The organism is Microcoleus sp. S13_C3 (genome assembly GCF_036700905.1).
In the GTDB taxonomy this organism is placed as follows: Bacteria; Cyanobacteriota; Cyanobacteriia; order Cyanobacteriales; family Microcoleaceae; genus Microcoleus.
Map to the genome: position 1 here is coordinate 41001 of NZ_JAUBPT010000005.1, position 57671 is coordinate 98671.

General features: G+C 45.2%; 50 protein-coding genes and 2 pseudogenes (1 of these 52 only partly in view). 15 read left to right on the forward strand and 37 right to left on the reverse strand.

Annotated features, from left to right (window positions below; translation table 11 throughout):
- From QUA16_RS02575 to nadD, 25 genes and pseudogenes are all read right to left on the reverse strand, one after another.
- Positions 1-1241: pseudogene (locus tag QUA16_RS02575) on the reverse strand (chromosome partitioning protein ParA); the annotation flags it as partial.
- Positions 1242-1295: 54 nt separating this feature from the next.
- The gene (locus tag QUA16_RS02580) at positions 1296-5015 is read right to left on the reverse strand and encodes a tetratricopeptide repeat protein (protein WP_333102406.1); all 3720 of its coding nucleotides are present in this window, start codon (positions 5013-5015) and stop codon (positions 1296-1298) included.
- Positions 5016-5168: 153 nt separating this feature from the next.
- Positions 5169-8177 carry a tetratricopeptide repeat protein gene (locus QUA16_RS02585; RefSeq protein WP_333181001.1) on the reverse strand — a complete coding sequence of 1003 codons (3009 nt, stop codon included), beginning with the start codon at positions 8175-8177 and terminating at the stop codon, positions 5169-5171.
- Between the two features lie 165 nt (positions 8178-8342).
- Positions 8343-8987 (reverse strand): SIS domain-containing protein, encoded by a 645-nt coding sequence (locus QUA16_RS02590; protein WP_333102404.1) that lies wholly within the window; start codon positions 8985-8987, stop codon positions 8343-8345.
- A 3-nt stretch (positions 8988-8990) separates the two neighbouring features.
- A complete protein-coding gene (locus tag QUA16_RS02595) occupies positions 8991-9470 on the reverse strand; it encodes an NUDIX domain-containing protein (protein ID WP_333102403.1) in 480 nt (159 codons plus the stop codon).
- A 4-nt stretch (positions 9471-9474) separates the two neighbouring features.
- Positions 9475-10470: an SDR family oxidoreductase gene (locus tag QUA16_RS02600; RefSeq protein ID WP_333102402.1), complete on the reverse strand. Its 996-nt coding sequence runs from the start codon at positions 10468-10470 to the stop codon at positions 9475-9477.
- 73 nt (positions 10471-10543) lie between these two features.
- Positions 10544-11722, reverse strand: a complete 1179-nt coding sequence (locus QUA16_RS02605; protein WP_333102401.1) for a methyltransferase domain-containing protein — start codon at positions 11720-11722, stop codon at positions 10544-10546.
- A 383-nt stretch (positions 11723-12105) separates the two neighbouring features.
- The gene (locus tag QUA16_RS02610; RefSeq protein ID WP_333102400.1) at positions 12106-13182 is read right to left on the reverse strand and encodes a radical SAM protein; all 1077 of its coding nucleotides are present in this window, start codon (positions 13180-13182) and stop codon (positions 12106-12108) included.
- Between the two features lie 77 nt (positions 13183-13259).
- On the reverse strand, positions 13260-14075 hold the full coding sequence (locus QUA16_RS02615) for an AAC(3) family N-acetyltransferase (RefSeq protein WP_333102399.1): 816 nt from the start codon (positions 14073-14075) through the stop codon (positions 13260-13262).
- On the reverse strand, positions 14075-14782 hold the full coding sequence (locus tag QUA16_RS02620) for a class I SAM-dependent methyltransferase (RefSeq protein WP_333102398.1): 708 nt from the start codon (positions 14780-14782) through the stop codon (positions 14075-14077). The genes QUA16_RS02615 and QUA16_RS02620 overlap by 1 nt, the downstream gene beginning before the upstream one ends.
- Before the next feature lie 16 nt (positions 14783-14798).
- Positions 14799-16028: an aminotransferase class V-fold PLP-dependent enzyme gene (locus QUA16_RS02625; RefSeq protein ID WP_333181002.1), complete on the reverse strand. Its 1230-nt coding sequence runs from the start codon at positions 16026-16028 to the stop codon at positions 14799-14801.
- 61 nt (positions 16029-16089) lie between these two features.
- The gene (locus QUA16_RS02630) at positions 16090-16524 is read right to left on the reverse strand and encodes an LIC12192 family sporadic carbohydrate cluster protein (RefSeq protein WP_333102396.1); all 435 of its coding nucleotides are present in this window, start codon (positions 16522-16524) and stop codon (positions 16090-16092) included.
- Positions 16524-17372 carry a sporadic carbohydrate cluster 2OG-Fe(II) oxygenase gene (locus QUA16_RS02635; protein ID WP_333102395.1) on the reverse strand — a complete coding sequence of 283 codons (849 nt, stop codon included), beginning with the start codon at positions 17370-17372 and terminating at the stop codon, positions 16524-16526. Before QUA16_RS02635 ends, QUA16_RS02630 begins: the two co-directional genes overlap by 1 nt.
- The gene (locus QUA16_RS02640; protein ID WP_333181003.1) at positions 17350-18051 is read right to left on the reverse strand and encodes a methyltransferase domain-containing protein; all 702 of its coding nucleotides are present in this window, start codon (positions 18049-18051) and stop codon (positions 17350-17352) included. The genes QUA16_RS02635 and QUA16_RS02640 overlap by 23 nt, the downstream gene beginning before the upstream one ends.
- A 38-nt stretch (positions 18052-18089) precedes the next feature.
- Entirely contained in the window at positions 18090-19046 is a 957-nt protein-coding gene (locus QUA16_RS02645) for a transketolase C-terminal domain-containing protein (protein WP_333102393.1), read from the reverse strand.
- Complete coding sequence (locus tag QUA16_RS02650) at positions 19047-19901, reverse strand: transketolase (RefSeq protein ID WP_199292447.1); 855 nt, start codon at positions 19899-19901, stop codon at positions 19047-19049.
- Positions 19861-20949 (reverse strand): phosphotransferase, encoded by a 1089-nt coding sequence (locus QUA16_RS02655; protein ID WP_333102392.1) that lies wholly within the window; start codon positions 20947-20949, stop codon positions 19861-19863. Before QUA16_RS02655 ends, QUA16_RS02650 begins: the two co-directional genes overlap by 41 nt.
- Positions 20924-21556 carry a hypothetical protein gene (locus QUA16_RS02660; protein ID WP_333102391.1) on the reverse strand — a complete coding sequence of 211 codons (633 nt, stop codon included), beginning with the start codon at positions 21554-21556 and terminating at the stop codon, positions 20924-20926. The genes QUA16_RS02655 and QUA16_RS02660 overlap by 26 nt, the downstream gene beginning before the upstream one ends.
- A 127-nt stretch (positions 21557-21683) precedes the next feature.
- A complete protein-coding gene (locus QUA16_RS02665; RefSeq protein ID WP_333181004.1) occupies positions 21684-22682 on the reverse strand; it encodes an NAD-dependent epimerase/dehydratase family protein in 999 nt (332 codons plus the stop codon).
- Positions 22683-22910: 228 nt separating this feature from the next.
- Entirely contained in the window at positions 22911-23528 is a 618-nt protein-coding gene (locus QUA16_RS02670; RefSeq protein ID WP_333102389.1) for an HAD family hydrolase, read from the reverse strand.
- Between the two features lie 34 nt (positions 23529-23562).
- Positions 23563-25110, reverse strand: a complete 1548-nt coding sequence (locus QUA16_RS02675) for a PfkB family carbohydrate kinase (RefSeq protein ID WP_333102388.1) — start codon at positions 25108-25110, stop codon at positions 23563-23565.
- Positions 25111-25217: 107 nt separating this feature from the next.
- The gene (locus tag QUA16_RS02680; protein WP_333102387.1) at positions 25218-25388 is read right to left on the reverse strand and encodes a DUF5678 domain-containing protein; all 171 of its coding nucleotides are present in this window, start codon (positions 25386-25388) and stop codon (positions 25218-25220) included.
- A 22-nt stretch (positions 25389-25410) separates the two neighbouring features.
- On the reverse strand, positions 25411-26364 hold the full coding sequence (locus QUA16_RS02685; protein WP_333102386.1) for a GDP-mannose 4,6-dehydratase: 954 nt from the start codon (positions 26362-26364) through the stop codon (positions 25411-25413).
- Positions 26365-27007: 643 nt separating this feature from the next.
- Positions 27008-28027: a type I glyceraldehyde-3-phosphate dehydrogenase gene (locus QUA16_RS02690; RefSeq protein ID WP_333102385.1), complete on the reverse strand. Its 1020-nt coding sequence runs from the start codon at positions 28025-28027 to the stop codon at positions 27008-27010.
- A gap of 190 nt (positions 28028-28217) precedes the next feature.
- Complete coding sequence (gene nadD / locus QUA16_RS02695) at positions 28218-28934, reverse strand: nicotinate (nicotinamide) nucleotide adenylyltransferase (RefSeq protein ID WP_333102384.1); 717 nt, start codon at positions 28932-28934, stop codon at positions 28218-28220.
- A gap of 620 nt (positions 28935-29554) precedes the next feature.
- Here nadD and murC point away from each other — a divergent pair.
- From murC to QUA16_RS02715, 4 genes are all read left to right on the forward strand, one after another.
- Positions 29555-31111 (forward strand): UDP-N-acetylmuramate--L-alanine ligase, encoded by a 1557-nt coding sequence (murC, locus tag QUA16_RS02700; protein WP_333102383.1) that lies wholly within the window; start codon positions 29555-29557, stop codon positions 31109-31111.
- A 150-nt stretch (positions 31112-31261) separates the two neighbouring features.
- Positions 31262-32218 (forward strand): UDP-N-acetylmuramate dehydrogenase, encoded by a 957-nt coding sequence (gene murB / locus QUA16_RS02705; protein WP_333102382.1) that lies wholly within the window; start codon positions 31262-31264, stop codon positions 32216-32218.
- Positions 32219-32634: 416 nt separating this feature from the next.
- Entirely contained in the window at positions 32635-32985 is a 351-nt protein-coding gene (locus QUA16_RS02710; protein ID WP_006634273.1) for a YbaB/EbfC family nucleoid-associated protein, read from the forward strand.
- Between the two features lie 207 nt (positions 32986-33192).
- Positions 33193-33684, forward strand: coding sequence for a low molecular weight protein-tyrosine-phosphatase (locus QUA16_RS02715; protein WP_333102381.1), 492 nt, complete (start codon positions 33193-33195; stop codon positions 33682-33684).
- Positions 33685-33694: 10 nt separating this feature from the next.
- Here the strand turns inward: QUA16_RS02715 and QUA16_RS02720 are convergent, their stop codons facing one another.
- A complete protein-coding gene (locus QUA16_RS02720; protein ID WP_333102379.1) occupies positions 33695-34435 on the reverse strand; it encodes a DNA-binding response regulator in 741 nt (246 codons plus the stop codon).
- A 63-nt stretch (positions 34436-34498) separates the two neighbouring features.
- Positions 34499-36091 carry a glucose-6-phosphate isomerase gene (locus QUA16_RS02725; RefSeq protein WP_333102378.1) on the reverse strand — a complete coding sequence of 531 codons (1593 nt, stop codon included), beginning with the start codon at positions 36089-36091 and terminating at the stop codon, positions 34499-34501.
- Between the two features lie 463 nt (positions 36092-36554).
- On the opposite strand from QUA16_RS02725, the gene dusB reads away from it, so the two are divergent.
- The 4 genes from dusB (at position 36555) to QUA16_RS02745 (ending at position 40673) form a co-directional block, all read left to right on the forward strand.
- Positions 36555-37568: a tRNA dihydrouridine synthase DusB gene (dusB, locus tag QUA16_RS02730; RefSeq protein ID WP_333102377.1), complete on the forward strand. Its 1014-nt coding sequence runs from the start codon at positions 36555-36557 to the stop codon at positions 37566-37568.
- Positions 37569-37763: 195 nt separating this feature from the next.
- Positions 37764-38684, forward strand: a complete 921-nt coding sequence (argF, locus tag QUA16_RS02735) for an ornithine carbamoyltransferase (protein ID WP_333102376.1) — start codon at positions 37764-37766, stop codon at positions 38682-38684.
- Positions 38685-38874: 190 nt separating this feature from the next.
- A complete protein-coding gene (locus tag QUA16_RS02740) occupies positions 38875-40185 on the forward strand; it encodes an AAA family ATPase (protein WP_333102375.1) in 1311 nt (436 codons plus the stop codon).
- Positions 40182-40673 carry a hypothetical protein gene (locus QUA16_RS02745; protein ID WP_333102374.1) on the forward strand — a complete coding sequence of 164 codons (492 nt, stop codon included), beginning with the start codon at positions 40182-40184 and terminating at the stop codon, positions 40671-40673. The genes QUA16_RS02740 and QUA16_RS02745 overlap by 4 nt, the downstream gene beginning before the upstream one ends.
- Before the next feature lie 143 nt (positions 40674-40816).
- On the opposite strand, the gene QUA16_RS02750 is transcribed toward QUA16_RS02745, so the two are convergent.
- The 5 genes and pseudogenes from QUA16_RS02750 to QUA16_RS02770 form a co-directional block, all read right to left on the reverse strand.
- A complete protein-coding gene (locus QUA16_RS02750; RefSeq protein ID WP_333102373.1) occupies positions 40817-41401 on the reverse strand; it encodes a Uma2 family endonuclease in 585 nt (194 codons plus the stop codon).
- A 185-nt stretch (positions 41402-41586) separates the two neighbouring features.
- Positions 41587-43203 carry a family 10 glycosylhydrolase gene (locus QUA16_RS02755; protein WP_333102372.1) on the reverse strand — a complete coding sequence of 539 codons (1617 nt, stop codon included), beginning with the start codon at positions 43201-43203 and terminating at the stop codon, positions 41587-41589.
- A 107-nt stretch (positions 43204-43310) separates the two neighbouring features.
- Positions 43311-43436 (reverse strand): annotated as a pseudogene (locus QUA16_RS02760) (alpha-E domain-containing protein); the annotation flags it as partial.
- A gap of 4 nt (positions 43437-43440) precedes the next feature.
- A complete protein-coding gene (locus tag QUA16_RS02765) occupies positions 43441-44241 on the reverse strand; it encodes a hypothetical protein (protein WP_333102371.1) in 801 nt (266 codons plus the stop codon).
- The gene (locus QUA16_RS02770) at positions 44238-45626 is read right to left on the reverse strand and encodes an AAA family ATPase (protein WP_333102370.1); all 1389 of its coding nucleotides are present in this window, start codon (positions 45624-45626) and stop codon (positions 44238-44240) included. Before QUA16_RS02770 ends, QUA16_RS02765 begins: the two co-directional genes overlap by 4 nt.
- 199 nt (positions 45627-45825) lie before the next feature.
- Here QUA16_RS02770 and QUA16_RS02775 point away from each other — a divergent pair, with 199 nt between their 5' ends.
- The gene (locus QUA16_RS02775) at positions 45826-46137 is read left to right on the forward strand and encodes a hypothetical protein (protein WP_333181005.1); all 312 of its coding nucleotides are present in this window, start codon (positions 45826-45828) and stop codon (positions 46135-46137) included.
- Here the strand turns inward: QUA16_RS02775 and QUA16_RS02780 are convergent.
- The 3 genes from QUA16_RS02780 to QUA16_RS02790 all read right to left on the reverse strand — a co-directional run bounded on the left by QUA16_RS02780 (position 46069) and on the right by QUA16_RS02790 (position 47937).
- Positions 46069-47175: a DNA cytosine methyltransferase gene (locus tag QUA16_RS02780; protein ID WP_333102368.1), complete on the reverse strand. Its 1107-nt coding sequence runs from the start codon at positions 47173-47175 to the stop codon at positions 46069-46071. The two genes, QUA16_RS02775 and QUA16_RS02780, sit on opposite strands and share 69 nt — an antisense overlap.
- Positions 47176-47423: 248 nt before the next feature.
- Entirely contained in the window at positions 47424-47705 is a 282-nt protein-coding gene (locus QUA16_RS02785) for a type II toxin-antitoxin system RelE/ParE family toxin (RefSeq protein WP_333102367.1), read from the reverse strand.
- Positions 47695-47937, reverse strand: a complete 243-nt coding sequence (locus QUA16_RS02790) for a CopG family transcriptional regulator (protein WP_333102366.1) — start codon at positions 47935-47937, stop codon at positions 47695-47697. The genes QUA16_RS02785 and QUA16_RS02790 overlap by 11 nt, the downstream gene beginning before the upstream one ends.
- A 107-nt stretch (positions 47938-48044) precedes the next feature.
- On the opposite strand from QUA16_RS02790, the gene QUA16_RS02795 reads away from it, so the two are divergent.
- Both QUA16_RS02795 and QUA16_RS02800 read left to right on the forward strand, forming a co-directional pair.
- Positions 48045-50054, forward strand: a complete 2010-nt coding sequence (locus tag QUA16_RS02795; RefSeq protein WP_333102365.1) for an Eco57I restriction-modification methylase domain-containing protein — start codon at positions 48045-48047, stop codon at positions 50052-50054.
- Positions 50055-50372: 318 nt separating this feature from the next.
- Positions 50373-51737, forward strand: a complete 1365-nt coding sequence (locus QUA16_RS02800) for an MFS transporter (protein ID WP_333102364.1) — start codon at positions 50373-50375, stop codon at positions 51735-51737.
- Positions 51738-51826: 89 nt separating this feature from the next.
- On the opposite strand, the gene QUA16_RS02805 is transcribed toward QUA16_RS02800, so the two are convergent.
- Positions 51827-53185: a calcium-binding protein gene (locus tag QUA16_RS02805; protein WP_333102363.1), complete on the reverse strand. Its 1359-nt coding sequence runs from the start codon at positions 53183-53185 to the stop codon at positions 51827-51829.
- Positions 53186-53400: 215 nt separating this feature from the next.
- Positions 53401-54831 carry a calcium-binding protein gene (locus QUA16_RS02810; protein ID WP_333181006.1) on the reverse strand — a complete coding sequence of 477 codons (1431 nt, stop codon included), beginning with the start codon at positions 54829-54831 and terminating at the stop codon, positions 53401-53403.
- A gap of 65 nt (positions 54832-54896) precedes the next feature.
- On the opposite strand from QUA16_RS02810, the gene QUA16_RS02815 reads away from it, so the two are divergent.
- From QUA16_RS02815 to QUA16_RS02830, 4 genes are all read left to right on the forward strand, one after another.
- Entirely contained in the window at positions 54897-55100 is a 204-nt protein-coding gene (locus tag QUA16_RS02815; RefSeq protein ID WP_333102361.1) for a hypothetical protein, read from the forward strand.
- A 4-nt stretch (positions 55101-55104) separates the two neighbouring features.
- Positions 55105-55641 (forward strand): GNAT family N-acetyltransferase, encoded by a 537-nt coding sequence (locus QUA16_RS02820; RefSeq protein WP_333102360.1) that lies wholly within the window; start codon positions 55105-55107, stop codon positions 55639-55641.
- A gap of 454 nt (positions 55642-56095) precedes the next feature.
- Positions 56096-56842 carry a HEAT repeat domain-containing protein gene (locus QUA16_RS02825; protein WP_333102359.1) on the forward strand — a complete coding sequence of 249 codons (747 nt, stop codon included), beginning with the start codon at positions 56096-56098 and terminating at the stop codon, positions 56840-56842.
- Positions 56843-56879: 37 nt separating this feature from the next.
- Positions 56880-57671 carry the 5' portion of an Rpn family recombination-promoting nuclease/putative transposase gene (locus tag QUA16_RS02830; RefSeq protein WP_333102358.1) on the forward strand. The gene runs 123 nt beyond the window's last position, so only the first 792 of its 915 coding nucleotides appear in the window; the start codon lies at positions 56880-56882; its stop codon lies beyond the right edge, outside the window.

A 57671-nucleotide genomic window follows, 5' to 3' on the forward strand; every position in this document is an offset into this window, starting at 1 on the left:
TCGGTTTGATGCAGTTGAGATTGAGATTGTTCTAACATCTCCTCGGTTTGATGCAGTTGAGATTGAGATTGTTCTAACATCTCCTCGGTTTGATGCAGTTGAGATTGAGATTGTTCTAACATCTCCTCGGTTTGATGCAGTTGAGATTGAGATTGTTCTAATAAAGTCTCATTTTGGTTCATTTGAAGGCGCAACTGCTCCAATTCTTCCTGACTTTGATGCAGTTGAGATTGAGATTGTTCTAACACCTCCTCCGTCTGATGCAGTTGAGAGTGAGATTGTTCTAACACCTCATTCATCTGATGCAGTTGAGGATTAATCTGGTCTAGTTCTTCCTGAGTCTGATGCACTTGAGAATGACACTGCTGGCATTCGGATTGTAATGCTTTATTCTCCCTTTCCAGTTTGCGAACATTCACCCAGTCTTGAAAAGCCCAAAATCTGTAAAGTGATGGTTTTATTTGTTCGCGCCAAGATAAATCCGGTGTCTCTTGCGGTTGCCATGCTCTGGCGTCTAGTTCCTGATACATCTCAACCGCTTCTGGAAAATAGTGTTCTATCAAGGTAGGTCTATAACTGTCCAATCCCTGAGAATGCAGTAAGGATGGGTCGTAGAGGGTTGATGCAGGAGCAGTCAAATTAGTATTAAATTTTTGATTTATTGCCTGAATATATAATTCGTTATTTTTGACAATAGTGGAAAGATTAACCAAGAGACAACGGCTGGAATTGCGGTTATGAAAAGTGAGAAGTTTTTTGTTGTAGTGGAGCCAAATTTTTACGGCCAATTCCGGCTGACTTTGAAATAAAGCATCGTGTCGCCGGTAGAGAGAATCAATCACTTCCCAAGGAGAACGATAAATGAGTAAAAAATTAGCTTCGGGCAGCAGTTCAGCCCAAAACTCTAAAAAAAGTGTCGTCCGCGGCTCCTTCCATCCCCAAGTAACACTTAGTGAATTTTGGGAAACAATTTTTTTTGCTTCTTCTACAAAACGATCGTCAACTTCGATATTTTCCTGCAATGTCCAACCATCCTCATCAATTCCTTGCGATCGCAGCACAGATCGGTGAAAATGCCAAAAGTCAAAACTTTCAAAATACCCCTTGCGATTTCCCTCGTCGGGGTACAGCATTACCTTTCTGCCGATATGCAAACCGGCACTTTGCAGCAAGGATGCAACCAAGGAACTTCCTGAACGGTGCATGCTAGCAATTACGAGGATAGAGGATTTTTCAGTCATAGATTTACTCGGTGGTTTAAATTACGCTATGGATTTAGTCACACTGCTTTGATGTTAGTTACCTTTACTGAAATTATCGAGAATTTTAATTAATTTATCGTAAATTTCTCTCCAATCACAGTGAAATTGCCAGTCAACTCCTGGCTTACCAGAGGTATAAGCAGATGAATCATAAACCACAGAATTGGGAGATATAAATATTTGCTGGATCATATTTTCACGCCAATACATTAATTTTATTCCTAGCTCATTCAATAAATTATTTGGGTTAGAATAGCAGACACCTATCTTATTAGCCATATTGATTGGGAGCATAGCCCCCGATCCCAGCGGTGTGATATGTATATCTATAGCATTCACCCAGACGACAGCTTCATAAATTGGACGACCAATTGTACTGTAAGTCTCAATATCAGGAGGGATGAGAGCTAAAATTTGTTTCCTAATCCCTTCTTCCCTTTCGATTACAGCATCCGCTACTGGGTAGTCTATTGCTAAACGATGCCAGCCAGCAAAAACAACTCCCAAGTTAGGAAAATCGGAATGGAGGGTTTTGATAATATTTGCTATTCCTTCTACTTGGGATACCCACACTCTGGTATTGGAGCTGCGAATTTCCAACCACAGCAGCGGAAAATGGTTTTTAGCTTTCTCCACTGTTTGTAGAGAATCAGGAGAACATCTTTTAAGTGCACCACTGTGCATTTTATTCGCTAATTCCTCTTTAAAGAAAAATCCCGTGGCAATGACAGCTACATAATTATTTTCTAAAATATAGTTAAAAATTTCCCAAGGATCGCCAAAATTAACAATATTCTCCGAGGAAATTTCTGGAAATACATCGCCAATGTTGATATGGTCGAAAGGGCCTACTAAAAATTTGTTTACTTTGTGAAGAATTTTATTTTCATACAAGTAATGTATTCCGGTCAATAAATTCCAGAAATCGTGACCCATATTACGTACTGTTCCCAAAACAGAAGCTACCTTTTTGGGTTTGTCGTTGCAAAGATAGGATTTTACCTGTTGCCAATTACTAACTAGCCAAGCTTTAAATCTATTGAACAACAAGACATCGTTATCTCCCAAAGCTCCCCAATCGCGAGTAGTTGAAGGCAAGACAACAATTAATTCTAAGTGAGGAAAATAGATAGACATCTTTCCGCCATGAACGTGACCGCACTTTAAATAAAAAATCTGCTTCCCTACAAACCGATAAACTATTATTGGGATTATACCCTCTATATAAAATGATTGATTCGATCTCAGAACTTCACCGCTAAAAGGACAAATTGAATAAATATAACCTGTTTCTACCAGACTTTGCTGAAAATTTTGTTGTCTACTAAAATTTGCTTCTGCTTCCCAATCTATTCCGATTTCTTTAAGAGTGATTTTGGGGGACTTTTTAGATAGCTCAATTGGTTGAAAAGAGTTAAAGCTATTAATATAAATTTCTTCCAAAGCAATGTCATCTTCTCCTATTAATTTCAGATGAAATAGCGACAACCCAGATTCTTGCAAGAAAATCAGGTCTTGTTCTGACAAGAATCGCATACTAATAATTTTATATTTACTGGTTCTATTGAAATAAGCTTCTACAGATTCCCATTTGATTCGTGTTGGACCATAGGAATCATGCAGGTCTCCCCATTTTGTTTGATTCAAATACGTCCATATATTCTCATAATCCACATCTCTAGGTGGAATATGGGATGCTTTTTTGAAATAGGTTGCAGCTTCCTCCAGCAAGCCTTGTCGTGCTAGAAACATAGATAACTTATAGTAAACTTTAGGGTGAGTGTCAGCGAGATTGAAAGTCTGATGATAACAATTAATGACCTGCTCTAACAGTCCTTTTTTGAGCAGAAGTGTTTCTAACTCTAAATCCTCCTCAGTTTTTTCTGATTGAATCTCTAGATATAAAAATTTATTGTAGCAAGATATCGCTTCATCTACTCGCTCTAGTTGAAGTAAGCTTACCCCTAACCCTTTATAAGCATCTATATTATTTGCATTGCGTTCAATAGCACAACTGTAAGCTGCAATGGCTTCCTCCCACAGAGAGAGTTTTCTCAAGGCTTGGCCTAAATAAGTGTATGTTCCATCAAAAGCGGGGTTGAAATTAATGGCGTAGCGGTAAGCCGCAACTACTTCCTCCCACTTTTCAAGTTGAGTGAGAGCTGTTCCCAATAGTAAGTGCGACCAAAAGTAACTAGGGTTAAATTCTATGCCCCGACGGCAACTGAGGGCCGCTTCTTCCCACTGTTGCTGGCAGGATAGAGCTGTTCCCAAATAGTAGTATGTCATCGCAGAATCAGGCTGTTTTTCAAGAAGTTGGCGATACCAGGTTGTGGCTTCCGCCCAATCTTGTCGTTGATTGATAATTGCCCAAAGATAGCTGTGAACTTCAATGCTCTCGGAGTTGAGTTCCAATGCGCGGAGGTAACAGACAGCGGCTGCATTGAAATCCCCTTGACGGCCGAGGGCTACTCCTAGCTGCCAATGAGACGCAAAGCATTCTGGGTTGAGTTCAATAGCTTGGCGGTAAGAGGCGATCGCTTCTTCTAAATTACCTTTTTTTGCTAAGGCTTCTCCTCGCTGCTGGCAAGACTTGGCATTAGGGAAAAGCTCGATCGCGCGGCCAAAACAGGCGATCGCTTCATCTAGCATCTCATCTTGTTGTATGAGTGTTTCTCCTAACAATTGGTGCAACTCCCAAGTGTTGGGGGCAATATCGACTGCGCGGCGATAACAGTTAATAGCTGCTTCGACATTACCCTGTTTTGCTAAAGTTTTCGCTAAATTTTGGTAAGCTTCGCAGGAGTTTGGATGGAGTGCTGCGGCGTGATGGTAAGTAGTACCTGCTTCTTCCCACTGCTCAATTTGGACGAGCTTATTCCCAAATTGCAACAATACTTCCAAATTATCGGGTTGAATCTGCAAGAAATTGCGGTAAGTTTGCAAATCATCTGGATTTAGTTCAATAGCATGGCGGTAAGAAGATATTGACCGAGCCATGTCCAACTGAGTTCGCTGTTGCAGGGCATCTCCGAGAAGATGATGAATTTTGCTATCATTTGGATTCAATAGAATTGCCTTTTGATAAGCGGCGATCGCTTCATCGAAATTGCCTTGTTTGACTAAACTATGCCCCAACCTCTGATAAGATGCAAAATTAGGGTTGCTCTCAACAGCACAGCGGTAGGCGCGGGCTGCTTCTTCCCACTGTTGCTGTTGTTCTAGAACTACCCCTAAGTTGTAGTAAGAGCCAAAGTTATTTGAGTTTAGTTCAAGAGCGCGACGGAAAGCTGCAAGTGCTTCCTCCCACTGCTCCTGTTGGCTTAAGACATCTCCTAAGTTGGAGTAAGACCCAGAAAAATCAGGGTTCAACTCAATCGCTTTGCGGTAAGAATCTACTGCATCTTCCCACTTTTCTAGTGTTTTTAGGGCATCGCCTAAAGTGTTGTGAGACCAGGAAAAATCCGGGTTCAATTCAATGGCTTTGCGGTACGATGTTATCGCATCATCGAGTTGACCGAGTTTTGTTAGAGCCTCTCCTAAGTTGTGGTGTGCTATTACCAGATCCGGCTTCAATTGAATAACCCTGCGGTAAGCTGCGATCGCTTCTTCTAATTTCCCTTGATAATGATAAATTTCTGCCAGTTCGTAGTGAACTTCGGCGTTGTCCGGGTTCTTAGCAAGGACTGCCAGGTAGCTGCCAATAGTTACCTCTAATTGGTCATGATTTTTTAGTGATTCGCCTTGATTCATGTCCTTAACCTCCCTTTTATAGTTATTGGTCTTTGATTAATTTATTAAAGTTATATGAATAATAAAAAACCTAATAACTCTTTAGTTAAATACTTGTAAAACTTGCGGGTTTCCTGTGAATACTTAAAATTTTCATATTACTTTCAGTTCCAATTAGCCATTCGGTAAAAGATGAGCGTACTTGCCCAAAAAGGCACGTCCTATTCTAGCCCCGCCATAAATTCCATCAGGATCTACCAGTTTGTTGAACTGCTCCTGCAATAGCCGCTCGTATTCTGCGTAGTGAATTGTCCCTTCCAACCGCTCGATAATTTCTAAAACCAAGTCATTGATTTCCTGGGGGGTATTGTCTACTACTTTGACACCTACGGAGGCAAAAAAGTCTATATTTTCACAGACAATATAAGCAGGAGAGAGCATCTCCGCAAAGGTCAGATAGCGCTGCTCCTTCTCATGCCAGTAAAGCTTGGGAATTAAGATATCCTGGCTAAAAGACGATCTAAACTGCAATGATGCCCAGTTTGTCTGAGCGCAAGGGACACCAAAGGTAGGGGGTACGTGAGCAGGTCCAGAACAAGTTCCTATAAAGAACCGACACTTAGCCCACAGAAAAACATCCATCCAATCGCTCTTAGCTTCACTGTGGGCGTAATCGATTACCCCATCGGTTTTTGGTAAAGGTTTCATGTTACGATCGCCCATGCGGATCACCCAACCCCCCCGTGCCACAATCGACTGGATTGCTAGCAAGTATGTGTCAATATGTGCATTGCGTCCAGCACGAGTCGAACCGTTCCACTGTCCATTGCTACAGCCTGTATCTCGAACGTGGAGACTAACAAACCAAGCGTCCTTCGGTACTCCGAGTTCTTCCAGACACCGCCAACCTCGATCGCCATCTGCATCTGACAAAGTAAGCAGGTGCGATCGCCCCTCTGCTTCCCACTGTTTTTGAACCATCATTTGGCCGTAAGACACCGATACAGTTTGCCCGTTAGGTAGAGTTGTTGTACCGAGCGAGTATTTCAGGTACTTCACTAATGGGAACACCATTGTCAACTTTTCCGGAACGGGAAACTCTATTTGGAAATAATCTCGCCAGTAATTCATATAGCAAGGATTAGCTATATTTTCTGCGGGCATCCATAAAATAGTGCGCTGCTGGGGGAGCCAGCCAAGAATGTTCATCTTAAAATAGTAATCCAACAAGGCGGTGTGGCCTATGGCACACCCCCACTCGTAGGTGATAAACCTGATTCCTAACTTATCGAGTTGATAGGCTTTAACCAGCTCATTTTGTATTTCTGTAGCTTTGAGAAGCAGTCTCATAGCCTTGTCGAATCTTCCCGATATATAGAATCCGCGGGCTAGTGACTCTAGGAGCTGTTGCCAGCTCCAACCCTGAGAGCTTGGTTCGGGATCTAGTTTACCTTTCTGCCTGAAGACCTCCTCTAATTTTTTGTAAGACTCATCACGGTTTAGATCGCACTCAATTGCACGGCAGAAACAGGCAGTCGCTTCATCCAGATTGCCTTGTTGCATTAAGGTTTCCCCTAAATTGATGTAACAGTTCCAACTGCGGGGATTGAGTTCTATTGCGCGCCGATAATTGGCGACAGCTTCCTCTAATTTATTTTGTTGAACTAAAACATTTGCTAACTCGAAGTAAACTTCAAAGTTATCGGGTTGAATTTTTAGGAGACTGTAGTAAGCTTCCAGTTGGTCGGGATTGAGTTCAATGATGCGACGGTACCAAGCGATCGTTTCAGCCAAATCAGACTGAGTGCGCTGTCTAATTGCCTCTGTCAGCTTCTGGTGAATACCATGAGCTTCTGGCGCAAGTTCAAGAGCTCGACGGTAAGCTGCAATAGCTTCCTCCCACTTAGAGCATTTCAACAGAGCATCCCCTAAATAACTGTATGTTCCATCAAAAGTTGGGTTAAAATTAATCGCATAGCGGTAAGCTGCAACTACTTCCTCCCATTTTTCAAGTTGAGTGAGAGCGGTTCCCAATAGCAAGTGCAAATAAAAGTAACCTGGGTTTAATTCTATACCCCGACGGCAACTGATGGTCGCTTCTTCCCACAGTTCCTGGCAGGATAGAGCTGTTCCCAAATAATAGTAGGTCACGGCAGAATCCGGTTGTTTCTCAAGAATTAGACGATACCAAGTAGTGGCTTCGGCCCAGTTTTGTCGTTGATTGATAATTGTCCACAAATCGCTATGAACTTCAATGCTATCGGAGTTGAGTTCCAATGCGCGACGGTAACAGCTAATTGCTTCCTCAAAAATTTCCTGGTTTGCTAAAACTAATCCTAATCTATACCAACCATCATAGCTGTGGGGATTTAGCTCTATAGCATGGCGATAATTGATGATAGCTGCCGACCCTTGATTTTGTTTAACTAAAGCATTACCTAAATTTAAGTAACTTTCAAAGTTATGCGGTTGATTATTGAGGAGTTTGTAGCATACTTCTATACTGTCTGAGTTGAGTTCCATAGCTGGGCTGCCGCCAGTGAAGTCTTCAATAATTTTACTTGTTTTTTGTAAAGCCAACTCTAATTTGCAGTGAACCTCCGAGATGTCGGGCTGAATCCGAATAGCACTTTCATAACATACGATTGCTTTTTCTAACTTGCCTCGATCCAAAAAGGTATTGCCTAAGTTGAGATATTCCTGTGCTGTTACTTGTTCTGGCTCCAGAATAAAAGCCTGATACCAAGCCTCACCAGATTCCTGCCACTTACCAAGCTGCGAAAATATCCTAGCCAAGTTTCGGTAAACTCCAGCGAAATTGGGTTGAGATGCTAGCGCTTTTTGGTAAAAGCTAATAGCCTGCTGACACTCTCCTTGCAAAGCATACAAAGTGCCTATATTAGCTAAAGCTTCCGCATAATCAGGCTGAATTTTAATCGCTTTTGTGTACCAATCCCTTGCTGCCTCTACCTTGCCTTTAGCTTGCAATAGATTCCCCATCATCTTACAGGCTTCGGGAAAATCTGGCTGAATATCGAGGGCTTGCTCGCAGGCTGCAACGGCTTCATCTAGTTTTCCTTGGCTAGAGTAAAGTTTTGCCTGTTGGTGAAAATTAACCGCTGCTATCTCCGGATTCTGAGTGTTGTGCATATCTCGCGTTTCGTTACCGTTAATTGATATCAAGTTATTCAAGGGATTGCTAGGTACTTTACTCAACCGCAACGTCGGGTTTCACTAACGTTAAATTCCGCCCTCTTAACCAACATTGAGATTTTACGTTCGCACATGAATACTTAAATCATTCTCCTACAAGCGGATTCGATACCAAGCTGGGGGCTTGCCCCTAATTCATCCCACATCAGTAACCAATCGTTCGCCAGCAGTATCCGTTACTTGCGATTCCGGCAAAGCACCTTTCATTAAGCCGTCCAAGATACAGTGACAAATACATAAATGGGTAATTTCAGCAAATCCGTAGGCCCTTGTAGGAACGTAGAAATTGATGTCCCCTAATTGGCGCAAAGGATTATCAGGCTTGAAAGCTGAGAGGGTAATTACGTAACAGCCTGTTTGATTTCCTTGACGAGCACCTGCCAAGATATTAGCCGACTGTCCGGAACTGCTGATTGCAACAAGAACATCTCCAGGTTGAGCAAAAGTGGCAATTGGCTTGCTGAATACCTGTTCGTAGCCGAAGTCGTTGCTAATGCAAGTGAGGAGGGCACCGTCATTGAAAGCGATAGCCGGAAATCCCCCGTTGCGCCAGTAGTCAATAGCCTGGTGGCTGGCCACCGCTGCGCTGCCGCCGTTGCCAATAAAAATTACCTTTTTTTCTTGCTGAGTTTGCCGATACACCAAAGCAGCAGCCCGATCCACACCTTCAGCAAAGGATAGTTGGGATTGGCGATCGCTCGCCTCAAAGTTTTCGCTGAGGGCTGCTAGCTGGCGGAAATAATCAGAGGCAAATGGCACTTGCGAGCTTAATGATTGCATGGATTATAGATTCGGGAATTTAGAGGTAGGACTGGCTGATAACTTTGTTAGACTTTGCCAAGAGGCAGTTAGTTCCTCCGAGGCGATCGCTTCGACGACTTGTGGCAAAAGGCGCGGTATTTTAGGAACTAGGAGCAACTGAGTCAATTCCTCAAGTGCAAACAATCCTAGTGCTTGACCTTCAGTTAGTTTTAACTGGCTGAGGTCAACTGTCAAGGGTGCAGCAAAAATGTGATTGACGCAAGGGTCGTCTGAGTCGTCCCACCTCAGCAAGAACTTGAACTCCGGGGGTGTCCAGCCTAATTCTTCCTCTATTTCTCGCTTCAGTGCCTCGGCGGGAGTTTCTCCAGCATCTATTAACCCGCCAAACAGTCCCCAGTGGTTGGGGAAAAAGATATCAGGTTTGTGATCTCGCAGTTGCAGCAGCAGGCGAGATCCTTGATAAATAAATACTTTAACTGCTTGAGGGGGCGTTGACTCCATTGATTTAATTTTTCCCTAGGCGCTCAAACCATTCCTTTGTCGCTTCCTGAATCGAATCAGGCGTCCAAACGGGGGCTTCTCGCCACATATTAATATTTGCCAACATCTGCGATACCCCTTCTGGAAACGAAACCTGTGGCTGCCATCCCAGCAGGGTTTTTGCCTTCGTGATGTCTCCCCAAGTACAGTCAGGTTCTCCGGGGCGTTTGGGGATATGAGTGATAGGACCTTCTAACAGTTCTACAAGAGTGAGGACACTTTGAGGCTGACCGGAACAAATGTTAATAATTTCACCCGTCATATCTGATTCAGCAGCTTTTACAAAGGCTTCCACAACATCGCTGACAAAGGTAAAATCTCTGGTTTGGGCGCCATCTCCTACCACGGTGAAGGGTTGTCCGGCTAACTTTTGGGCTAAGAAAACGCCGAAAACTGCACCGTAAGCACCTGTAGTGCGGGAGCGGGGGCCGTAGACGTTAAACAGCCGTAGGGAGAGGGCAGGGAGTTTATAGACTTTCGCCCAGTGCAGCACCAATTGCTCTCCCAAATACTTGGTGAGGGCATAGGGGTGTTCGGGAGAGCAAGGATAGGTTTCCGGGGTGGGATATTGGTCGGGAATACCGTAGCAGGTGGAGGATGCCGTGTAAATGAACCTCTGGATTTGGGCGTGGCGACAGGCATCTAGGAGGGCAAAGGTACTGTGGACGTTGGCGTGGTAATAGTTGCCGGGGTTCTCGATAGAAGGGACTAGATCCGCTAATCCTGCGAGGTGAAATACCCAGTCAATGCCTTCTAGAGTAGAGGGCGTAATGGCTGCTGTGTCTTGTTCTAGGAATTTAAAGGTATTGTAGGTTTTAGCCGTTTCTAAGTTGGCGAGGCGACCTGTAATTAGGCTGTCTAAACCAGTTACGGCATGGCCCAGAGCAAGGAGGCGATCGCACAGGTGACTGCCTATGAAGCCGGCGGCACCGGTGACTAAACAGTGTTTAGGGGTAGTCAATGTTTCTCTCCAGTTAGAGTATGAACTTGGTGTCTTTCTAAATTGCTATCTACACCTACTTCAGAAATTTCAATTAAACTGATTTAGTGAAGCAAATGTAGTGCTGAGGCGTTCCCCACAATTCTCGCACCCACTTTGTCTCGTGATATGCAGAAAGCAATTCCTCTAATCGAGCGGATTTTATCGCCTTATACAAATTATTCATCTCTAAATTTAACTGTTGTAGCCTTATATCTTTACTTTCGCTAAGGTATTCGTTCAGCGAATCAGGGTATACAATTGATTCCACAGAAGAATCTATTGTATAGTCGGCCAGCTTCGCTACTAGCGCAACAACGGAATTAATAACTTCACAAGGTGCCGACTGCCATTCACAATCGGAGGGAGATAACCCAGTTAAGAAAAATGGAAAAACGCTCGCCCAATTTTTGAGAAGTTGTGAGTGACGACTTTGTGTGTCCAGAACATTCTTGTACCAATTAAAGTGATTCATCGAACCCCATTGAGGCGAAGAGGAATAAAATTCACAGCCTGCCCTTTCTAGGATTGAAAGAATTTCTGGGTAGCTCCAATGATACGCTGAACTTAAAAACGGGCATACCATTGTATCTTTCCACCAAACTTCAAAAGGTCGCGAAGCATTGAGCTGCGCGAAATCTTCTCCATAGAAACGTTTGGCAAGATTGAGGGCTTCGTCGCTGTGAACATCATTAATACCTTGTAATTGATAGGCACGCCATAGAACCATTCGCCTTACCATTTCGAGGAAAAGGCTGCATCGATCACCGAAAGCTACGACTGCAAACCCGCCTGGATTAAGAAGTTTGCTGATTTTTAGCAACAATGAGTCGCGATTGGGCAGCGTGTACAAAAAGCCTTCTGCAAGGACAATATCGTAACGTGTCTCGGACTCAAAGGAATCTATACCGGTTTGCACTAATTCCACAATCCGTTCCTGAAGACCAAAGTGCTGGAAAAGCGCTTTCAGTCGGGGGAAGACTTGATCGTTTGGCTCCACCAAGGTGAGGTTCGCACCAACAGAAGCTAGAACCAAGGCATTTTCCCCTGAATTACAGCCAAACTCAAGAACTGAACAACATTTCAACAAAGAAAGCGGAATTCCTAAATGCCTTTGGTAAAGGTTATGACGCTTAGCAAAGTGCGAATCCCAATCTGATGTCGTGCCGAGTGGGATCGGCACAGGATTAAATTTATTTTCCTGGTAGTATTGCAATAGGGATTTGACTGTCATGTTTTTCTCCTAAATGTAGGTAGGGGGTGTTTATTTCATTAGTCAGAATACGCAATGCTTTGTTGTTCCGCCTTAAACACCCCCTTTATTCTTAGTCCGGGTCAGCGGACGAAAGTTTGTGTAGTTTGACCTCTTACTCGCACGGAGATAGCATCTGAGAGTAAGAGGTCAAAAGCGATTTCAATATCCGAGTGATAAAAGGGGTAAAAAACCCGGATTGGGTATCAGAGCATCAGGGAGCAAGATTTTGAAACTAGGATATTTTAATATTATTAATATAAAGCCTATTTAATAATTAAATAGGCTTTATATTAATGCTGAGAGGCACAGACATAGTGGATAGCTTATAATCAACTGCTGACAGCGCATAGCCTTATGGCAGCCTAATTGACAGTTTGATCGGAAAAATCAATGGCATCACCCTTTAGCTCAGATGTATGACCGCCAAGCAATCCACATCTCCATGCAGACAGCCGATCAAGCCTGTTGTAGTAGGTCATTCCAGGGGCGCGACGGATCAACAGGTTGTCCACCATCTCCTCCTCGTATTGATAATTAGCCCAAACATTGCAGTTTTTGCAAAAGGGAACTTTGTCGTACTGACCTGTTTCGTGATAGTGGCGGACATTCTGAAATTTCTCGCCGTGCCACACGCCCTTTACGCCCTCTTTAAAAACGTTACCCAAGTTTGTCTCCCCAAAACCGTCGAGGCAGCACACTGAAACATTGCCATTGTGGTGAACGGCCATCGTGTGGTAAAGCGACTGACAGGGGACTCGCTTTTCGGGGATAGGTATATTATTTTGCCACCTACCTCCTTCATAGAATTCATTGACGCGGACGACATCAACGTATTGCGACCAGTATGCAACGAACTCATCTTTTTCGTGCAGGTTTTCTTTTTCAATCACAAAGGAGACTCCAATGCGGGGATAAGTTGCCTCTCCCCTAACACGGAGCATCGTAAAGACAGCGTTGTGAATTTTGTCTAATCTATCAACTCCCCGAACTTTCTCCAAAGTTTCCTTCGTTGTAGCATCAATGCTAATAAACACAGAATCGAGTTTGATATCAACGAAAAATTGGGCAATGTCTTCGGTCAATAACAGCCCATTCGTGTTCATTGCGACAGCTATTCCGCGCTCTTTCATGGCGGTCATGTGTTCGCGGAAGTTTTTGGATAACAAGGGTTCGCTCCAGAGGATAGGCTGAATTAAAGGTTTCGCCTCCATCACCTCATCTAAAATTTTGCGTGCATCCTCAACCGACATATAACCCCTAATGGCTTTGATTGCCTCGTTGTCATCAGGGCCGTGAACGATGCACTTAGGACATTTGAGGTTACAGTACCCCTCTTGCAAGTCCATTAACATCCTTGGGGGTAAGTGGGGCACGGGCAAAGCATTGCCAAGTTTTTCATCTCGATTGAGGAGATTGGCTCTATCGGCTGTTGCTGTCATGGTTTCTCCTTATTAGTTAGTAACTGGCTTAAATCCAACACTCTATAATTGCTTTTTGAAAAAGAAAGCAATTTAACTTAAACGAGCGGCCCTCCCAGAAGCACATCTCTGCACCTCAAACAAGTATCCGAACACGGAGTTAACTCACGATGAGAACTGATAACTTTGACCATATGTTCTATAAAAGGTTCCAAAGGCGTTGATAGAATTCTGCAATCTCCCACATAAGTTTCGGAAAATAGTTCTCTGCAGCAATATGGGATCAGCTTATCAAAGCCTTTAGCACATCCAGCAGCCCTCACTCGTTTGACTTCACCGTTCCTATCAGTTGCCCATCGGATAAAAGGGCGACGACCAGCGCGTTCCTCTGCAATATGAATGGCTGTGCAAGAGGAAAGACCCACACCCATTAGCAGCAATTGTCCGTCCAGGTTTGCCAATCTCTCAAGCGGCAAGTTTGTTGTTTCCCAAGAATGATTTTCAACTAATTGCTCTGCCATAGAACCCCAAGCTACCCATGAATGCCACGCATGAGCGCTGCGCCGCGACAGGGGAAGGCTGACAAACTTCCGGCTGATAATTCCCATTTTAGGTTCTATACCAGCCGATTCTACAATAAAAGGTTTTAACGGTTTTGTCCAACCTTCATAAAATGAGTAGTCGCAGCCATTTTGCTCTGGTCGGTCGTGGGGGGGAGGAGGCGCGTTGGAATCCCAGCAAAAAGCTGGTACTAAAATTGTCTCAAAGCTATTAATCATTTCTGTTACTACGGTATCTACACCGCCAATTACATTACCAAAACTTCGGAGGGATGAATGAACGACAACCCGTTTGCCTATCAGACCTAATCGTTCAAACCCTGCCCGGATGTCGGCTCCCGTTACAGATGTCATCACGCGACCTCTTTCTTCGGGTGAACGCACAAGGCAATTAGATAGTGCGCCATAGGCAAAAACCCAGTATGCACTACTTCATCGTTCATGCCAAACATAAATACATTGTGGAAGAAGCGCTGGCAAAATGCGCGCATTACCTCGCCACTTTTGCAGTTGATGTGACCCTCCTTTGAGTGTGGTGACGCATATTGTTGAGATTCTAAAGATGGTGCTCCCAATACCAGTACACCATGCTCTGATAGACTGGCAACGACATGAGCCATGAACTTTTCTTCTTGCAAAGGATCTATATGTTCTATCACATCCAGAGAAAAAACTCCGTCAAAGTTTTCCTCAAGTGGGCCCTCAATGATGTCGTGACCTCTGAATTCTATATTTTTCGCCTGAGCTGTTAATCGACTCAAACAACTTTCTATGTGCGGTTTGTAGAAATCAGTTGCGACTAGGTGACCCACCGATTGGGCTACCACCATTGAACCCAACCCTTCCTGACAACCGATTTCCAAGACTTTACCAGAGCCTTGCAGCATTTTTGCTACAAACTTATATCTAGCAAATAGAAAACCAATTCGTTTTGGGTCAGAAATTAAATGATGAGTGTTGTAGGGTCCAAGCAATAAGCCATCGCCAGACTGCTCAACCTCAAGTCCACTGTAAACTTCTTTTGCTCGTTGCGATGCACCAGTTCCAAAAAACTCATCCATATTCAATATCTCCTAATTACACTGAGTAAACTTGTTCAACTTTGATGATAGCAGCTAATATATCTTCCAGCTCTTTCATACCATAATTTTCATTTAAAAGAATGTTGAAAGAGTTTTGACGGGTAACAACCGCATTCGGACAGTCAAATCTATCTGCTAAATACGGCTGTACCCAAGGCCACTCCCTCACAACATACATATAATCTGGGTTAAGGCTCACACCTTCGCTTTCAATAGCTTGTGCAAATTCCTTTTTTGAACACGATATTTTTGTTATATCAGCAAATACAGGATAAAAAAATGGAGAATCATCACTAGATATACTTGAGGGAAAGCAAACTTTTGAGTGTTTTTTTATAGCTTCGTTCAATTTGTGCAAAAAAGTAATTCTTTTTTTGATTGTGTTATCTAATTTTTCCAAGGATTTTAATCCGATGGCGCAGGAAACTTCATCAAGATTTAAGTTTAATGCTGGAAACAAAAAGGTTGTGGGGTCTTTTTCATTAAAATCCGGCCTTTCAAAGGGCTTCCCTCTATCTGCAAAAGCTCGAACTAGATTGTAAAGCTGTTGAGAGCGAGTAAAAATCACACCCCCGCACCCGCCTGTTGCGTGAGCTTTTCGATACATGGTTGAAAAGGCGGCAATATCTCCGAAGGTGCCGACTTTTTTCCCGTTCAGCTTGGCTCCATGCGCTTGCGAGCAATCTTCAACAAGATATATCCCTTTTTCTTTTGCAATTTGAGCGATCGCATCTACCGGAGCAGCTTGACCAGCAGCGTGTACCACAACAACAGCCCTTGTTTTGTCACTGATTCGCTGTTCAAACTGTTCTGCTCCCATGTTATAAGAGTTAGGGCTGGAGTCAGCTAGTACGGGGACTAACTGATTGAGGATAATTGCGCTTATTGTGCCGGGATCTGTAATGGGCGAAACAATTACATGACTGCCAGGTGGCAACTGCAAAGCTGCGATCGCCACAAATAATGCTGCTGTTCCAGTGCTTACAGCATCAGCAAACCCATCTACTTCCAGATAGCGAACAAAGGCTTCTGTGTACAGCTTTTCGTACGTATCCTGATATCCAAAATCAATATTTCTCGCTTTGTAATGTTCGACTACCTCCTCTATTATCTGGAGAACTTCATCTCCCACAGCATTGCGGGCTGGCATAGGTTCTAAACGAATTTTTGTTCCCCCGTAAATAGCTAAAGAATCTTTTTCTAATTTTTTGTGCTGCATTTTCATGAATATTCACTTGCCTCTGCTTTTTGCTCCTTATCCTGCTAGCTAAATAACAAAAATATGCCTACGAGCTGTTTTTAAGCATTTCTTCCCACAAAAAACTATTTTTTACCTTCCCGGTCAGTAGCTTGCAAGCTATTATATCTTCTATTAATTCCGTATCATTTTCTTGGACAATAGCAAGTTCTTCCAGTGCAAAATGCAGCCCGCATCCCTTGCTTAACACCGCGCTGTATATCTTTTTCCTCTCTGTCAAATCCGGGGGAAGTAATTTTACAGAGTAAAAAATAATCCCGCTTATTTTCTCTAACTCTTCCAACAAAGCACTTAACATCATGTAGCAATTATCCATATAGTATTCAGTACCGCTTAAAAGAAATACCATTCCTTTACTTTGAGCATAATTGCGAATTACCATATTTTGCAGCCTTTGAGGAATCGTGCTCTCGCCGATTTCGCGGCTGGAAATATATCCCCTCCAACCTTTTGTTGATTTCATCAGCACTCCGGTTTAATATAATTGTACCCAATTCTGGTAGCAGGACGCATTGTAATCGGCAAAAAAGATTCTCCTAATTCCTTAGTTCCATAAGGAGAAAGCAAGCTTTTAAACCGCACATTCATTGTCCATCTAGTTTCTGCTTCTTTATTAATGCGGTTTCCGTGCAGCAGCGAGTGAGAAAAAATCACTCCCTGTCCGTATTTAACATCTAACCAAACCAGTTGTTCTTGAATTTTTAGGTAAAAATCTTCAGCCGTCAAATGGGAGTATTGTTTGAAGTTCCTAAACACTGCCTCAGATTCATGCCTAGGTAAGATAAACATCGACTTCGTTCTGTAACAATTTACAAAAGGCAGCCAAAAAACTATTTCATAAGGCGAATTTCCCGACCACACATCAGAATGAAGCGGCAGCAGGGAACTGTCATCTTTGGGAAACTGAATGCTCAAATTGCAGTTCCTCTGCATTGCTAATTCATTGCCAACCAACCAATCAATGTACTTTTTTCCGAGAGCGTATATTGAGGGTCTTAAACTTTTGTCATGATTCATCCGAGCGATCAACTTCACTCGAAAATCATTTAATTCTTTTATGGGAATAATTTCATGGGTTTTATCAAAAAAATCATCCTCATCAAGCTGAGTTCGATCGCCAAGTAATTCAACTGCTGACTGATAGATATTTTTCCTAATCGCATTCAAGAGAGAACTGTCTTCCAAGTCAAATATAATATAGCCGTCCCTTAAAAAATGGTCTACCGCCTCATTTTCGGCTAAATTAAAAAATGAATTTACCAGACGGCGACTGTCAGCTTGTCGGGATTCACTCGAAGAAGATACAACCATAATCCCCCGTATAGCCACTTTGCTTGAAAAACCACTCCCACTCTTGGGGAGTATAAAACGATTGGCAGGTTAGCTGCCAGTAGAGCAGGTTTACTTTTTCTTGCTCGTTTCTGTAGGACTCCACAACAATGTACTTATTTTGCTTTCCTACCCGCTCAATTTCTTGCAAAGCTTGCTGCAGTTCGTAGTTGTACAAATTGTGGAGCGTCAAAATCGAAACTACAAAATCAAAAGTATTGTCATGGTAAGGCAATGCAGTAGCATTACCCGCCTGCAAAAACGGCTTTACTTCCTCCTTAGCATTTTTAATTGCGTACTCGGAAATATCAAGACCGACAATTTCTACTCCAGGGACAGCTTGAGTTAACTCGTAAAGCAAATACCCCTTGCCGCATCCCACATCAAGAATTTTGTCCCCTGATTTGAGACCGTAATACTGAGCCATTTTCTCAGCAATTGGACGCCAGCGGCCGTCATAGCGATAGCCGCCGTAACCGTACTTGCGATCGCCGTCCCAGTAATCTTTCCCGTAATGCTTAGCAATTGTGGCGCACTCAGCCTTGTCGTACTCGACGACACGTTCGACATAATTGCGCTTGGTACTCGTATGCACCTTTGTAATGAAATCGACGTAGGCCAAACTCCTGTCCCCCACTACACAGTTAATGCCACCGCTCAACAGCAATTTACCACAGATAAAGCGAGACTACAAGCACCTTATGCACCAACCGCTTGTAGCGGTTCGCGCCGCCGTTCAGCAAGAGTTGCGACTGTGGCAGCCAACTTTTCAGCGGTAATGCCGTACAGCGCCATCAGACTCTCTTGAGAACCGTATTGTTCCGGGAATACATCCGGAATGCCAATGCGCTTGAACCGCTTGGCAGGGTTAAAGTTAGCCTCTGCAACTAATTCAGCCACAGCACTGCCTAGTCCCCCCATCAAAGTGTGTTCTTCAATAGTGACAATTACAGGCACGTCAGCAGCATATTTGAAAATAGCATCCGAGTCCAGCGGCTTGACAGTATGAACGTGAAGTACGGCTGCTTCTAACCCCTGTTGGCTGAGATTGGCTGCCGCATCTAAAGCCGCCTTTAAAGTAACGCCAGTGGTAATAATCAGCGCGTCAGTTCCTTCGCGCATGGGAATTGCCTTGCCAATTTGAAAGGGGATCTCATCTGTCGTTAAAATCGGCTCATTTCCCTTGCCTAAACGGATGTAAATCGGCCCCCGATAATCGACTGTCTCCGGCATCAGCCGCCCCATTTCAGCTTCGTCAGCCGGTGCGACAATTGTCATCCGGGGAATTGTCCGCAAAATTCCAATGTCGTCAATTGCCAGGTGAGTTGGGCCCAGCGGCGCGTACACTACGCCGCCGCCGTTGGCGATTAAGCGGACGTTAACGTTGTGCAGGCACAAGTCTAAAACAATCTGTTCAAAACAGCGGCGGGAGAGAAAGGTGGCGATCGTATTTACATACACAATCTTGCCTTCTAGAGCCAAGCCAGCCGCCATGCCGACAATATTGGCTTCGTTAACGCCTTCCATTAAAAATCTCTCCGGCATCTCCTCTTTAAATTTTTGGAGAGTACCGAAACCGAGGTCTGAGCCAATGAAGAAAATCCGGCTGTCTTTCTTGGCCAATTCATACACTGTGTCCAGGCAAAGTTGACGCATTTAGTTTTCCTCCAAAGCTGCCAGCATCGATTGAATCTCGCTGTCGGATACTTTATTTTTGTGGTGCCATTTCAAATTGTTTTCAGCAAATGGAATGCCTTTGCCTTTCACTGTATGGCAGATAATTGCAGTTGGTTTATTGGGTGCGATCGGCAAATTCAACAAAACAGAACGCAGTTCTTCGACGCTGTGACCGTCTACTTCTGTCGCCGCGAAACCGAAAGCTCTCCACTTGTCCGCTAGCGGTTCTAAATCTTGAACTTCATAGGTTGTGCCGTAGGATTGGTGCTTGTTGTAGTCTACAAGCACGGTTAAATTTGTTAGTTTGTGTTTGCCGGCACACATAGCTGCTTCCCAGACGGAGCCTTCATTTGACTCGCCATCTCCCAAAATCACAAAAGTGCGGTGATTGGCTTTCTCGTACCTGGCATTGAGAGCAAACCCAATCCCTATGGACAAACCGTGACCCAAACTTCCTGTAGATGCTTCGATGCCGGGAACTTTGCTGTATTCCGGGTGTCCTCCCAAAATGCCGTCGCTTTGGCAAAATTTCCAGAGTTCGGATTCGGGAAAGAAACCTTTTTCGGCAAGAATTGCGTAGAGAGCGAGACAGCCGTGTCCTTTGCTGAGGATGCAGCGATCACGCTCCGACCACTTCGGGTTCTTAGAATCATACCGCAGTACGTCGTCGTAAAGCACCCGCAATATTTCTATTAGCGAGAATGTAGAACCTACATGACCTCTGCGGCTCGCTTCCAGTATTTTAACAATGGTTTTGCGAATTTCTCTAGAGCGGCTGTCCAGTCCAGATGAATTAGTTTTTAGGTGTTCGGCCACCGTAGGGGAACTGCTCATAATTTGCCAGAATTTTTTGTAACATTCGTTTGGCTTTTGCCAACTGTTCTATCTGCAATTTGCTGCGGTCTAAGTCGATCGCTTGAGCGAACCCGCGCCGCAGCAAGTCTTGAGGCACAAACTCATTTAAGAGTATCAGACACCACTTCAATCCGAATAGGGGATAGACTATTTCGACTCGCTCGGCCAGATGTTTGCTGTCTTTAAAACCGCCCAGCATCTGGTCGAGAAACCGCTGTTTTAGGCTCTCCCCCAACTCCACCGCTGGATGGAGCAGGAAATCTGCGATCGCTTTAGCCTGGTCGTCCCAGCCAAAATATTCAAAATCCACAAATATTATTTCGCCATTATCCCGCCTTATGGCATTGTGAAAACCAAAATCTGAGGGACTCAGCGTTTTTTCTTCCTCCTCTATCTCTGCGTCCCAAGACATTTGCGACTGACTGAGCCTTTCCTGACACCATGTTGCTATTTTACTCCAAGCCGGCAGGAAGTCATCGGTCAAAAAATTTTCCAGTTCAATGTACGGTGTCTCGCTCTTAGGAAGTGACGACAACCTCTTATATCGCTGTTCAATATTGTCAACAACGCCTCGAACTGAAAAAAATGCCTCCGATGCCTGTGGCAAAAGATGACTATTTTCTCTGCTTTTAAGTTCCGCCAATTGTACCAAGAAGTTGGCAGCAACATCTATTTCATTATTTGTCACCTCTTGCGGTATAATTTTTTCGCCCGCGATGTATTCGTAGACGGCGCACCCCAAGTTGCGGTCAGCGGCAATCGGTTGCGGAATGCTTTTCACGCCGTTTTCCCAGAGGAATTGCAAGCTAGAGAATTCAGTTTGTAGGCGGTTTCTTTTGTCTGAATTGTGGCGGAAATATACTTTAGCAGCGTAGTAACTATAATTTTCGCAAGATAGTTTGTAAACGCGGCTGTTGCGTCCCCCACCTATTTTTTCAATATCAGTAATTTCTAGTCCTAGCAGTGCCGAGCAAGCTGATTGGACTTTCGCAGTTATGTTTTCAGGTTGTTGAGAAAAAATATTCATTAATTTCTTGCCATTTTATAACTGCTTTTACTGTTGGGATCTCGGCAGGTTGGTAATTCGGCGCGTACAGAATCTTGTTAACGCTGTTCGGAAAGGATTCCTCCAGAAATGTTTCTTCTAAATCGTCTATGAAATCCGTACAGTTTAGCTGTTTTATTCGCTCTATTTTTGAGGCTCTTGTAGATTCAAAATAAACTTGTTCTTGAGTTAATCCCAACCCGCTGCCTGCAAAAAAACTGTGGCTATTCATCCAAGCTAGCGCGGCTTCTCTCAGATTTGTTTGGGTTTCGTCGTAATTAGCGTACTCGGTTTTGTGACTGACAATATAAACTCGCATTCGGTGTTGCTGACACAACTTAAAAAACGTCAGCACTCCTTCTATTAACTTGGCTTCTTGCATCTGGCGACCGTAGACAATTGCTTGCAATTTTTGCCATTCTCTGTCCCCCTTGGGCAACAGGCGAATGCAGTCGCGGATTTGCTTTTTACTTTTGCTAACTTCGGGAGAAATCCAACCTTTTTCAACTGCTAACCTGTGCATGAGGTCGTCGTAGCTGACAATTGTATTGTCAAAATCAACACCGATAATGCGATTGATGTCAGTCATCCTGCTATGGCACTCCTATTTCATTTGCGAACTAGATTTATTTTTGAATTAACCGCGAAGGCCGGAAGGGTGCTTTCGCAAGAGAAGAGGAGAGATAGGTTCACAAATCCTGCAAGGGGCGCTATAGTTATTTGAGATTAAGAGCCTGCATGATCTTAATGTTGTAATAGCGGATATCTGTCATCGGGTTAGGCACTAAATCGGCTTTAAATGCTTTCACCAAATCTTTTACCGCTTGTTCTATCGTGTGCTGAGGTACAAACCCCAACTCCCGCTTAATTTTATCAGAGGAGATGTGATAGGATCGGTGGTCGTCGGTGGGGGTGGCAACAATTTCTACTTGTTCGCCAACAACGTTCCGCACCATCTGGGCAATTTGCAGGACGGTGTGGTTTTCGTAGCCTGCATTGAAAATTTTGCCGTCGATCGCTTCGTCGGGCAACTGCAAAGATTTAACGTAGAGGTCGGTCATGTCTTCTATGTGAATGTTGGGACGTTTTTGTTCGCCTCCAAAAACGGTGATTTTGCCGTTATTAATAGCATGGTTGGTAAGAATATTTACTGTTAAATCCAGTCGCAAGCGGGGCGAGTAACCGCAGACTGTAGCCGGTCGCAACACTAATGTTACAAACCCTGGTTCCCGCTTTGCTAACAGCACTTCTTCGCAGAGTGCTTTGTATTTGGAGTAGTCGGTTAAGGGTTGCAGCGGCAATTCTTCGGTGACGTTTTCGGTTTCTTTGATGCCGTACACGCTGGAAGAAGAGGCGTAAATGAACCGCTTGACTCCGCTGTTTTTTGCGACTTCTACTAAGTCTAGAAATGCGTCGTAGTTAATTGATTTGCCTAGATCGGGGTCGAGTTCAAAACTGGGGTCGTTGGAAATGCAAGCTAGATGGATAACGGCGTTGCATCCCGGCATTATTTTTTCCAAGAGGGCGCGATCGCGAATATCTCCTTTAATTTGTTCTAAACCCGGATCGTCTTTGACTGCTGCTAAAACGTCGTCTCCGTAAATGTACCAATCCAGTACCTTGACTCGGTATCCCGCTTGCAGGAGTTTAGGAACTAAAACAGCTCCTACATAGCCAGCTCCACCTGTAACAAGAATTTGCTGCAATGTATTCAAAGTTGACACTCCTCGATCTTTTAATTGTATATTAACAGCCTAGGGTAAAATTCGACTTGGGTCAATAATAATATTTTTTCCTGCTTTCTATCAAAGCTGTCTGGATCTCAAACTCAGTTACACTCCAATACAGACTCTCTAATTGCTGTTTGTGCCAAGCTTTTTCAAGTTGGAATCTGTGGCAAAAAACTTATTCAAAACTTATTCAAAACGATCGCTCAGTCATGTTTACTCTATACAAATAGAAGCTTGGGAGTCTTTGCAGGCTGGTAAATTGGGCTTTTCCTGCACGATTGCGCCAATCTCCGACAAAGACGAAATGACAGTAACTAGGGAAGCGTAAGGACGTTTGGACAGTTCTTCGAGTTCCTGTAAGCCGCTGCCTGTTTTCACCAAAAAAGCTTTCATGCCCAGTTGCAGTCCCGGTTCTAAATCCCGGAGGCGATCGCCAATTACCCAGCACTGATTCGGGTTTAAGCCGTGGTCTTGAATGGCTTGGAGAAACATTCCCGGCTGCGGTTTGCGACAGTCGCAAGCGCAACTGTACCGGGAAACTTCACCTTGCGGGTGGTGGGGACAGTAATAAAAACCAGCGATCGAGACCGACACCTGTTCTGCATCCCACAGCAGTTTAGCATGGACGGCTTCGACTGCGGCCGCGTCAAAATAGCCCCTGGCAACTCCTGATTGGTTAGTCGCAACTATGATTTTGACGCCGAGCTCCTTCCACTGCTTGAGAGTGTCCAGAACCCCTGGAATCCACTGTATTTGATCGGGGTGACTGAGAAAGTGGCAATCCTCGATCAAGGTGCCGTCGCGATCGCACAGAATAGCTTGCAGCTTCATTTTTTTGCTCTTTATCCCGTTATCCGGCCGCCAACTAAAACTTTAAGACCGTGGTGGCAAATTTCAGCAGTCGGGCCTTGTCCACCGGTTCGGCATTGCCGAGAGTATTGGCTGCGATCGCGCCTGCTAGATTCCCCAGCAGCGACCCAATAGCAACAGGCAACTCCAACTTGGCACTCAGACTTGCCAGAGCAAAAAACGCATCGCCCGCACCAATTGTATCCTTCACGTCTAGGGTTAGGGCTGGAGTCAACTCTTCTTCGCCCTTGACGTTCATTCCCAAAGAACCAGAAGAACCTAAAGTCAGCCAACCTTGCTGCGCCCCTAAATGCTGGTGCAAGCGTTTGAGGAGATGCGTGTGGTCTCCGTATCGGCTGGAAAATGCGAGGCGGATTTCCTGTTCGTCCAAGCAGAACGTATCCGCGCGCTTATACTTGGTAATTAAGTTATAGCCATGATTAGCACTGTTAGTTTGGCAATTGACAGCCAAAAACGGAGCCTTGCTTTGGACAAGTTCAATCAGTGTTGAATCGAGCAATCCGTGTCCGTAGTCCGCTACTACCACCAGGTCATAATCGCGAATAGTTTTTTCCAAACGCTCTAGCAGTTTTTGGCGATGGATTGGTGCTGGACCTTGTTCTTCTAAATAGTTGATCGAGAAGAGTTTATTGTATTGTTCTCTCATGCCTTGTCGAGCAATAAAACGATGCTTGACGACTGTCGGAGCATCGTTTTCATACTGTAAATCCAGCCTAATACCGCCATTGATGTTGTTCAAAATCAGGCTGTGTATGTCAGGCTCTTTTCCAGCAACGCCCACGACAGTCACAGAGTCTACAAAAGTAGCCATGTGGCGGGCGATAGCCAGAGAACCACCTAAATGCTGCTCTTTTTTCAGAAAGCGGGTCGAAATGACCGTCCCTTTCGAGGTCAATCCTTGGACAGTACAGTGGGTAAATTCATCAATAATGACATCCCCTATCACTAATACTTTTAGCTTCTGCATAGCATCAACACCCTCTCTGACTTGCTCGAAAGGGTATTGCTGGCTGAACTGACTGGTATAGTTCTTTACCTGCGGTGGCAACACGTCCAGGTAATTATTAATCAATCGGGTTGAGCTGAACACGATCTCTCCCGTATAGCGGATGTCGCCACCGTAGCTCCTAACCCGTTCGGCTTCTCGATCGATGTTTTGGGTGACATCTTGACTGTGGTCGGCATACTCGTGTCCTTTGCAGTAAAAATCAGGCTGCACTCGATCAAGCACTTCTAATGCCGTGGCTACGGGAGACAACAAAACGTAGTCTACACAAGCTAGAGAAGCTATAGAATACAAACGCAGGTCGTCAGAAAAAATTGGTCTTCCAGGGCCCCGATTGACATAAGGTGCTGCTGTGATTGAAACTACCAGCACATCTCCAAGCGCTTTCGATTCCTGTAAGTGGGCGAGGTGTCCTGGGTGAAGAAGGTCGAACACCCCGTGGCAGAGGACTATCTTGCGGCCTTGCTCTCGCACATTGGCAAGCGCCTCTCTACAGGTTTCAAAATCAAGATATTTTTCCGTATTTTTGGTCAACATTTTTCATACTGTTCCATAATCACATCGTGAGATTTCCAAGACCTCATCCTGACAGGATAAAACCTAACAGGCTCAATAAATTCGCTTTCATATACGGGAGCGAGCGCCTAACCAAATTTAGGTGTCTCAGCGGGAATCCCGTCCTTCATCTTTCGATAATCCCGATCGCAACTAATCACCCCTCGGTTAGTATAAGCGATCCACTGACCCCGATATTTTTTCAACTCTCGGCGATTAGCCTTATACCACTCCTTAGCTGTCGCATATTCTGCTGCCATATTTTCACCCCATACTTTTCCCTCAAACCATCCTCGCCTCCACCATCATCCGCACCACATCCGGCATCTTATACTTCGGCTCCCATCCCAACTTTTGCTTCGCCTTAGCCGGATTTCCCCTCCCCACAGCAATATCCGTCAGCCTGTAAAGACTTGCATCGGTTACTAAATGTTCCTGCCAATCCAAACCCGCAGCAACAAACGCTGTCTGCACAAACTCATCCAAAGGATAACTTACACCCGTGGCAATTACATAATCGTCCGGTTCTTCCTGCTGCAACATCAAATACATCGCCTCCACATATTCCGGGGCCCAACCCCAGTCCCGCTGCACTGAAATATTTCCCAAATGCAGTTTTTCGGAACTACCTGCAGCAATTCGGCAGACAACAGATACAATTTTTTGGGTGACGAACCTCTCCGGCCGCAGCGGCGACTCGTGATTGAACAGAATACCAGAACACGCAAACAAATTGTACGCTTCTCGATAATTCGCTACTTCCCAAAATGCCGTTGCTTTCGCCACCGCGTAAGGACTTCTGGGGCGAAAAGGCGTATTTTCATCGGCTGGATTGCCTCGGGTATCCCCAAAACATTCGCTGGAACTGGCGTTGTAAAGTTTGATGTTTCCGCCTGTAAAGCGAATTGCTTCTAAGAGATTCAATGTGCCTGTGGCAATGCTTTCGAGGGTTTCTACGGGCTGTTCAAAAGACAGACCGACGGAACTTTGACCTGCTAGATTGTACACTTCGTCGGGTTCAATTTTGGCTAGAACCTGTAAGACGCTGCGAAAATCGTTGAGAGACATAGATTCTAGTTTTACTCTGTCTCGGATGCCCAAACGGGCCAGGTTTCCGAAACTAGAAATTTGGGCGTCCCTGGATGTGCCGCAAACTTCATAACCTCGATCGAGCAACAGTTTAGCTAAATAAGCTCCGTCCTGACCTGATATACCACAAATTAGCGCTTTTTTCATATCAGATTTTGTTGGCAAAACTACACCGTAGCTGTTGCTATTTTTCCAGGTTTTTAACTTTTATAGTCGGAATTTTTATTTTTTTAATGTTGGGGATTTTCCGAGAACTTAACCAAAGCAATTTTAAGCGCTTACTAGAAACAAACAACAAATTTATCATCAAGCAGAGCCAAAAGCCCGATCGAAGTATGATTGCAAAAAGTTCGATGATCGATAGCTGGGAGTAACAGTATACGGATATCGTAGGGAGACGGCACTACCCCTTGGTGTCAACTTAACGTCAAACCCTGTCACAGACTGCTGTTTGACTATTAACCCTAGATCCCCCCTAGCCCCCCTTAATAAGGGGGGGACAAGAGTCTTATCAAAGTCAACCCCTACTCCCCTTCTTAAGGGGGATTTAGGGGGATCTAGACTTGGCTATGAACAAGAGATACCAAGGCTTTCCGGCTTAAGTTGACACCTATGGGCACGGAGCCATGTCCCTACGATATTTCATTTTGTACTCGCCAACTATCAACGACCAAAAGTCTTTACCGATCGAAAACAGAAATAACCAGCCAGCTAGAAATCGACTCAAAAGTAAAAAATATCAGCATTTTTTAGCTTCTGCCGAATGACTAAAGCCTTCTGCCTTCGGGTACTAGGCTTCCCACCTTTGGGCGACCAATTCAGCCAAGTCAACCACCCGCTGACTGTAGCCCCACTCATTGTCGTACCAAGCCAAAACCTTTACCATGTCGCCATCCATCACCAGCGTTAAGCTGGAATCCAGAATCGAAGAAGCATCACTTCCGCGATAGTCGCATGAAACTAAAGGCAAATCGTTGTACTCCAAAATCCCTTTCATGGAGCCAGAGGCAGCTTCTTTGAACACTTGATTTACTTGCTCGGTAAAAGTCTTTTTCTCTACCTGAGCCACAAAATCAACTACGGACACATTGGGAGTCGGGACGCGCATGGCAATACCATTTAACTTGCCCTTCAATTCTGGAATCACCAAAGCTACAGCTTGGGCTGCTCCGGTAGAAGTCGGCACAATATTCATTGCTGCCGCCCGGGCCCGCCGCAAGTCGCGGTGGCTGGCATCCAGCAAGCGCTGGTCGCCAGTATAGCTGTGGGTAGTGGTCATCATGCCTTTGACGATGCCAAAATTTTCGTGCAGCACTTTCAGTACAGGAGCTAGACAGTTGGTAGTACAGCTAGCATTGCTGATGACAGTGTAGTCACTGTGCTTGTAGTTGTGGTGGTTGACTCCCATCACATAAGTGCCAACTTCAGAACCCTTGCCGGGAGCGGTAATTAGCACTTTTTTAGCGCCGGCAGTGATATGCTTCGATGCACCAGCTTGGTCAACGAAGACGCCGGTCGCTTCAATAATCAGATCAATACCCCAATCTTTCCAAGGCAAGTTTAGCGGGTTGCGATCGCTCACGCATTTAACTGTCTTCCCATTTAGGGTAATGGAATTTTCATCCGCACTGATGTCCACATTCTTCAACGTTCCCATCATGGAATCGTATCTCAGCAAGTGAGCATTACTTCTGGGATCGGAAGTGTCATTAATAGCTACCAACTCTAGCTGGCTGTTTTCTCTGCCCAGCCAGCAGCGTGCAAAACTGCGCCCGATACGTCCAAAACCATTGATCGCGACTCTAATCACCTTTTACCTCCTAACGATTGCAGCCCCTAGCTCAGGCTTAAATTTTGGAAAAATTTAAGAATTGACTTATCAGAGAAGATCATATCGCAAAGCTCGATCCTTTATAACTTTTTGTGTCGATCAAAAAAGCTTGAACTTTTTTAGAAGGCTGAAATTGCAAGGCAGAAGGCATTAGGCTTTCTGCCGCTGGTTACTGGTAAAGCTGATGGGCTGCAATATAAGTCCCGACAACTTCCGGGACTAAGTAGCGGAGGTCGATCCTTTGGGCGCAACAGCGGCGGATGTGGCTCGACGAAATCTCGATCGCACGCATGGACAGCACTTCCCAGCGAATTTCCACGTCCAAAAGAGCCATTTGTTCGGCAACTCGCCGGCCCACAGCATTTGCCTGAACCTGCATCCTGTCCCCCCCGAAATCGAGGGGTTTTCCACCCGGACAATCTCCCCACTCGGACAGTCCCCCAATCTCCCCGCTTTCTGCTATCTCTCGATCTCCGTGACTCGGACGTGGGGCCACCAACCAGTCGCACAACCCGGCAATTTCGGCGCACCGGTGCCATTTGGGAAGAGTAAGGAGTGCGTCACTACCAATAATCCAGTACCAGCGATGATCGCCGGGATACAATTTTTGCAAATACAGCAGGGTGTCGATCGCAAAATAACTGCCTCTGGGATTTGCCGACCGCGGCGAAATTACGAAGTCTGGGCGATCGGCGATCGCCAGAGCCAGCATTTCCCGCCGCCGCTCAAAACTTGCCAAATCCGGGCGCTCTTTGTGAGGAGGAGAGCGATCCGGTACCCAAATGACTCGATCGAGAGCAAATTGACTCGCAGCCGTCTCGGCTACCAACACGTGACCCCAGTGAACCGGGTCAAAAGTCCCCCCCAAAATCGCTATTTTCCCCATATTTCCCCAAAATCAGGATTAGTAGAGACATCGCGCCAATTTTATGTTTATACACTTTTAACCGTAAACTCTATCGCTTTTCGACTTATTCGACTAACTGCATAACTTGGTATATATACAATTAAGTGAGAATACATATTATCTATAGTTGAGTTGCGATCGTGTCAATCTCTGACTTTCAAGAAAAAATAACCGTAGGAGTAGATAAATGACTACAAAATGAGCGAAATTTTGTTGTTCGTGGTAGTGTTTGTAAATCCTTATGGGTTTTACCCTCAATCTTGGTAGAAAGGTTGTGGGGCTTTTGCTGCCGTATCCCAGCACAGCAGGCGGATAGAAATAGAAAGAATGCAGGAGTATGCAACCACCCAAAATTAGTCTATTGGCACAGGCCCCAGACCCCGTTTTCTCTTACCTGCAATTTTCGAGCTGTGACTGTTCCGGAAAACTACTCGGTACTAAGTCATATAGGATACAAGACAAACATCTCTACAAGTCCCTCAAATCTAGGGACGCGCAGAGAATTTTGTACAAAATCTCTAGCGAACTGTATCCTGAAAAAACAATTCTTGATATGATATCGCGTGTTATTGGCGTGGTGTGGTGTGTGAGGAGCAAAGATGCCGAGTTCTGTTGATTTTAGCGGTAGACCATTTCATTTCATCGGCATTGGTGGGATTGGGATGTCAGCCCTTGCCTACATTCTAGCTAAACGCAAGTTGCCTGTGTACGGCTCCGACATTAAATCGAGTCACATAACCGAGCGCTTGCAAGGAATGGGAGCTCATATTTTTTGGAGTCAAGACGCCAGCAATTTTGAACTATTTCAAACGGCCCTTAACGGTAGCAGTCCCGACTGCGGGCAACAGGAAAGGGCAGTATCCTCGATAGTCGGGGGTACGGTAGGGACTTCTGTCGCGACAGCCAAAGCTGTCCAATTGAACGGCAACGGTTCAAGCGCCCAAGCAATTGCGGGATTGCCTCAAGTAGTATGTTCGACGGCTATTCACCCAGCCAATGCCGAATATCGAGCTGCTTTAGATTTGGGCTGTCCGATTTTTCATCGATCGGATGTGTTGGCAGCGTTAATTCAAGATTACCAAAGCATAGCCGTAGCCGGGACTCATGGCAAAACTACTACTAGCAGCTTAATCGGGTTCATGCTGATGGCTGCGGGTCTAGACCCGACCATCGTAGTAGGAGGCGAGGTAAATGCTTGGGAAGGCAATGCCCGTTTGGGGGAAGGCCCCTACTTAGTGGCCGAGGCTGATGAATCCGACGGTTCTCTCGTTAAGCTAGTAGCCAAAATTGGCATAGTAACGAACGTGGAACTGGATCATCCAGACCATTACGATACCCTTGACCAGGTAATAGACACATTTAAGGTGTTTGCCCAAAACTGTCAAACCTTGGTGGGCTGCATTGACGACCAAATCGTCAAAGACTGCCTTCAGCCTGATGTCAGTTATAGCTTGCAGCCCGACAGCGGTGCTGACTACACGGCTTCGGGCGTTGAGTACGGGGCAGAAAGCACCAAGGCTCGGATTTGGGAGCGAGGAGTTTTCCTGGGGGAAATGGAGTTGAAGTTGCTCGGCACACACAATCTCAGCAATGCACTAGCTGCGGTAGCAGTAGGCCGATTGTTGGGGTTAGAGTTTTCGGCGATTTCCAAAGCGATTGCTGGTTTTGAAGGAGCTCGCCGCCGTTTTGAGGTGCGGGGCTTTCACAATGACATCCTGTTTGTGGACGACTACGCCCACCATCCTAGCGAAATTCGTGTCACCTTGGCGGCGGCTCGCTTGCGTATCGAAGGTAGCGAAAAAAATTCCAAATCCCGAAGAGTGGTTGCAATTTTTCAACCCCACCGTTACAGCCGAACTCTGACATTTTTGCCAGAATTTGCTCAATCTTTTGGGGACGCTGATTTGGTTGTGGCTTGCGATATTTATAGTGCTGGGGAACCGAATTTAGGAGAGATTAGCGGGCAGCAGGTTGCTGATTTGATTGCTAAAGAAGGCCGAGAGGTTGAGTTTGCGCCTTCCCTGGAGTCAGTCACTAAGTTTTTAACCAAAAATCTGCAACCGGGGGATTTGGCTCTGTTTTTGGGCGCTGGTAATCTGAATCAGATTATTCCAGAGGTTATGGCTTTTTATCAACAAGCCGATCGCCCCGATTAGCTCGCGAACTGAGTAGAGTCGATCGACATTATGGCGTTGCACGTTGGGCCGAAACTTCTGTCGGACGGCTCGCTCAAAGGGGCGACATAAGTTAGCTAAATGGATTTTAAACCACGTCTTCGAGCGAAGGTATTTTTAAGGATTTTCAAGATGGTGACTATCTCGAATGACTCCTCTGTTAAGGACAATCGGCGAGTGTATTCTCCTATTTCTTTGCGGGGAACTGATTGCAAGATTAACTCCCAAGTTTCGCTGGCGGGCCTGACTTCCTTCCGAGTCGGTGGCCCTGCCGAGTGGTATGTTGCTCCCCGCAGTATGGAGGCTTTGCAAGCGAGTTTTGCTTGGGCTGATTCTGAAGGGGTGCCTGTGACTCTGCTAGGTGCGGGTTCTAATTTGTTGGTGAGCGATCGGGGTTTGTCCGGTTTGGTCGTCGGCACTCGCTACCTCAAACAGGTGAATTTTAACCCAGAAACAGGTCAAGTTACAGCGGGGGCGGGGGAGTCAATTCCCCGCCTTGCTTGGTTGGCGGCTAAACGGGGCTGGAAAGGTCTAGAATGGGCAGTCGGCATACCGGGCACCGTGGGAGGCGCTGTGGTTATGAATGCAGGCGCTCATAGAGGCTGTACTGCTGATATTCTGGTCAACGCTCGCGTCCTATCCCCTGGTGGCAAGGTGGAAATTCTGACTCCCCAAGAGTTGGAGTACCGCTACCGGACTTCGGTGCTGCAAGGGGGCGATCGGCTAGTAACAGAAGCGACTTTTCAGTTACAGCCGGGATTTGACCGATCGCAAGTAATGGCAGAAACTAATGACCATTTCAGCCAGCGGCGGACAACTCAACCTTACCACTTACCGAGCTGTGGCTCAGTCTTCCGTAACCCCGGCCCCAAGACGGCTGGTTGGTTCATCGAACAAGCGGGACTGAAGGGATATCAGATCGGCGGCGCACAAGTAGCGCAGCGCCATGCTAATTTTATTCTTAACTGCGGGTCGGCAACGGCCAATGATATTTTTCAAGTGATCCGCCACGTTCAACAGCAAGTCGAGCAGCGGTGGTCGCTGTTGTTGGAGCCAGAAGTTAGAATACTGGGAGAGTTTCCCTTCTAAGGCATCATTGAAGTAATACGGAAACGGCAGACTGCCAGCCCACACACCATCAAAAAGTAGTTGTCAAGAACCTCAGCCCTGACGGCATGAGGCTTGAAAGAGAAATCTAACAAGCCATCTTGACCCGCCTTGCGTCTTAACTGACTACGTTTTTTGAGTCACGACACCGGGCGAATGCGAAGCTAGTTCCCTGCTCTGTCGCTAGTAGTTAAACAGTTCTAAGGTCACTGGAACAGTGCTGCTAGCCTAACAAGCTCAGAAAACATTGGCAAAGCTAACTTTACCCCAGAAATGGGAGATTGAGGACAACCATATCCTCACGGGGGGGGCAACCATACCCCCCTACCCCGCAAGGGTATTAAAATTAAATGTAAAGCCGTCCTGTAAGGACGGGGTTTCAGACCCGAGGAATTTTGATGACAAAATCAGGACAGGGATTTGGCTTCGGCCTGGGCAAAATGAAAGAACTGACTGAAGCTTTCAAAAAAGCTCAGCAGGTTCAAGAAGGAGCTAAAAAGCTCCAAGAAGAGTTGGATGTCATGGAAATTGAGGGAACTGCCGGCGGTGGCTTGGTCAAGGTTTTTCTCAGCGGCAACCAAGAACCCCGCCGCGTGGAAATCTCACCGGATGCCCTCGGTGAAGGTGCTGATGTGGTTTCTGAACTCGTCACGGTGGCGATGCAGGATGCTTACGCTAAGTCTACGATGACGATGCGGGAGAAAATGGAAGAACTCACCGGTGGACTAAATCTCCCCGGTTTCGGTTAGTCATTAGTCATCAGTCATTAGTCATCAGTCATTAGTCATTAGTCAATGGTGATGGATGTTTAATAACGGCTTGATAGCTAATGACTGGTTGATTGGTATGAAGCAGGAAACCTTGGTAATTGGAATGAAAAATATTCTTTCCTCTTCCTTCCAATTACCAATTACCAATTACCAATTACCAATTACTCAATACCAATTACTAATTTAATGTCTTATAAATTATTGTTTGTCTGTCTCGGCAACATCTGCCGATCGCCCTCAGCCGAAAATATTATGAATCACTTAATTGAACAAGCTGGTTTGAGCGATCGCATCACCTGCGATTCGGCTGGAACTGCTAGCTATCACATTGGCAGTCCCCCTGACAGGCGGATGGCATTGGCGGCGAGGAAGCGAGACATTGAATTGCTAGGCGAAGCCCGCCAATTTGCCAGGAAAGATTTTGAAAATTTTGATTTGATTCTGGCGATGGATCGGGACAATTATCGCAATATTATTGCCCTGGACCCGGCTGGAAAGTATAAAGATAAAGTGCGGCTGATGTGCGATTTTTGCCAGAAATACGACCTTAAAGAAGTGCCAGATCCTTACTACGGTGGCCCGGAGGGATTTGATCGAGTAATTGATTTGCTGCTGGACGCTCAAGCGGGTTTGTTGGAGTATGTTATAAATCAGGAAAAATTAAGAATTACCAATTAAGAATTACCAATTACCCATTACCGACTAAATGGTGTTCCATCGCAAAGCGAACGAGTTCTGCTCGGTTGTTGCTGTCAGTTTTTCTGAACAAGCTGCTGACGTGCTTTTCGATCGTTCGAGGGCTGAGGTGGAGTGTGGAGCCTATTTGAATATTAGAAAGTCCTTCTGTCAGCAAATCTAGCACTTGTCGCTCTCGCTGAGTCAAAGTCGGAGCATTTTGGCTGGGAGATGCCCGTGAAGCGGAGCTATCCCGTAGGGAATCGCCTGTGTTTGACTTTTGAGTTAAAAAATCTGCTTCTGCCTTGTCATTGGCTCTGCTGCGTGCCTCTGTTGGCGTTGGTTCGGGTTCCTGGGAACGAGAGGGGGCCTGAGCGATTAGGGCGTAGCGATCGAGCAAAGAGCGAATAACCGCCCCTAACTCTGGGAGTTCAAAAGGTTTAGCCAGATAATTGTCGCACCCCATCTGATAGCCGCGAATCCGTTCCTGCGTGCTCGTGCGTTCCGTCAAAAAAATCACCGGCAGCAAGCGGAAAGCGGGACGAGTCCGAACTCGCCGGACGAATTCGTAGCCATCCATCTGGGGCATTGTAATGTCGGTAACAATCAAGTGAGGCTGAAATTCATCTACCAAACCTAAAGCTTCTTTGCCGTTCTCAGCAGCGATTACAGAGTATCCGGTAATTTCCAGATAATCGGTAATCGACAAGCGAGTCGCGAAATCGTCGTCAGCAACCAGAATCGTCAAGGGCATGGGGGAATTAAAAATTAAACATTAAAAGTGACTAATTTCACTTTTAATGTTTAATTCTACTGTTTAATTCTGTTTATAACTTGCAGTTAAAGTAGCAGGCTGGCCTAATGTTCCCTCCAAAGCTACGCCGCGCCCGTTGGCTGCCAAATGCCGCAGAGTTTTGTAAATTGTCTCGATTTGCTCTGGCTTTCCTGCTTTTTTTGCTAGTTCTGCTACAGACAGAGGTTTTTGGGCGTCTTTGAGCAGTTGCAGTACCCGTTGCTGCAAGTCCAATACAGCAGCGGCTGCTTTTTTGCCTGCTTCGACGCCCGGTTGGTGATAGGCATTGACATTCACCAAGGAACCGTAAAAACCTACGGCTCTTTCGTAGAGGGCGATTAATGCTCCTACTGTCCGAGGGTTGACTTGGGGAATTGTGACAGTAATGGAATCTCGGTGATTTTCGTACAAAGCTTGTCGAGTTCCCTGCAACAAACCAGACAAATAATCTCCAGAAGTCACGCCGGTTTCTACTTCTGGGGAAATGCCTTGCCTGTCTTGCAAAACTTCGATAAATGTTAGGAAGAAATTCGGCACGCCGTCTCGCAGTTGCTGGACGTAGGCGTGTTGGTCGGTGCTGCCTTTGTTGCCGTAAACTGCGATACCTTGATGAACTGTATTGCCGTCTAAATCTTCCTGTTTGCCGATCGATTCCATGACTAATTGCTGCAAGTAGCGGCTGAACAATAGCAGTGAATCTTTATACGGCAAAACTACCATATCTTTCTCGCCACGTCCGTTGCAAGCAAAATACCAGGACATTGCTAACAAGGCGGCGGGATTATTTTTAATGTCGGGAATTCTGGTAGCTTCGTCCATGACTTTAGCACCATCGAGCATCGCCTGAATGTCGATGCCTTGCAAAGCTGCTGGCAAAAGTCCTACTGCTGAGAGTTCCGAAGTGCGTCCTCCCACCCAGTCGGCCATCGGGAAGCTGGCAATCCAGCCTTCGGATTTGGCTAATTTGTCTAGTTTGCTGTCTGTTCCAGTGATGGCAATTGCTTGTTTGGCAAAATCCAATTTTTGGGCGACGAAGGCTTTTTGAACTTCGATCATGCCGTTGCGGGGTTCGGGAGTCCCGCCGGATTTGGAGATTGTAATTACTAGGGTGCTGGCGAGTTTGTCTTTAATTTTGTTAAGGATGCGATCGATCCCAGCCGGATCTGTGTTGTCGATAAAATGTATTGCTAGGGGCGGAATGTCTGGGGATAAAGCTTCGGCGACAAATTGGGGGCCTAGGGCCGAACCACCGATGCCGATCGAAATTATGTCGGTAAATTGCGGAGCAAAGGGCGGTTTAATATCGCGGTTTTGAACTTTCTTGACAAATGTTTCGACTTGTGCTATGCCTTCGACTATTTCTTGTTTTAATTCTGGAGTGGGAGCTAAATCAGGGTTTCGCAGCCAGTAGTGGCCCACCATCCGGTTTTCGTCGGGATTGGCGATCGCACCTGCTTCTAAAGCTGCCATGTCTTTGAAAGCTTTGTCAAATTTGGGCTTGAGTTCTGCTGCGAAAGCGTCGTCGAATCCCATGCGGCTGATATCGAGGTAAAGTCCCAATCCCTCGTGATAGTAAAGCCAGTCTTGATAGCGTTGCCAGAGTGCTGCGGCGTCCATAGGAATTCTCTACAATTTTTTTAATGTTCGATCGGGGTCGTCAGGAATCCACCAATTGTAGTTTAAAACGATCTGATGTACGGCTTTTGCAGAATCCTAATAAATTTAAGCATTAATCGTCTGAAGGCAGCCGGAGCCGAAGGCAGGCAGAGCATTCGGCAGAATTAAACAATAAAAATATGACTTGGGCAACAGTCTTAGTAGGTAGATCCCTCATTAATGGTCACACCCCATAGATAGATCGAAGTGGCACAGAGATTTAAGTGTAGTCGGGGTTGGCGTTTGGGCCCTGGTTTGACAATATTCAAATTCGGGCGATCGGGAGGTGTAAAATAGGCATTGCGGTCAGGTTAAATATACTTTTAGCTGTCACTCAATAATCGGCTAAAAATATAGTTAACAACAGTCAACTATCTGAAGTGTAGTATAATATACAGATATTAGAATTAAAGTGCGATCGACTATGCTTACTCTCTCTCCCGAATTAAAAGAAAAATTATCAACTCCGCTCAAAATCGGCGATTTTGAAGTTAAAAGCCGCGTCCTGCAATCGCCATTATCCGGCGTTACCGATTTGGTATTTCGCCGCCTGGTGCGCCGCTACGCGCCGGATTCGATGATGTACACGGAAATGGTGAACGCTACGGGTTTGCACTACGTGAAGCAACTGCCGAAAATTATGGAAGTTGACCCGAACGAGCGCCCGATTAGCATTCAATTGTTTGACTGCCGGCCGGATTTCTTGGCAGAAGCGGCGCAGAAAGCAGTGGCAGAAGGAGCGGATACTGTTGATATTAATATGGGCTGTCCGGTTAACAAAATTACTAAAAACGGCGGCGGTTCTTCCCTGCTGCGAGACCCCGAAACGGCCGAGGCAATTGTGCGGGCTGTTGTGGAAGCGGTAGATGTTCCTGTCACGGTTAAAACTAGAATCGGTTGGACAGACAAAGAAATTAATATTTTGGAATTTGCGAAGCGGATGGAAGATGCGGGAGCAAAAATGATTACCGTACACGGCCGCACTCGCTCGCAAGGTTACACCGGCCCGGCAAAATGGGAGTGGATTCGCCGAGTGAAAGAAGTTTTATCGATTCCAGTTATTGCTAACGGGGATATTTTTTCTGTGGAAGCAGCGATGCGATGTCTGGAAGAAACCGGCGCAGATGGAGTGATGTGTTCGCGGGGAACATTGGGCTATCCTTTTTTGGTGGGAGAAGTTGATTATTTCTTGAAAACGGGTGAAGAAAAGATAGCTCCGACACCAATTGAACGCCTCGAATGTGCTAAAGAACATTTGCGGGCTTTGTGGGAATATAAAGGTGAAAGCGGTGTCTGCCAAGCGCGCAAGCACTTAACCTGGTATGCTAAGGGTTTCCCCGGCGCTGGGGAATTGCGGGGCGTGTTGGCTGTGGTAGAAACGGTGGAACAAGGTTGCGATTCGATCGATCGCGCGATCGAGCAATTGCCCGCAAGTTGAAATAAACTTAGATATTGCACCATTGTTAATAAGCCTTTCACGGGCGGGCAGGATGCCCACCCCACAATAAAATCTAATCTTTGTGGAACAGGCATCTTGCCTGTTCTTGAGAATGGTGCAAGCTAAAATAAACAAAATTCACCTCTGCGGGCTAAGATTTAAGACACAGTTAAAAATTTGTGGGTGGGGGAAAGCATGGATTCCTTAAAAGGGCGAGATTTATTAAGTCTGGCAGATTTAAGCATTGACGAATTAAATTATTTGCTGGATCTAGCAGCCAGTTTAAAATCGGGAATGGTCAAGCTGAAACGCAATAAAGTTCTCGGCTTGTTATTTTCCAAAGCTTCAACGCGAACGCGGGTAAGTTTTACGGTAGCAATGTATAAATTGGGAGGGCAAGTGATTGACCTTAATCCCAACGTTACCCAAGTCAGCCGTGGTGAACCTTTGGTAGATACAGCCAGGGTGTTAGACAGATATTTAGACATTTTGGCGATTCGGACTTTCGAGCAAAAGGACTTAGCAACTTTTGCTAACTATGCAAAGATTCCTGTAATTAATGCGCTGACAGATGACGAACACCCCTGCCAAGTGCTGGCGGATTTAATGACAGTAAAAGAGTGTTTTGGCAAGCTAGAAGGATTGACCCTGACTTATTTGGGCGATGGCAATAATATGGCTAATTCGCTGATGTTGGGCTGTGCAATGACGGGAATGAATGTAAGAATTGCTTGCCCTCAAGATTTCCAGCCGAATGCTGAGATAGTGGAAAAAGCTAAGAATATTGCTAAGGGAAAAACAGAAGTTACTGTGACGACGGATGCAGAAGCTGCTGTGAAGAATGCTCAAGTGATTTATACTGATGTTTGGGCGAGTATGGGACAGGAAGAGGAAGCAAAAATCAGGATTCCTTTGTTTGAACCCTATCAGGTAAACGAACAATTGCTGAAGTTAGCAGATAAGAATGCAATTGTACTGCACTGTTTGCCCGCACACCGGGATGAAGAGATTACCGATGCAGTGATAGAAGGCAGTCAATCGCGCGTTTGGGATCAGGCAGAAAATCGGATGCACGCTCAGCAAGCTTTGCTCGCAAGCATTCTAGAAAGCGATTAGGAATAAAGAAGGGAAGAGAAGAATCGGCGGTTGAAAGAGAAAGCCATCTCTCTATCTCTTCTCTTTCTCTGCGCCCTCTGCGCCCTCTGCGGTTAATAAAAAAACATAATTCACAAAAGGTTATCGAAAAACATGAAATTGTCGCTAATTCACATTTAACACCAATAATCGGCAATTCCCGATCGACACTATGCTAACAGAATTTACCCTCGCAAACTTCAAGAGTTACAAAACAAGCCGATTACCGCTTGGAGCGCTGACTGTGCTCATCGGGGCCAACGCCGCAGGCAAAAGTAATGCAATTGAAGCTTTGCGCTTTTTGTCATGGTTGGCACAAGGTCAAAAACTCACCACTATTCAATATGCAGTCAATAATGCCGATCGCATTATACGCGGTCGAGTCGATGATTTATCTTATCAAGGAGAGTCAAATTTTACCATCGGTTGCCATTTAGACTCAACAAAATGGAACCAACTTGATATAACCCTCAATGTGCGTGAGGGAGAACTGCATATTAGTAGTGAGCGGATTGTTGGCTCGACAACTGAAACAAGTCAAATACCTCTATATGAGCTAAATAAACCATCTCAAGGAATAGGGACGGATGTTGATGTTTCCTATAACAACTTTACCAAAGGAAAAAATAAGCCACGAGTAATTTGCAGCGATCAAATGGCGATCTTTGTTCAATTAGACACACCTGCTCGTTTTGATGCAAAAAACCATAAATCCCAAAAAGTCATTCCTGAAACAGTCCGCGAATATCAAAGAGTATTACAAAACATCCTATTTCTCGATCCCGTTCCCGCCAAAATGCGCGAGTACAGTTTCAAATCGGATAAACGCTTACAGGAGGATGGCACTAATCTTTCCAGTGTTTTGTTTCGCCTATGGGACAAGAAACCAGACAATCAAAAAACAATTTTAAACTTAATTCAGAGCTTACCAGAACAGGCTATAGAAAAGCTAGATTTCATTTCTGGTCCGCGAGATGAAGTGATGGTGCGGCTGGCAGAAACCTTTGGTAATAAACCGCGCTATTGCGAGGCTGCTTTGTTATCAGATGGCACTTTGCGGGTGTTAGCAATTACAGCAGCCATGCTATCAGCAACCGAAGGTAGTTTAGTAGTCATCGAAGAAATCGATAATGGGGTTCATCCCAACCGCGCCAAACATCTACTAACCTGCATTCGAGATATTGCCGAGCGTCGTAATTTGCGGGTGCTGCTTTCTACTCATAACCCCGCTCTCATGGATGCCTTACCTGACGAGGCCCTCGGTGATGTAGTGTTTTGTTACCGAGATCCCCAAGCAGGGGATAGCCGCCTTATACGACTCGGAGATATGTATGACTATCCTAGCCTGATATCGCAAGGCCCTCTTGGTCAATTGGTAACTGCTGGAGTAGTCGATCGGTTTGTCAAGTCGCCGCACACGCCTGATGAGAGAAAACAGCAAGCAATGGCATGGCTATCTCGTTTGCAGGAGTACGGGGAATGAGTAGTATTTGCCTAATCGATACTAGCATTTTCCTCAACTTTCTTAATGTTCCCAACTGCAATCAGGATAGGGCATTAGTCCTAGAAGATTTTAAGATTTATGCTGAATCTGGTTGTACTTTTTTGTTACCGATGGCAACCATAATAGAAACAGGCAACCACATTGCCCAGAATGGCGACGGTACAATGCGAAGGAAAACAGCCATGCGTTTTGTTAAAGAAGTTAAAGCTGCATTTAAGGGTGAAGCTCCTTGGTCACTTACTCAATTCCCAAATACAGAACAAATACTACTGTGGATTGACAATTTTCCTGATTTAGCTGGCAGAAACAAAGCACCTGATAAGTATGAAGGAACTAGCTTCGGCGATCTCAGTATCATTGAAGAATTTAATAAGTCATGTCAGCGTTTCCCCATGAGTGAAGTGTTTATTTGGTCACTGGACAGTGATTTAAACAGCTATCACCAAAACGCAAAATACCGAGCGTAGTCCTGAACGCATAAATAGGCGATCGCGAAGGGAAAAGCCATTCTCTCTATCTCTATCTCTTCTCTTTCTCTGCGCCCTCTGCGCCCTCTGCGGTTAATAAAAAAAACATAATTCACAAATAAAGAGAATTTATACAGCCGTTTTCAATTTGATACCAGAGGGGGCAACATTGCCTGAATTGCGATATTGAAAGCGGGAAATTCGAGCGGTGAAATGCTCGCAGTTTCCCCAAGAAATACTTCGCTTTGATACCCATTTTCAGTAGGTTCTCGAAAAACGTGGAGTTGTCGATCGCCCACATTTAGCACCCAATAATCGGCAATTCCAGATCGCGCGTAAGCTTTGGCTTTAATTTCGCGATCGAAAGTTAAGCTGCTGTCTGCCACTTCGATAATGAGATATACCTCTGAGGGAGTCGGATGGTGAGTCGCATAGTCAAAAGGATCGATTCTGACTACGGCGATATCCGGTTCGGGTTCAGAATTGTCATCAAGGGCGATCGGATCTTGGGTATAAATAGCAGCCTGATTTCCCAGAAGATCGCGCAGCACGCTAGCAGTACGTCTCGTGGCTGAAGTGTGAGCAGTTCCTTTTGCACTCATTTTGATGATATTTCCTGAAAGTAATTCGACTCGTTCCTCTGGGTGAAAAAATCCCATTTCTCCTAGTTTGTGATACTCTTTAACTGTCCATTTACGGAGCGTGAAAGCAGCTTCTGTTGTTAGCATATCTCGATTGATAAATTTATAATTTGATGTGGGATGATTTTATTTTAGCTTATGCTATTAACTGGTTCCCAGGCTCTGCCTGGAAACCGATATCTAGAGGCTCTGACTCGCAAGCTTTTATGGAAATGGGAGGCTCTGCCTCCGGATTAGCGTTACCAGGCTCTGCCTGGTAACGAGTAGACCAGTTAAGATGCTCCGAGATTGATTTTGGTGACTTCACCGGCGACAACATTAACTGTTTGTTGAATTTGACTTCCGTCAACTTTCAACTGATAAGTTCCCGGAGAAAGCTCGATCGCCCCAAACCATCCTTTACCATCGGCGCGCAGTTGACGCACTTTGCCAGCAGCATCGATCGACTGCAATGTCAAGCTTGCACCGTCGCAAGTTTGAGCGCACCGCTGCAAATTTCCGGCGATCGCACCTGTAGTCGGCCGCGACTTCCAAGGCATATCGGGAACGGCTGCGGTTGTCGCCCACACAGGCTGAGTTTGAACGGTTTTGCCCGTGGCAGCATCAACGTATTGACTCGGCTGCGACAGCGCGGTGTAAAACAAATCGTTGCTTTGGGGAACGTATTTCCAAGGCTGGCGGGGCAAATCACCGCTACCGCCCGATCGCCATTCCACATTCGTGTACACGTTGCTGCTAGCGTAGGAATAGAGCACCGTACCTGCGACGTGATTTCCTTTCGCAGACGGCCCTTCGGCGCGACGAATCTGGCCTAGAGTGTCTTCGATGTAGTTGAGGTAATTGCCGGGGCCGATCGCAATTTGGCGGTTGTACTGGTGGTCTTTGGCGTACTCGATCCAGTGGTCATAAGCGAGTTTTTGCGATGGTTTGTACTCGCGCTGGTAAGTCATCGGCATCGCCATGTCTAATATCCCTTCTTCCAGCCAAGCGCGCCAATCTTGCAATACTTCTTTGTAAGGCTGCGTTTGATACCACCCTGCATCGTTTTTCGGGCCGTCTCCCCAGGCGATCGTGGCGGCGGTAATTTTAACACGCGGTTTGATTGCAAGACTCTCTACATAAAGCTTCCGCACTAAATTTGTTACCTGATCGCGCCGCCACTGCATCCACGCGGGATCGCTGGGTGCGGGTTTGCCCGATCGACCTGTTTGCTGATTGAAACGGGCGATCGCAGTCGGATTGTAGCCCCAAGTCGGCCCGCCGTAGCGCACATAATCCAACTGTACGCCGTCCACATCGTAGCGCTTGATCAAGTCCAAATAGACGGAAACAGTATAATCTACGGCGTCTGGATGGCCGGGATCGAGGAAACCGGGTGATTCCCCGCTCGAAGTGAGCATCGCCCAATTGTCATTTCCTGGGGCCGAAGGCCCGTGTTGTTGCCAAACGTGACCGGCGGGAAGTTTGCTACCGGAAACCACCGGCAGCGTCACCATCCAAGCGTGTACTTCAATGCGTGCGGCGTGGGCTTTGTCAATCAAATCTTGCAGGGGATCGAAACCGGGGGGAACGTTGGGATCGAGGGTGCGGGGTTCGATCGCACTGGTGTAAAAGGCATCGCCACGGCGGCGGACTTGGGCGACGATCGCGTTGGCATTTGCCCGCTGCGCGTCTGCGATCAATTTTGTGACTTCTTGAGGCGTTTTGAAGCCGGGGTTGAAGGCGTCCACCCAGAATGCGCGAAATTCGGCGGTTTGGGTTTGCGGGGGCCTAGTTGCGTTAGCGCGGTTTGGGAACCAGTTTGATAACCAACCAGGAGTCAGCAGAAAACTAATTGTTAAGCCAATCAGGAACAAGCTTGACAAAAAGAATGTTTTGGTATTTCGCATCAGAAATGTGTGAGAGAGCGTTTAAGTGTCCTTTACGGACTTTTGGTTTGAGCGTCCGCTTGACATTTTCGCACAATCGTACATTAAGTGGGTCGATCGGTAAATAGTTGAGCAATATCGCTGGGAGAGTCGAGAATGAGATTAAAATTGACCTCGGCAAAATCGGCGATATTTTCCGATATTTCAATATAGCGGTTGAGCCAGTAAATTGAATCCGCGACACCACTTAACATAGTTTTACAGGCTAAATAGGGTTTTAATGATTTTCATTTTGGCTGTATCAAGGCCGGGTTCAAGTTTGGAAATTGGACTGAGCGTTTTCCACTTGCCTTTATTCGCGGTGAAGATAGCATCGGCTGTTTTTTCAGGATCGATAGTTTCAAAGCCTCCTATTTTATTAGTGTATAAGTAATTGAGACGATCGAAAATTTCATCTCTTGATGCACGTTTCACGCTAACTTTTTCAGGTGGTGGCGGTGGTGGTGCAACTGGAGCAGGCGGCGAGAGATCAAATACTTTTGCTAAAGTATCTAATTTTTTACCGCTAGTAATGCCACATTTTAAGGCGGTAATAGGCTTAAAGTTTGACCACGTTTCCCGATTGGCTTCTGAGATTCGATTGGCTGCGACAATAACATCCAATCTGTTCAATGCACTGCCGGGTTCTGCTACCAAATATCGAAGTGCACCGAGAATAGTATCTCTTGATGCTGTGCTAAGGTTAACCTTTGGTATTGCTTCCCTTGCCAGAATTTTAGCTTGCTCAATATTTTTGGATTCTGGCTCGATGATTATGCACCAGACTCGCTCTAATTCAGCTTGTTGAGCGACTGCATAAATAAAGGAATTGCTGACTACTTGATATTGATAATCACCTGTTTCTTTAACAATCACAGGAATCCAATTACGTCCGCCAGCGTTCAAAATAGCCTCGGCTGCGGCGGTGATGATAAACTCTGATTCAGAGCAGGGTTCCCCTGGTTCAATCTCAGCTAATGGCAGGTGCATCAGCTTACCGATGTCATCATACTTACTCATTTTAAGAAATACTCCTTAATTAGACCAACATAGTGTTCAGCAGCGGTATTGTTAAGAAAAACAGCGGGAATATGAGAAAAAGCAGCATTGGCAACAGTTGCATAGCTGGGAATACTGAAGATAGTTTTTTCAGCATTCCCGCTTGTAGATTTAGGCCAATAATATGGTATCAGATCAAAGCCGTCTTTTTTAGCTTGATTAATTATTTTTCCAATTTCCTGATTGGCTGTCTGAAGCGAAGGATCTGTGATCTTCTCTCCATTGAAAAAGATTGGTAGGGCAATTGGCCCACCATCTCCTCTTTCTTGTTTAATTTCGGGAATAAATTTTGTAATTACCCTAGCTGCATTGTGTAGTGAGGCTAATCCATTATGCTTGGTAGGGATGAGAACAACATCAGAGGCATAAACACTGCTCTGACTGAAAAATAACCATTGGGTAGGGCAATCAATCAATATGTAATCATATAGATAAATAAAAGCTTTAAGGATTTCTCGCAATCTTTTTTGCCCCTTTTGAATGTGTGATTGAGCTTGAAGAGAATCTGTAAATTGTTCCATTTCTTCAGTTGAGGGAATCACGTCAAAAAAACGTAACGGTTTCCCTTGTTTGTCCTTGTACGGTTTTCCATGTTTGTCGGTGTGAATAAAAGGAACTACTGTTTGGATAATATTTGCTTTTGAATCAGTGAGACAGTTATATAAACTAATAGCTCCTACATCTAATCCAAGAGTTTGCGTTAAATCTCTTTGTGAATCAAAATCAACTACTAAAACCTTTTTTTGCTGTTTTCGCAAAATTGCTGCTAAATTGAGAGTTGTTGTCGTTTTACCCACTCCTCCTTTATTGTTATAGATACAAACTGTCAATGCCTTGGGTGGGTTGTCAATCAAATCTTTGATATGTTGGACAATGGCACTAATATTACCTTTGTTAATCAGAGTACAGGGAGTTGCAGGAATTACAACATTCCCATGCCTCCGAAATAACTGGATATGAATGCCATTGGTAATAATGCCCCATTGAGCCGTTTGACATTTAGGAGATAGCAGATATCTTTTAATCTGTTCCCTAGACTCGTTATATTTGGGAGTACCTTCCGCTAAGTTAATTTTAGCTCCTGTCGCTATTGCCCGTCCCTTGCCTTCAACAAGTAAGTAGGGAGCGACAGGAGAGAACAAAAACTTCTCACTCTCAGTATTTTTACGCGCTGCGAAATCTACTTTCTGAGCACCCTGACCTGTTGGAAACTGTGGAAACTGGTCATTTTTAGTGAATCCAAGTGCTTCTATTAGAACCGACACAAATTGAGAGTTGACGATCGCTTCAATGGCATTCTCTGGAATGCTATCTAAAACTTGACCCCAGTTGATAGTTGTCATCATTTACAGTTAGATACTTAAGTAAAATCATAACGCTTGGTTTGAGTTTGTGTCATCGTTAGCTACCTCCCGATATAGCTATATGAACAGTAAACATACTTTTGGATAAGTTATATATTTTATAGTATGCTTGACATTTTTGCACATCGGTGAAAATTTAGGCGAAAATACACTGAACTGGCGATCGGACTTTTCTCAAAAAATGATAGCACCTCACTTTCAAACCCTAGCCCTGTCGCATGACAGCTACTCAACAGCAAGCAATTTACTCGATCGCGTAGATGGCTGGCGCCAAGAAGCAACCCGAAAGTTGCAGCAAAGCCAGAGAGGAGAAAAGGGACAATTTTTAACACCTTCATCCGTCGCAACTTTGATGGCGGGAATGTTTGAATTTAACTGTCCCGATATATCGCTTTTAGATGCCGGTGCAGGAATTGGTTCCCTGTTAGCAGCCGTTGTTTGCGAGGTGGCTTTGATAAGCCTTGACAACTTCCTTGCCTACCGCCAATCCTAGTAGTGGCGGTACGGCATTTCCGACTTGAAGGTACTGTGATGTTCTCGAACCAATAACCTCAAAATCATCATCAAAAGATTGCAGCCTCAATCCTTCGCGGACAGTCAATCCTCGATGCTGACTAGGATGAGTAGCTCGTGCAGACGAAGGTTTTCTCATGTTAGATGTTACAGCAATAGCTGGTTTATTACTAGCTAGTCGAGCATAGCTATTGTGAAAACCGCTGGCTGGTTGAAGGCGATCGGGAATAGACTTTCGGTTTCCACCATCTGGGATATACTTCAGAATTTCAATTAACTTTTGTGAATGATTGGCCGCCTCGTGATGTAGCAGTACGTTGGCGGTCTTGCGCCTAGCTATTTGATAGTCAGTTTGTGGCATACTCTGGTAAGATTTACATATTTCTCCAGCATTTAATGGCGGTAGATCTGAAATTGCATCAGCTACGGTCACATAATAGTGAGAAATTGGCACTGGAAACTCAGGCGGTAGCAATCCATCAAGCCAACCTATAAAAAAAGCACGTTTTCGCAGTTGGGGTACGCCGTAGTCAGCCGCCTTTAAAAGGCGACATTTCATGTGATAGCCGATATCAGCAAAGCTAGCGATGACTGAATCGCGCACTTTGCCTCCCTGCATTACCAGCATTCCTTCAACATTCTCGATAATGACATAAGCAGGACGAATTTCAGCCACCAAGTCGCGAAAATTGCGCCATAAAGAATTGCGAGGATCTGTTATCTCTCGCTTGCCAACAGTGCTGAATCCTTGGCACGGTGCTCCCCCCGTAATAATGTCGATTTCGGCTGCCGAAATTTTAAAGAATTGCTCTATTTCGGAAACAGTTGTCTGGGTTAAGTCAGATACCAGACACGGAAGTGGAGATAGGTTGCGTTCAAAAGTTTGTTTAGCGTTTTCACAGTAATCTATGCCACCGATGGCTTGGATACCAGCACGTTTAAAACCCAGAGTTAACCCTCCCATGCCGCAAAATAAGTCAAGGCTACGGGGAAAACGCTTGGTTTGAGTTTTTGTCATCGTCAGCTACCTCCTGATAGTTTCCACCTGGAAAGTTGTAGATTTTCGCGTCCGCTTGACATTTTCGCACAGCGGTGAAAATTTAGGCGAAAATAAACTGAACTGGCGATTCCCTACGGGATAGCTGCGCTTCACGCACTTTTTGAACAAACGCTAGCTTTTCCGGGTAACAGCTACTCAACTGCAAGCAATTTACTCTATCGAGTAGATTTATACAGGCTTAAATCTCAAATTTAAAAGCAGACGAGCTAATTTTCGGGATACTTTCTTGAACTGTGAAGGATACGGAGAATTTCTACGTTTTCTTCTTTTACTCGATAGATGATGAGATAAGAGGTATTGGAAATGACAAGTTCTCTAGTAGTTTCTACGCGACCAACTCGACCCATAAAAGGAAATTCGGTGAGTTGACCTACAGCACTCTGAATCCTTAAAATTAATTGCCTTGCTGCCTCTGGATCATCTTTGACAATATATGCGTGAGCCTGTTCTAGATTTCGCAAAGCTTGTCGCAGCCACTTAATTTTCATTGGTCAATTTGACAAAAACTGCTTGGACTTCATCATCGCTGGCAAAGTCTCCAGCTTCGGCCTCGGCAACGCCTTTGTTAATCTCATCGAGCAGCCATTGATAATTTTCTAGGTAAGAAGCGATCGCTTCGTTCAAAACATAGGTTAAATCGCGATCGGTGACAGTAGCGATCGCCTTCAGCGCCTCTTTTTTTTCGCTATCAAGGAGAAATGTAAAATTTTCTTGACTCATGGCTGCCCTTTGCTGTTATGGGAAGAGAGTAAACTGGTACTATGATAGCCTATAGATTCCTATTTTGGCGAAAATAAACTGAACTCGAAATCGCACTTTTTGAACAAATGATACTACCGCACTTTCAAACCCTAGCCCTTCCGGGTAACAGCTACTCAACTGCAAGCAATTTACTCGATCGCGTAGATGGCTGGCGCCAAGAAGCAACCCGAAAGTTGCAGCAAAGCCAGAGAGGAGAAAAGGGACAATTTTTAACACCTTCCTCAGTCGCAAGTTTGATGGCGGGAATGTTTGAATTTAACTGTCCCGATATATCGCTTTTAGATGCCGGTGCAGGAATTGGTTCCCTGTTAGCAGCCGTTGTTGGCGAACTTTGCCAGCGCCCAAACAAACCGCGTAGCCTGCACGTTACAGCTTATGAAATTGACCTTGTTTTGATAGAATACCTCAAGCAAACTTTAGAATTATGCAGTATAGAATGTCAGCGTTTTGGGATATCTTTTACCTGTGAGGTTCGCGAAATAGATTTTATTCAAGACAGCGCCGATATGTTGCGGCCCAATCTATTTACACAACCAGTAAAACGGGAATTTACCCATGCAATTATCAATCCTCCCTATGCCAAGATAGACGCTAAGTCCCAAGCCCGCACCTTGCTGCGTTCTATAGGACTAGAAACCAGCAATCTCTACGCTGGCTTTACAGTGGCTGCCGCTCACCTTCTCAAACCAAACGGTGAATTAGTATCGATTACTCCCCGCAGCTTTTGCAACGGTTTATACTTTCGAGATTTCCGCAAAGTATTCCTTCAAATGATGGCTTTGCGCCAAGTACACATCTTTGAATCCCGACAGTTGCCATTTCGCGATGATGCGGTGCTGCAAGAAACTATTATTGTGCGCGCCACCAAACAAATAGAACAGCCAGATACTGTACTAATTACCTCAAGCAGCAGCGCGGGCGACGACCTGGTTTTGTCTCACCAACTGCCCTATACCGCCCTAATTAATCCCAAAGATTCCGAGCAATTTATTCGGATTTTACCTGATTCTGTCAGCCAGAAAGTAGTCGAGCAAATATCTCAATTTACTTGCACCCTAGAGGAATTAGGCTTAACAGTTTCCACCGGAAAAGTTGTAGATTTTCGTGTTCGCTCTGACTTGCGGCTAAAACCGGAGAACGGTACAGTTCCGCTGATTTATCCCGCACACTTCTCGGCGGGCGGTGTTGAATATCCCACAGCAACGAGAAAGCATCAAGCTTTAGCTGTCACGGAAAAAACTGCTGCACTCCTCGTACCTAACGAACATTATGTTTTGAGCAAGCGCTTCTCCTCAAAGGAAGAGAAAAAGCGAATTGTTGCAGTTGTTTGGGATGCGAATAAAATTAATAGTTCTAGCGTTGGTTTTGAGAACCATTTAAATTACTTTCACCAACAGGGACGCGGATTAGACCTCACCCTGGCGCGGGGATTGGCGGTTTATCTAAATTCGAGCTTGGTAGATGCGTTTTTCCGACTGTTCAACGGACACACTCAAGTTAATGCTACGGATTTACGCAATTTGAAGTATCCTAATGTAGAGCAATTACTTTTACTTGGCGCACAAATAGGAGAAATATTTCCTACACAGCGGGAGATTGATCAACTTGTCGAGACACAACTGCTGAAGGCGACCAATCCGTTAGAAAATAGCCCAATGACAATCAAGAACCGTATTGATGAATCTCTAGAAATACTTGCAGCGCTGGGTTTTCCAAAAGGTCAGCTTAACGAACGTTCCGCCTTAACCCTTCTGGCTTTGCTTGACCTCAAGCCAAAGGATGCTTGGGAATTGGCGAAATCTCCACTTCTGGGAATCACACCAATTATGGAATTTATGGCTCAGGAGTACAGTAAAAAATATGCACCAAATACGCGGGAAACTGTGCGTCGCCAGACTGTGCATCAGTTTCTAGATGCAGGTTTAATTGTTGTTAATCCTGACAGTCCCGAACGTCCGGTGAATAGTCCAAAAACGGCATATCAGATAGAAGAAAGTGCTTTGGAACTGGTGCGAACCTATGGCACTTATGATTGGGAGAAGAATGTTCGCGCTTACCTCGTTCATTTTAACTGAGATATTGCACCCTTGTCAATTACTTGTTTAGGAACAGGCTTTTCGGCCTGTTCCACAAGAAATACACTCTTTGTGGAACAGGCCGAAAAGCCTGTTCTTGACAATGGTGCAAGATTTAAGTTTTAACGGAGAACATCTTTTGCAGGCTTATTCCAAAAATGAAAATATTTGTGAGTCTGAATGATGCTAAAATGCACTATTTATATGGCTGCCGCTGGCATCGGAATGGCATATACTGTGATGCCAGGGGTTGAATTGACCGGAATTGTCGATCGCACTCAGTAAATCAAATAAGTAACTAGGTAAAATATCTTTCCAATGGAAAAAAAGCATAACGCTGGATTGTGGGTATCAGTATTATACTTCGCTCAAGGTCTCCCTTACACCGTCGTTAATTTAATGTCGGTGATTTTTTTGAAAGGTATGGGAACCAGCAACGAATTGATCGGATTGACAAGTCTTTTGTCTTTTCCTTGGGTTTTAAAAGGTTTGTGGGGGCCAGTTGTTGATTTGTATTCCACGAAACGCAAATGGATTTTAACAACCGAAATCATTTGTGCTTTTCTGTTTGCTTTCCTGGCTTTTGGTGTATTGACGCCCGCACCGATTCTTATATCGCTTGTTATCTTTACCGCGATCGCCTTTGTGTCAGCTACTCACGACATCGCCATTGACGGATTTTATTTAAACACTCTAAATAAAGACCAACAAGCACTATTTGTCGGGGTTCGCAACACGGCTTATAGAGGTGCTGTCATTGCCGGCAGCGGTTTATTGGTGTTCTTAGCGGGGAAACTGGCAGAACAGCATTTAGTCACTGGAAATACAGGCGACACCAAAATATATCAAAACATTCCGCTGTCACTTTTCGGTTCGGATTTTAGCGTGTCTGCGCTTAACTACGGATGGGCGACAGCCTTTGGCATTTGTGCGATTATGTTTGTGCTGATATATCTTTTTCAGCGGTGGTATCTTCCCTATCCTAGAAATTACGATCAGGAATCCGACACTCCTCAACGAACAACCAGCTTTATCGAAGCATTCAAAACCTATTTTCAGCAAGATAAAATAGGTTGGATTGTTACTTATGTCTTGATTTTTCGCTTGGGCGATGCCTTGACGTTTAAAATGGCTCCTCCATTTTTAATGGATAAAGTTGAAAAAGGAGGATTAGCAGTTTCTACGTCGGATATGGGCTTATTATCCGGTACTTTAGGGGTAATGTTTCTGTTAATTGGAGGGTTGCTGGGGGGCTATTTGATTGCCAAACAAGGATTGAAAAAATGGATGTGGCCGACGGCAATTCTGCAAAATTCAACTAACGTGCTGTATTGGCTGTTGGCAATCAATCAACCGGGGATTGAATGGGCTTATGTGGTAAATTCGATCGAGCAATTTACTTATGGACTGGGCGTAGCTGCCTATACAGTGTTCTTGATGCGGACTGTCCGCCCTGAATACGAAGCATCTCACTATGCAATTACAACGGCTTTTATGGCAGCAGGAGTGCTGATTCCGGGTGTTTTTAGCGGCTACTTGCAGGCGAGTCTCGGCTATCAAAATTATTTTTTGATGAGCGCGCTGGCTGTGATTCCCGGTATGCTGACGATTTTCTTTCTGCCCCTAGACGATGAGAAAAAATTGGCATCCATGCCCAGACCTGGACTGGACGATTTCGATTAATTAAATTGTATCTGTTGACGTTCCTAGGTGGCGCCACAAAATAGAGGACACAACAATGTTGTGTCCCTACCCCATATCTGTATTGCTAACTAAATCGACCTAAAATCGCTAGCTGTAAGCGGAGTATTTAGTGTGCCGAAGAAACTGGCAAGAACTTCACCTGTGCTGACAACCTCGATCCCCGTTGAAAGCTCCGTTTCAGTAATTCTCAGTTGGTTAAAGCTCAAACCTTTGGTCAAACCGATTAAATCTTCACCCTGTTTAAAGTCAATAAGTGTGTCTGTACCAGCCCCAATTCCCAACACAAACAAGTCGCGTCCAGCGCCGCCAATCAAGAGGTCAGCACCTACTCCGCCAATGAGTGTATCGTCTCCTTCTGCCCCGTTCAAATTGTCATCCCCTTTGCCACCGAATAGCTGGTCGTTGCCGCTGCCACCGCTGATAATATCGTTGCCTTTGTTGCCGCTGAGAGTGTCGTTTCCCCCATTGCCCGTGATAATATCGTCCCCTGCCAAACCTGATGCTGTATTGTTGGCATCGTCGCCGACTAAACTATTAATTTGGGATAGATCGAGAGCAGTTTGCATTGCCCTAAAACTTCCAAAAAAGCCTTTTCCGGGAGTGGTTCTCAATTGCTCTACTGTGCTGCGCGATTGCAGCGCATCTCCAAATTCTGGTAATGCAAAGTCTAAGCCAGCTAACAGTTCTAAATAATCTGAATCTGTAAAAGTGAAATCAGGGCGGTTCAACTGGTCTACAGAGATTTCGGCCTGAGTCAAGCCGGGAGGTGGAGAAGTTAACAAACCGCTTTTGCCGTGCTTGTCCAAGACAAGTAGTGGGTTGATAATCGGGTTAGTAAATGTTTGAAGAACTACTTTTCCGGGGAGAAAAGCTTCTCCTCCCAAACTCACAAAATCGCCGCTAACTATGTAGTGAGTTACATTTTTTCCCGCACCGGCTTTCTGCTTAAATGAATTGACTGTACTTTGAGCAACTCCCGGGGAATTGAAGGTGACAACATCTCCGATCGCAGATGTGAATTCTGTTGCGGCTAGTTGCGTTAAAGCACCGCCCAAGCTGTGTCCGAGAACGTCTGGGGGCAAGCGACGAGGGTTTTTTGCTGTGTCTTGACCGATTTGTGTCAGCCAATTTCCTAATGCCTGTTTGTTGGCTTCAAATTGGTTGAAACCGACGCCGCGCTTGTCTGCGTTGGCAAGATCGTCTGTGGGCGAGTCGGTGCCGCGAAATACCAAAACTGGCGGTTTGTCTGGGGTGGTGGAAATTAAGCCGATCGCGTGAAATCCAGTTCCGGGATCGTCAAAGGTGCGATCGATTTGGTAGCCAGCAGCGGTCAAACCCGTTTGAACTAAAGTTTGAGACTGGGGGTTGTTATCTATGTAAGCAAGTTGCTTGGCTATAGTTTCGTAAGCGGCGGGAGAGGAGGGCATATTTTTTTATTTCCTGTCGTTAGATTGGGAATTAGTGTTTAAGCTACTTAATTAATTTTACTGTAAACTCCGGTTATTAACCATATTAATTGGTCATATTTCGTTGCTTTGTAGGGGCAGATTTAGCAGACATTTTTTGTGGGTAAAAACAATTTTCCTACAAAACCCACCCCGGTTTCGCGCCACTAAAACTACAATTTTTTATCGCCCCCAAGCTATACAAAATCTACCCGCGTAAGATCGCTGGCAACTACGCCTCTGAGAGTAGCAAGAATTTCCCCAGTAACCGGGATAGTAATTAAAGCTCCGTCACCCGCTTGGGTTACTCTAATTTGAGGAAAAGTTAGACCCCGCGACAGTGTAATTAAATCTTCACTATCTTGAAAATCGACAATCACATCGGCTCCGCCACCTGATTCCAATACAAAGCGATCGCGCCCCGCACCACCAATTAAAAAATCGTTGCCAAACTCGCCGGAAACCAAATCGTTTCCGTCGCCACCCTCGAAATAATCGTTATCTCTGCCGCCGTACAAGAAATCGTCGCCATCACCACCGATGATGCTGTCATTACCTCGATTGCCTCTGAGAGTATCGTTACCGCCGTTGCCGATAACTGTATCCTCTCCAGGGCCCCCCGTAGCAGTATTGTTGCGAGCGTCCCCTGATAAATAATTCGGTTGTAAGGGAGCTAAACCGTATTGCATTTCTCTGATTAACTGCACAAAAGAAAATTCTGGTGCTGTTCTCACACTCTCTGCACCGCCTCTGCTTCTGATGGCTACTGACACATTGGGCAGGGCCAAATTCATCGCAGCGATAAACTCGTTAAAATCTGAATCGTTGTTATAAGTAAATTCGGGACTGTTTAATTGTTCTACGGAAATTTGCCTCTGCAAAAAACCCACGGGCGGAGTAGTTAACAAATTTTCAGTTCGATGTTTTGCCAAAACAGTTAAGGGATTAATACTCGGGTCTGTAAAGCTTTGGATAAATACTTTACCCGGAATAAATGCTTCGCCAAACAAGCTGACTACATCTCCGCTGACAATGTAGTGAGTGACATTTTTGTTGCCTGCCCTACTGAGATTTCTCCGAAAAGTGTTGAATGTACTCGCTGATACTCCCGGAGAGTTGAAAGTAAAGATATCGCCGGTCAGAGATGTGTATTCGGTTGCTAGAATTTGAGCGACGGCTCCGCCCCAACTGTGTCCGATGACATCGGGCAATAATTTGTTGGGGTTTTTACCAGTATTTTGACCGATTTCTGTGAGCCAATTTTTGATAGTATCTTTGTTTTTTTCAAATTCAGGTAAACCAATGTCCCGCGAGTCGGAAAAGATAGCGTCGCCGTCGATGAAGTCTGTACCTTTTAATACGAGGGCGGGCGGGTTTTCGGGATTGGATGAACCGAACCCGATCGCATAAAAGTTTGTTTCGGGGTCGTCGAATATGCGATCGATATAGTAGCCATTAGTATCCAGGAAACCGGAAACTTCATTTGCCGCGCTCGGCTTTTGATTCAAAAAAACAATTGATTTAGCTAGAGCTTCATAAACAGCAGGCGAGGCACTCATAATATTAGATTTTCTGTTTGTTGGTATTTGCGATCGCTCTATTCTTGAGCTAAGTGTCCAATCAACCATTATAGCTGACAAGATTTGTATGGTACACTTGATAATATCAACTCAAGAATAAAGTTTTTGCGGTTATGGGTATCATTCGTCAATACATTGCTCCATTAATAGCGATATTAGTATTTTTCCTGGCTCTGGTAGCAGTCAGCGCTCGCATCTTTTTGCCGGCTGACATGGCTGCCCCGGCGCCGATTGAGGAAGCGATTCCCCAAAAGCAAGCGGCAGTAGTGAATCCAATTTTCTTGGGGCTAAATTATTCCGCTTTCCGTGTCCGCTGATCTGATGTCTGCTCAACTAATACCGGGCTACCGGCTGCGCTCAGGATCGGGACTCGATCGAGCAAAACTGGTAAAGTTTATGCACCGGACTTACCAAGAGCTTTACCCCGATCGGGAATTGGGACATTTGGCTCAAACTGTCGAGCAGTATTTTTCTAACCAGACGCCGGTTTGGTGGGTAGAGTGCCAGAAAAACAGCCAGGAAGAGGCAGAAATTTTGGCGGCGCTGCCCTCGCAGCATCTCAATCCCCAATCTCAAGCCCAAAATCTCCAATCGGTTGTCGGATGTTTGTGGTTGGGAAATGCGATCGACCAAACCACCGGAGAACGCTACGCTTACATTTTTTTGCTGTACGTAGCACCGGAACATCGCCGTTTAGGAGTCGGTGCAGCTTTAGTTATTCATGCTGAAAATTGGGCGCGGGAAAGAGGCGATCGGCAAATTGGTTTGCAAGTATTTCTGAGCAATCAGCCTGCGGTGAATCTCTATCAAAAATTAGGCTATCAAACTCATTCCCTCTCGATGCTCAAGTCTCTTTGAAATATAAATTCTACTGGTTGGGAATCAGGGCTAAAGTCCTGATTTATCCAAATTAGGGGGGCTTCAGTCCTCGCTACAAACTTAAGTAACAGCAGAGATATTCCTTTGTAGTAAGGATTTTAGTCCTGATTCATCCAAATTATGACGACTGAAGTCCTCACTACAAACTTAGGTGACAGCAATTATGAGGACTGAAGTCCTCGCTGCTAACTTAGGTGACAGCAGAGGAATTTGTTTGTAGTAAGTCATATGTTGCACCATTCTCCATTAGCCTTTTATGAACAGGCTTTTCGGGCTGTTCCACAAGAAAATTTATCTGTTGTGGAACAGCCCGAAAAGCCTGTTGCTGACAATGGTGCAAGATATGATTAGTAAGGTACTGCGCGCGCACCCTACAATTATTGAGTGCTGACTGAGTTGCTTAGGAGCATCCTCTGTGCGGTAAAGTTTTTTTATGAACAATAACGACTACTCCAACGCCCTTGAGACTGACACGGAACTGGAAAGCCCTTTGGATCAAATTTATGAATCCGAACCCCCGCTGCCAGATCCCGATGAAATGCTGCCTTTGCTGGAATCCCCGGAACCTCAGCATCGGATGATTGCGGCGCGGGCTTTTTGCGAACTGCAGGACGATCGAGCAATTTCGCATTTAATTAATTTATTGAGAGACGGTTGCCCCTTGGTGCGGGTAAGCGCGGCTTATGCTTTGGGGCGAAATCCGAGTCCCGATGCTGTGGAACCGCTGATTCTTCAGCTTAACTGCGACTGGAACGGTTACGTTCGCAAAGGGGTAGTTTGGGCCTTGGGAAATTGCAGGGATCACCGCGCTTTGCCATCTTTAATTGATGCTCTGAAAACTGATATTTCGGCGGTGCGTTTGTGGGCGGCGAGCTCTCTGGGTCAAATGGCAAAAGTTGGTTACTATGTGGTGATTGCGGCGATTCCACCGTTGATTGAAGCGCTGCGGGGAGATGCTGTGTCTGCTGTGCGAAGTAATTCCGCTTGGGCGATCGGGCAACTGGCCCGCGAATTGCCGAATAATATAGTGTACGCTGGGGCGATCGACGGTTTGATTGAAGCTTTAGAAGAAGATGAAGATATGGGCGTGCGGGAAGATGCTAAATCTTCACTTTTGCGAGTGGGCGACCCGCGCGGATTGCAGATAATTGAAGATTTAGAAATGGAAGGACTTTTGTGATTTAAGCGCCCCCATTACCAATTACCCACTATTAATTATGCCTTTCATCAGTGCTAAAACAGATTTTGGTTTCAAAAAAATATTTGGTTCCCCCCAGAGCAAAGACATTTTGATTAGCTTCCTCAATGCGATGCTCTATGACGCGCAGCCAACCATTGAAGACTTAGAAATTATTGACCCTTACGCCGCGCCGAGCGTTACTGGATTAAAAGATACTTACCTGGATGTTAAAGCCAAAATTACAGGCAACAAAACTGTGATTATCGAAATGCAGGTAATAAATGTAGAAGCTTTTACTAAACGGGTAGTGTACAATGCCGCCAAAACCTACGCAACTCAACTCAGACCCAGGGAAGGATACTCTAAATTAAATCCTCTGATTGCTTTAACAATTACAGATTTTATTCTGTTTGAAAATACCGAAAAGTTTCTCACCCATTTTGTATTTAAAGAACTCGAAGAAAACTTCGAGTATTATAACAGAGAAATCGAATTAGTGTTTGTCGAACTTCCCAAGTTTAACAAAGAACTAGAACAAATCGAAAACCTAATTCAAAGCTGGATTTATTTTATCAAAAATGCTCCCCTCTTCGATGAAATGCCTGAAAAATTTGCATCAATTCCCGAAATTCAAACAGCTTTTTCCATCGCCAGCCGAACTAATTTAACCCTTAAGGAATTAGAGGAAGTGGAAAAGCGGGAAATGTTTTTTGAAGACCAACGCGGTGCTGTTATTAAAGGGATGCAAGAAGGTCGCCAAGAAGGTCTAATTGAGGGGCAAACAGCATTAATCCTGCGTCTACTCCGGCGGCGCACTGGCGAAATCCCA

What these genes read in the sequence shown, in the direction of transcription:
- QUA16_RS02580 (WP_333102406.1), bottom strand. Translation starts at nt 5,015, where the DNA reads ATGAATCAAGGCGAATCACTAAAAAATCATGACCAATTAGAGGTAACT.
- QUA16_RS02590 (WP_333102404.1), bottom strand. Translation starts at nt 8,987, where the DNA reads ATGCAATCATTAAGCTCGCAAGTGCCATTTGCCTCTGATTATTTCCGC.
- QUA16_RS02595 (WP_333102403.1), bottom strand. Translation starts at nt 9,470, where the DNA reads ATGGAGTCAACGCCCCCTCAAGCAGTTAAAGTATTTATTTATCAAGGA.
- QUA16_RS02605 (WP_333102401.1), bottom strand. Translation starts at nt 11,722, where the DNA reads ATGACAGTCAAATCCCTATTGCAATACTACCAGGAAAATAAATTTAAT.
- QUA16_RS02610 (WP_333102400.1), bottom strand. Translation starts at nt 13,182, where the DNA reads ATGACAGCAACAGCCGATAGAGCCAATCTCCTCAATCGAGATGAAAAA.
- QUA16_RS02615 (WP_333102399.1), bottom strand. Translation starts at nt 14,075, where the DNA reads ATGACATCTGTAACGGGAGCCGACATCCGGGCAGGGTTTGAACGATTA.
- QUA16_RS02620 (WP_333102398.1), bottom strand. Translation starts at nt 14,782, where the DNA reads ATGGATGAGTTTTTTGGAACTGGTGCATCGCAACGAGCAAAAGAAGTT.
- QUA16_RS02625 (WP_333181002.1), bottom strand. Translation starts at nt 16,028, where the DNA reads ATGAAAATGCAGCACAAAAAATTAGAAAAAGATTCTTTAGCTATTTAC.
- QUA16_RS02630 (WP_333102396.1), bottom strand. Translation starts at nt 16,524, where the DNA reads ATGAAATCAACAAAAGGTTGGAGGGGATATATTTCCAGCCGCGAAATC.
- QUA16_RS02635 (WP_333102395.1), bottom strand. Translation starts at nt 17,372, where the DNA reads ATGGTTGTATCTTCTTCGAGTGAATCCCGACAAGCTGACAGTCGCCGT.
- QUA16_RS02645 (WP_333102393.1), bottom strand. Translation starts at nt 19,046, where the DNA reads ATGCGTCAACTTTGCCTGGACACAGTGTATGAATTGGCCAAGAAAGAC.
- QUA16_RS02650 (WP_199292447.1), bottom strand. Translation starts at nt 19,901, where the DNA reads ATGAGCAGTTCCCCTACGGTGGCCGAACACCTAAAAACTAATTCATCT.
- QUA16_RS02655 (WP_333102392.1), bottom strand. Translation starts at nt 20,949, where the DNA reads ATGAATATTTTTTCTCAACAACCTGAAAACATAACTGCGAAAGTCCAA.
- QUA16_RS02660 (WP_333102391.1), bottom strand. Translation starts at nt 21,556, where the DNA reads ATGACTGACATCAATCGCATTATCGGTGTTGATTTTGACAATACAATT.
- QUA16_RS02670 (WP_333102389.1), bottom strand. Translation starts at nt 23,528, where the DNA reads ATGAAGCTGCAAGCTATTCTGTGCGATCGCGACGGCACCTTGATCGAG.
- QUA16_RS02675 (WP_333102388.1), bottom strand. Translation starts at nt 25,110, where the DNA reads ATGTTGACCAAAAATACGGAAAAATATCTTGATTTTGAAACCTGTAGA.
- QUA16_RS02680 (WP_333102387.1), bottom strand. Translation starts at nt 25,388, where the DNA reads ATGGCAGCAGAATATGCGACAGCTAAGGAGTGGTATAAGGCTAATCGC.
- QUA16_RS02685 (WP_333102386.1), bottom strand. Translation starts at nt 26,364, where the DNA reads ATGAAAAAAGCGCTAATTTGTGGTATATCAGGTCAGGACGGAGCTTAT.
- nadD (WP_333102384.1), bottom strand. Translation starts at nt 28,934, where the DNA reads ATGGGGAAAATAGCGATTTTGGGGGGGACTTTTGACCCGGTTCACTGG.
- murC (WP_333102383.1), top strand. Translation starts at nt 29,555, where the DNA reads ATGCCGAGTTCTGTTGATTTTAGCGGTAGACCATTTCATTTCATCGGC.
- murB (WP_333102382.1), top strand. Translation starts at nt 31,262, where the DNA reads ATGGTGACTATCTCGAATGACTCCTCTGTTAAGGACAATCGGCGAGTG.
- QUA16_RS02710 (WP_006634273.1), top strand. Translation starts at nt 32,635, where the DNA reads ATGACAAAATCAGGACAGGGATTTGGCTTCGGCCTGGGCAAAATGAAA.
- QUA16_RS02715 (WP_333102381.1), top strand. Translation starts at nt 33,193, where the DNA reads ATGTCTTATAAATTATTGTTTGTCTGTCTCGGCAACATCTGCCGATCG.
- QUA16_RS02720 (WP_333102379.1), bottom strand. Translation starts at nt 34,435, where the DNA reads ATGCCCTTGACGATTCTGGTTGCTGACGACGATTTCGCGACTCGCTTG.
- QUA16_RS02725 (WP_333102378.1), bottom strand. Translation starts at nt 36,091, where the DNA reads ATGGACGCCGCAGCACTCTGGCAACGCTATCAAGACTGGCTTTACTAT.
- dusB (WP_333102377.1), top strand. Translation starts at nt 36,555, where the DNA reads ATGCTTACTCTCTCTCCCGAATTAAAAGAAAAATTATCAACTCCGCTC.
- argF (WP_333102376.1), top strand. Translation starts at nt 37,764, where the DNA reads ATGGATTCCTTAAAAGGGCGAGATTTATTAAGTCTGGCAGATTTAAGC.
- QUA16_RS02740 (WP_333102375.1), top strand. Translation starts at nt 38,875, where the DNA reads ATGCTAACAGAATTTACCCTCGCAAACTTCAAGAGTTACAAAACAAGC.
- QUA16_RS02745 (WP_333102374.1), top strand. Translation starts at nt 40,182, where the DNA reads ATGAGTAGTATTTGCCTAATCGATACTAGCATTTTCCTCAACTTTCTT.
- QUA16_RS02750 (WP_333102373.1), bottom strand. Translation starts at nt 41,401, where the DNA reads ATGCTAACAACAGAAGCTGCTTTCACGCTCCGTAAATGGACAGTTAAA.
- QUA16_RS02755 (WP_333102372.1), bottom strand. Translation starts at nt 43,203, where the DNA reads ATGCGAAATACCAAAACATTCTTTTTGTCAAGCTTGTTCCTGATTGGC.
- QUA16_RS02765 (WP_333102371.1), bottom strand. Translation starts at nt 44,241, where the DNA reads ATGAGTAAGTATGATGACATCGGTAAGCTGATGCACCTGCCATTAGCT.
- QUA16_RS02770 (WP_333102370.1), bottom strand. Translation starts at nt 45,626, where the DNA reads ATGATGACAACTATCAACTGGGGTCAAGTTTTAGATAGCATTCCAGAG.
- QUA16_RS02775 (WP_333181005.1), top strand. Translation starts at nt 45,826, where the DNA reads ATGATAGCACCTCACTTTCAAACCCTAGCCCTGTCGCATGACAGCTAC.
- QUA16_RS02780 (WP_333102368.1), bottom strand. Translation starts at nt 47,175, where the DNA reads ATGACAAAAACTCAAACCAAGCGTTTTCCCCGTAGCCTTGACTTATTT.
- QUA16_RS02785 (WP_333102367.1), bottom strand. Translation starts at nt 47,705, where the DNA reads ATGAAAATTAAGTGGCTGCGACAAGCTTTGCGAAATCTAGAACAGGCT.
- QUA16_RS02790 (WP_333102366.1), bottom strand. Translation starts at nt 47,937, where the DNA reads ATGAGTCAAGAAAATTTTACATTTCTCCTTGATAGCGAAAAAAAAGAG.
- QUA16_RS02795 (WP_333102365.1), top strand. Translation starts at nt 48,045, where the DNA reads ATGATACTACCGCACTTTCAAACCCTAGCCCTTCCGGGTAACAGCTAC.
- QUA16_RS02800 (WP_333102364.1), top strand. Translation starts at nt 50,373, where the DNA reads ATGGAAAAAAAGCATAACGCTGGATTGTGGGTATCAGTATTATACTTC.
- QUA16_RS02805 (WP_333102363.1), bottom strand. Translation starts at nt 53,185, where the DNA reads ATGCCCTCCTCTCCCGCCGCTTACGAAACTATAGCCAAGCAACTTGCT.
- QUA16_RS02810 (WP_333181006.1), bottom strand. Translation starts at nt 54,831, where the DNA reads ATGGTTGATTGGACACTTAGCTCAAGAATAGAGCGATCGCAAATACCA.
- QUA16_RS02815 (WP_333102361.1), top strand. Translation starts at nt 54,897, where the DNA reads ATGGGTATCATTCGTCAATACATTGCTCCATTAATAGCGATATTAGTA.
- QUA16_RS02820 (WP_333102360.1), top strand. Translation starts at nt 55,105, where the DNA reads ATGTCTGCTCAACTAATACCGGGCTACCGGCTGCGCTCAGGATCGGGA.
- QUA16_RS02825 (WP_333102359.1), top strand. Translation starts at nt 56,096, where the DNA reads ATGAACAATAACGACTACTCCAACGCCCTTGAGACTGACACGGAACTG.